The 57,015-nt window shown below is 70.9% G+C and carries 52 protein-coding genes and 1 pseudogene (2 of these 53 only partly in view); 39 read left to right on the plus strand and 14 right to left on the minus strand.

The annotated features are described in order from the left end of the window. Positions 1-538: the 3' portion of a trimeric intracellular cation channel family protein gene (locus ACWDEW_RS06795; protein WP_450510310.1), read on the plus strand. 134 nt of this gene lie to the left of the window's left edge; 538 of the gene's 672 nt are visible here — the last part of the coding sequence; its start codon lies off the left edge, out of view; the stop codon is at positions 536-538. Here the strand turns inward: ACWDEW_RS06795 and ACWDEW_RS06800 are convergent. After that, positions 432-1,670, minus strand: a complete 1,239-nt coding sequence (locus tag ACWDEW_RS06800; RefSeq protein ID WP_450510312.1) for an alpha/beta hydrolase — start codon at positions 1,668-1,670, stop codon at positions 432-434. The genes ACWDEW_RS06795 and ACWDEW_RS06800 overlap by 107 nt on opposite strands. A 151-nt stretch (positions 1,671-1,821) precedes the next feature. On the opposite strand from ACWDEW_RS06800, the gene ACWDEW_RS06805 reads away from it, so the two are divergent. Then, on the plus strand, positions 1,822-2,685 hold the full coding sequence (locus ACWDEW_RS06805) for a thioesterase family protein (protein ID WP_450510314.1): 864 nt from the start codon (positions 1,822-1,824) through the stop codon (positions 2,683-2,685). Positions 2,686-3,237: 552 nt separating this feature from the next. On the opposite strand, the gene ACWDEW_RS06810 is transcribed toward ACWDEW_RS06805, so the two are convergent. Beyond that, the gene (locus tag ACWDEW_RS06810; protein WP_450510316.1) at positions 3,238-3,825 is read right to left on the minus strand and encodes a TIGR03086 family metal-binding protein; all 588 of its coding nucleotides are present in this window, start codon (positions 3,823-3,825) and stop codon (positions 3,238-3,240) included. A 78-nt stretch (positions 3,826-3,903) separates the two neighbouring features. Here ACWDEW_RS06810 and ACWDEW_RS06815 point away from each other — a divergent pair, with 78 nt between their 5' ends. Continuing rightward, complete coding sequence (locus ACWDEW_RS06815; protein WP_450510318.1) at positions 3,904-4,860, plus strand: helix-turn-helix transcriptional regulator; 957 nt, start codon at positions 3,904-3,906, stop codon at positions 4,858-4,860. Between the two features lie 161 nt (positions 4,861-5,021). Beyond that, the gene (locus tag ACWDEW_RS06820; protein WP_450510320.1) at positions 5,022-5,384 is read left to right on the plus strand and encodes a hypothetical protein; all 363 of its coding nucleotides are present in this window, start codon (positions 5,022-5,024) and stop codon (positions 5,382-5,384) included. A gap of 78 nt (positions 5,385-5,462) precedes the next feature. On the opposite strand, the gene ACWDEW_RS06825 is transcribed toward ACWDEW_RS06820, so the two are convergent. Continuing rightward, positions 5,463-6,095: a TetR family transcriptional regulator gene (locus ACWDEW_RS06825; protein ID WP_450510322.1), complete on the minus strand. Its 633-nt coding sequence runs from the start codon at positions 6,093-6,095 to the stop codon at positions 5,463-5,465. 142 nt (positions 6,096-6,237) lie between these two features. Between ACWDEW_RS06825 and ACWDEW_RS06830 the strand changes: the two genes are divergently transcribed. The 3 genes from ACWDEW_RS06830 to ACWDEW_RS06840 are packed head-to-tail and all read left to right on the plus strand — an operon-like array spanning position 6,238 to position 7,950. Continuing rightward, positions 6,238-6,405, plus strand: coding sequence for a hypothetical protein (locus ACWDEW_RS06830; protein WP_019068631.1), 168 nt, complete (start codon positions 6,238-6,240; stop codon positions 6,403-6,405). Between the two features lie 44 nt (positions 6,406-6,449). Then, entirely contained in the window at positions 6,450-6,734 is a 285-nt protein-coding gene (locus ACWDEW_RS06835) for a DUF4190 domain-containing protein (protein WP_450510324.1), read from the plus strand. A gap of 52 nt (positions 6,735-6,786) precedes the next feature. Next, entirely contained in the window at positions 6,787-7,950 is a 1,164-nt protein-coding gene (locus ACWDEW_RS06840; RefSeq protein ID WP_450510326.1) for a cysteine desulfurase family protein, read from the plus strand. 118 nt (positions 7,951-8,068) lie between these two features. Here ACWDEW_RS06840 and ACWDEW_RS06845 read toward each other — a convergent pair whose 3' ends face one another. After that, positions 8,069-9,634 (minus strand): multicopper oxidase family protein, encoded by a 1,566-nt coding sequence (locus ACWDEW_RS06845; protein ID WP_450510327.1) that lies wholly within the window; start codon positions 9,632-9,634, stop codon positions 8,069-8,071. A 213-nt stretch (positions 9,635-9,847) separates the two neighbouring features. Further along, the gene (locus ACWDEW_RS06850) at positions 9,848-10,519 is read right to left on the minus strand and encodes an N-acetylmuramoyl-L-alanine amidase (protein WP_450510329.1); all 672 of its coding nucleotides are present in this window, start codon (positions 10,517-10,519) and stop codon (positions 9,848-9,850) included. Positions 10,520-10,579: 60 nt separating this feature from the next. Here ACWDEW_RS06850 and mnmA point away from each other — a divergent pair, with 60 nt between their 5' ends. Then, entirely contained in the window at positions 10,580-11,710 is a 1,131-nt protein-coding gene (gene mnmA, locus ACWDEW_RS06855; RefSeq protein WP_450510331.1) for a tRNA 2-thiouridine(34) synthase MnmA, read from the plus strand. A gap of 24 nt (positions 11,711-11,734) precedes the next feature. On the opposite strand, the gene ACWDEW_RS06860 is transcribed toward mnmA, so the two are convergent. Together ACWDEW_RS06860 and ACWDEW_RS06865 are read right to left on the minus strand one after the other, a co-directional pair. Continuing rightward, a complete protein-coding gene (locus ACWDEW_RS06860; protein ID WP_450510333.1) occupies positions 11,735-12,514 on the minus strand; it encodes an alpha/beta fold hydrolase in 780 nt (259 codons plus the stop codon). Between the two features lie 37 nt (positions 12,515-12,551). Then, positions 12,552-12,875, minus strand: coding sequence for a DUF427 domain-containing protein (locus ACWDEW_RS06865; protein ID WP_450510334.1), 324 nt, complete (start codon positions 12,873-12,875; stop codon positions 12,552-12,554). 51 nt (positions 12,876-12,926) lie between these two features. On the opposite strand from ACWDEW_RS06865, the gene ACWDEW_RS06870 reads away from it, so the two are divergent. From ACWDEW_RS06870 to gatB, 10 genes are all read left to right on the plus strand, one after another. Beyond that, positions 12,927-13,466, plus strand: coding sequence for an LOG family protein (locus tag ACWDEW_RS06870; RefSeq protein ID WP_450510336.1), 540 nt, complete (start codon positions 12,927-12,929; stop codon positions 13,464-13,466). Between the two features lie 16 nt (positions 13,467-13,482). Further along, complete coding sequence (locus ACWDEW_RS06875; protein ID WP_450510338.1) at positions 13,483-14,172, plus strand: SDR family oxidoreductase; 690 nt, start codon at positions 13,483-13,485, stop codon at positions 14,170-14,172. Further along, on the plus strand, positions 14,169-14,582 hold the full coding sequence (locus ACWDEW_RS06880; RefSeq protein WP_450510340.1) for a hypothetical protein: 414 nt from the start codon (positions 14,169-14,171) through the stop codon (positions 14,580-14,582). Before ACWDEW_RS06875 ends, ACWDEW_RS06880 begins: the two co-directional genes overlap by 4 nt. Before the next feature lie 65 nt (positions 14,583-14,647). Beyond that, positions 14,648-15,655: a methionine synthase gene (locus tag ACWDEW_RS06885; RefSeq protein WP_450510342.1), complete on the plus strand. Its 1,008-nt coding sequence runs from the start codon at positions 14,648-14,650 to the stop codon at positions 15,653-15,655. 15 nt (positions 15,656-15,670) lie between these two features. Continuing rightward, positions 15,671-17,863: an NAD-dependent DNA ligase LigA gene (gene ligA / locus ACWDEW_RS06890; protein WP_450510343.1), complete on the plus strand. Its 2,193-nt coding sequence runs from the start codon at positions 15,671-15,673 to the stop codon at positions 17,861-17,863. Between the two features lie 270 nt (positions 17,864-18,133). Beyond that, the gene (locus tag ACWDEW_RS06895; RefSeq protein ID WP_450510345.1) at positions 18,134-20,395 is read left to right on the plus strand and encodes a putative bifunctional diguanylate cyclase/phosphodiesterase; all 2,262 of its coding nucleotides are present in this window, start codon (positions 18,134-18,136) and stop codon (positions 20,393-20,395) included. Between the two features lie 315 nt (positions 20,396-20,710). Then, positions 20,711-21,007: an Asp-tRNA(Asn)/Glu-tRNA(Gln) amidotransferase subunit GatC gene (gene gatC, locus ACWDEW_RS06900; RefSeq protein ID WP_007384860.1), complete on the plus strand. Its 297-nt coding sequence runs from the start codon at positions 20,711-20,713 to the stop codon at positions 21,005-21,007. Positions 21,008-21,012: 5 nt separating this feature from the next. Beyond that, positions 21,013-22,515 (plus strand): Asp-tRNA(Asn)/Glu-tRNA(Gln) amidotransferase subunit GatA, encoded by a 1,503-nt coding sequence (gene gatA, locus ACWDEW_RS06905; protein WP_317884213.1) that lies wholly within the window; start codon positions 21,013-21,015, stop codon positions 22,513-22,515. After that, positions 22,512-22,754 carry a hypothetical protein gene (locus ACWDEW_RS06910; RefSeq protein WP_019068646.1) on the plus strand — a complete coding sequence of 81 codons (243 nt, stop codon included), beginning with the start codon at positions 22,512-22,514 and terminating at the stop codon, positions 22,752-22,754. Before gatA ends, ACWDEW_RS06910 begins: the two co-directional genes overlap by 4 nt. 15 nt (positions 22,755-22,769) lie before the next feature. Next, on the plus strand, positions 22,770-24,284 hold the full coding sequence (gene gatB / locus ACWDEW_RS06915) for an Asp-tRNA(Asn)/Glu-tRNA(Gln) amidotransferase subunit GatB (RefSeq protein ID WP_450510347.1): 1,515 nt from the start codon (positions 22,770-22,772) through the stop codon (positions 24,282-24,284). Between the two features lie 51 nt (positions 24,285-24,335). On the opposite strand, the gene ACWDEW_RS06920 is transcribed toward gatB, so the two are convergent. Then, positions 24,336-25,118 (minus strand): SAM-dependent methyltransferase, encoded by a 783-nt coding sequence (locus ACWDEW_RS06920; RefSeq protein WP_450510349.1) that lies wholly within the window; start codon positions 25,116-25,118, stop codon positions 24,336-24,338. Between the two features lie 117 nt (positions 25,119-25,235). On the opposite strand from ACWDEW_RS06920, the gene ACWDEW_RS06925 reads away from it, so the two are divergent. The 7 genes from ACWDEW_RS06925 (at position 25,236) to ACWDEW_RS06955 (ending at position 33,096) form a co-directional block, all read left to right on the plus strand. Continuing rightward, positions 25,236-25,538 (plus strand): hypothetical protein, encoded by a 303-nt coding sequence (locus tag ACWDEW_RS06925; protein WP_450510351.1) that lies wholly within the window; start codon positions 25,236-25,238, stop codon positions 25,536-25,538. Between the two features lie 206 nt (positions 25,539-25,744). After that, complete coding sequence (locus ACWDEW_RS06930) at positions 25,745-27,988, plus strand: MMPL family transporter (protein WP_450510353.1); 2,244 nt, start codon at positions 25,745-25,747, stop codon at positions 27,986-27,988. After that, a complete protein-coding gene (locus ACWDEW_RS06935; protein WP_450510354.1) occupies positions 27,966-28,526 on the plus strand; it encodes a GNAT family N-acetyltransferase in 561 nt (186 codons plus the stop codon). The genes ACWDEW_RS06930 and ACWDEW_RS06935 overlap by 23 nt, the downstream gene beginning before the upstream one ends. 50 nt (positions 28,527-28,576) lie before the next feature. Continuing rightward, positions 28,577-29,221: a hypothetical protein gene (locus tag ACWDEW_RS06940; RefSeq protein WP_450510356.1), complete on the plus strand. Its 645-nt coding sequence runs from the start codon at positions 28,577-28,579 to the stop codon at positions 29,219-29,221. A gap of 197 nt (positions 29,222-29,418) precedes the next feature. Beyond that, a complete protein-coding gene (locus ACWDEW_RS06945; RefSeq protein ID WP_450510358.1) occupies positions 29,419-29,604 on the plus strand; it encodes a hypothetical protein in 186 nt (61 codons plus the stop codon). Between the two features lie 113 nt (positions 29,605-29,717). Continuing rightward, positions 29,718-32,807, plus strand: coding sequence for a helix-turn-helix transcriptional regulator (locus ACWDEW_RS06950; protein WP_450510360.1), 3,090 nt, complete (start codon positions 29,718-29,720; stop codon positions 32,805-32,807). Positions 32,808-32,853: 46 nt separating this feature from the next. Then, the gene (locus ACWDEW_RS06955) at positions 32,854-33,096 is read left to right on the plus strand and encodes a DUF6191 domain-containing protein (RefSeq protein WP_450510740.1); all 243 of its coding nucleotides are present in this window, start codon (positions 32,854-32,856) and stop codon (positions 33,094-33,096) included. On the opposite strand, the gene ACWDEW_RS06960 is transcribed toward ACWDEW_RS06955, so the two are convergent. Further along, entirely contained in the window at positions 33,053-34,204 is a 1,152-nt protein-coding gene (locus ACWDEW_RS06960) for a PQQ-dependent sugar dehydrogenase (RefSeq protein ID WP_450510362.1), read from the minus strand. The two genes, ACWDEW_RS06955 and ACWDEW_RS06960, sit on opposite strands and share 44 nt — an antisense overlap. Positions 34,205-34,330: 126 nt before the next feature. After that, on the minus strand, positions 34,331-35,329 hold the full coding sequence (locus tag ACWDEW_RS06965) for an aldo/keto reductase (RefSeq protein ID WP_450510741.1): 999 nt from the start codon (positions 35,327-35,329) through the stop codon (positions 34,331-34,333). A gap of 76 nt (positions 35,330-35,405) precedes the next feature. Between ACWDEW_RS06965 and ACWDEW_RS06970 the strand changes: the two genes are divergently transcribed. From ACWDEW_RS06970 to serA, 6 genes are all read left to right on the plus strand, one after another. Beyond that, a complete protein-coding gene (locus ACWDEW_RS06970; protein ID WP_450510364.1) occupies positions 35,406-36,365 on the plus strand; it encodes a 2-hydroxyacid dehydrogenase in 960 nt (319 codons plus the stop codon). A 455-nt stretch (positions 36,366-36,820) separates the two neighbouring features. Next, on the plus strand, positions 36,821-39,796 hold the full coding sequence (locus ACWDEW_RS06975; RefSeq protein ID WP_450510366.1) for a putative bifunctional diguanylate cyclase/phosphodiesterase: 2,976 nt from the start codon (positions 36,821-36,823) through the stop codon (positions 39,794-39,796). A gap of 237 nt (positions 39,797-40,033) precedes the next feature. Continuing rightward, a complete protein-coding gene (locus ACWDEW_RS06980) occupies positions 40,034-41,887 on the plus strand; it encodes an acetolactate synthase large subunit (protein ID WP_450510368.1) in 1,854 nt (617 codons plus the stop codon). A gap of 20 nt (positions 41,888-41,907) precedes the next feature. Then, positions 41,908-42,435 (plus strand): acetolactate synthase small subunit, encoded by a 528-nt coding sequence (gene ilvN, locus ACWDEW_RS06985; protein ID WP_200683066.1) that lies wholly within the window; start codon positions 41,908-41,910, stop codon positions 42,433-42,435. Positions 42,436-42,546: 111 nt separating this feature from the next. Continuing rightward, entirely contained in the window at positions 42,547-43,545 is a 999-nt protein-coding gene (gene ilvC / locus ACWDEW_RS06990; RefSeq protein WP_362973566.1) for a ketol-acid reductoisomerase, read from the plus strand. A gap of 230 nt (positions 43,546-43,775) precedes the next feature. Then, a complete protein-coding gene (gene serA, locus ACWDEW_RS06995) occupies positions 43,776-45,365 on the plus strand; it encodes a phosphoglycerate dehydrogenase (protein ID WP_450510370.1) in 1,590 nt (529 codons plus the stop codon). A 77-nt stretch (positions 45,366-45,442) separates the two neighbouring features. Here the strand turns inward: serA and ACWDEW_RS07000 are convergent, their stop codons facing one another. Beyond that, a complete protein-coding gene (locus ACWDEW_RS07000; protein ID WP_450510372.1) occupies positions 45,443-47,005 on the minus strand; it encodes an MFS transporter in 1,563 nt (520 codons plus the stop codon). 97 nt (positions 47,006-47,102) lie between these two features. On the opposite strand from ACWDEW_RS07000, the gene ACWDEW_RS07005 reads away from it, so the two are divergent. Then, positions 47,103-47,678, plus strand: a complete 576-nt coding sequence (locus ACWDEW_RS07005) for a TetR/AcrR family transcriptional regulator (RefSeq protein ID WP_450510374.1) — start codon at positions 47,103-47,105, stop codon at positions 47,676-47,678. A 144-nt stretch (positions 47,679-47,822) separates the two neighbouring features. Here the strand turns inward: ACWDEW_RS07005 and ACWDEW_RS07010 are convergent, their stop codons facing one another. After that, positions 47,823-49,049: an MFS transporter gene (locus tag ACWDEW_RS07010; protein ID WP_450510376.1), complete on the minus strand. Its 1,227-nt coding sequence runs from the start codon at positions 49,047-49,049 to the stop codon at positions 47,823-47,825. 294 nt (positions 49,050-49,343) lie between these two features. Here ACWDEW_RS07010 and ACWDEW_RS07015 point away from each other — a divergent pair, with 294 nt between their 5' ends. Beyond that, positions 49,344-49,625 (plus strand): DUF6355 family natural product biosynthesis protein, encoded by a 282-nt coding sequence (locus tag ACWDEW_RS07015; RefSeq protein ID WP_450510378.1) that lies wholly within the window; start codon positions 49,344-49,346, stop codon positions 49,623-49,625. 42 nt (positions 49,626-49,667) lie between these two features. On the opposite strand, the gene ACWDEW_RS07020 is transcribed toward ACWDEW_RS07015, so the two are convergent. Further along, entirely contained in the window at positions 49,668-50,864 is a 1,197-nt protein-coding gene (locus tag ACWDEW_RS07020) for a PucR family transcriptional regulator (RefSeq protein WP_450510379.1), read from the minus strand. A 143-nt stretch (positions 50,865-51,007) separates the two neighbouring features. On the opposite strand from ACWDEW_RS07020, the gene ACWDEW_RS07025 reads away from it, so the two are divergent. From ACWDEW_RS07025 to ACWDEW_RS07050, 6 genes and pseudogenes are all read left to right on the plus strand, one after another. Beyond that, positions 51,008-51,934, plus strand: coding sequence for a proline dehydrogenase family protein (locus ACWDEW_RS07025; RefSeq protein ID WP_450510381.1), 927 nt, complete (start codon positions 51,008-51,010; stop codon positions 51,932-51,934). 175 nt (positions 51,935-52,109) lie between these two features. Continuing rightward, positions 52,110-53,741 carry an L-glutamate gamma-semialdehyde dehydrogenase gene (gene pruA, locus ACWDEW_RS07030; RefSeq protein WP_450510383.1) on the plus strand — a complete coding sequence of 544 codons (1,632 nt, stop codon included), beginning with the start codon at positions 52,110-52,112 and terminating at the stop codon, positions 53,739-53,741. Positions 53,742-53,780: 39 nt separating this feature from the next. Further along, positions 53,781-54,644: an alpha/beta fold hydrolase gene (locus ACWDEW_RS07035; protein ID WP_450510385.1), complete on the plus strand. Its 864-nt coding sequence runs from the start codon at positions 53,781-53,783 to the stop codon at positions 54,642-54,644. Between the two features lie 120 nt (positions 54,645-54,764). Beyond that, complete coding sequence (locus ACWDEW_RS07040; RefSeq protein ID WP_450510386.1) at positions 54,765-55,304, plus strand: GNAT family N-acetyltransferase; 540 nt, start codon at positions 54,765-54,767, stop codon at positions 55,302-55,304. Positions 55,305-55,420: 116 nt separating this feature from the next. Then, positions 55,421-56,038 (plus strand): annotated as a pseudogene (locus ACWDEW_RS07045) (LysR family transcriptional regulator substrate-binding protein); the annotation flags it as partial. Positions 56,039-56,262: 224 nt separating this feature from the next. After that, positions 56,263-56,394 (plus strand): hypothetical protein, encoded by a 132-nt coding sequence (locus ACWDEW_RS07050; protein ID WP_019068673.1) that lies wholly within the window; start codon positions 56,263-56,265, stop codon positions 56,392-56,394. 58 nt (positions 56,395-56,452) lie between these two features. Here the strand turns inward: ACWDEW_RS07050 and ACWDEW_RS07055 are convergent, their stop codons facing one another. Then, positions 56,453-57,015, minus strand: partial view of a purple acid phosphatase family protein gene (locus ACWDEW_RS07055; protein ID WP_450510388.1) — the 3' end only. 1,000 nt of this gene lie beyond the right edge of the window; the window shows 563 of its 1,563 coding nt (coding positions 1,001-1,563); its start codon lies off the right edge, out of view; it ends in the stop codon at positions 56,453-56,455.

Here is a 57,015-nt window from a genome sequence, read left to right on the forward strand (position 1 = left end):
GGTCACCGCGCTGGGCGGAGGGCTGTTCAGGGACCTCATGATCGGGGCGGTGCCGCCGGCCGCCTTCACGGACCTGGGGTACTTCATCACCCCGCTCTTCGCGGCGCTCCTCGTCTTCTTCCTCCATCCGCACGTGGAGCGCATCCAGGCCGGCGTCAACGTCTTCGACGCGGCCGGCCTCGGCCTGTTCTGCGTTTCGGGCACGGTGAAGGCGTACGACTACGGGCTGAGCCTCACCTCCTCGGCCGCCCTGGGCCTTGCCACCGCCGTCGGCGGCGGTGTGCTGCGGGACGTGCTGGCCAACGAGACCCCGTCCCTGCTCCGCTGGGACCGCGACCTGTACGCGGTCCCGGCGATCGTCGGCGCCACCATCTCCGTGCTGTGCATCCACTACGACGCGCTGACCCCGCTCACCAGCGGACTCGCGATCGTCACCGCTTTCGTGCTGCGCCTGCTCGCGATGCGGTTCCACTGGCGAGCTCCGCGTGCGTGGAACCGCCGGTCGAATGCCCGAGAGGATCCGACCCCGACTTCGTGATCCTGGGGTGGTTCTGGCCCAGCTCCAGGGTCAGCCAGCGGAACACCGTCTTCACCTGGGGCCGCCACAGCGCCATGGTGTGCCCGCCGTCGCTGCGCGGCAGGAACACCACGTGCACGCTCGTCGGCGCCTTCGCGATCTGTTCGAGGGCCACGCCCGCCTGGTAGCCGTCGCCGGACTCGCCGGACAGGTACATCGCGATCGGTGGCGGTGTGGCCGCCTTCTTGAGCAGCAGGTAGGGGTTGTTCGCCTCGCGCAGGGCCACGCTCTGCGCGGCCAGCGAATTGCGTTCGCCGATCGGGTCGTTGTAGCCGGACATGCTCACCGCGGCCTGGTAGCGGTCGGGGTGGGCGACGGCGAGCTTGACCGCGCAGTGCGCGCCGGCCGAGTAGCCGGCGACCCCCCAGCCCTTGGGCGCGGGCTGGGCGCGGAAGTTGTCCGTGACCATCTTCGGCACGTCGACGCTGAGCCAGGTGTCGGCGTTGACCGTGCCGGGGATGTTGGCGCACCCGGTGTCGACGCCGGCCAGCAGGTTGTAGCGCGGCGCGACCAGGATGAAGGGCGCGATCCGCCCGCTCTTCATCAGCGGCTCCAGCTGCTGGGTCACGTGCATCGACCCGAACCACGCCTTGGCGGAGCCGGGCCAGCCCGGCAGCAGCTCCACGACGGGGAACTTCTTGTGGCGGTACGCGGCTTCCTTGTACTGCGGCGGGGTCCAGACGTAGACCTCGGCGTTCACACCCGACACCCGGCCCTTGAGCTGGGTGACCTCCACCTGGCCGGCGGAGCTCATGCCGGGACCGGTGGCGGGGGAGAAGTCCTGCTTGACCTTGGGCAGCCGGTTCAGCGAGATGTCGCCGGTGCCGTTCTTGCCGAGGTTCGCGGCCTGCTGGACGTGGTTGCCGGTGCCGAGCAGGTCGGCCCAGTTGTCGTAGAGGTTGTTCTCGTTGTTGACCATGACGAAGACCAGGGTGACTGCCGTGGCCTGCGCGAACAGCAGCATCAGGGCCCGTGCCGCCATGCGTACGACCTTGGGGCCGCGCATCCGCGACCACAGCACGAGCGGCAGTATGAGGGCGACGATCGTCAGCACGACGGCGGTGTAGAGGAACGGAGTCCCGGTGAGGCTCATGTCCCCAAAGAGGGGGATCACGGGCCGCGGGTCACGGACGAGTGCGGACACTTACCAAGAAATTGCCGGGGCCTCACCCGACCGGCGGTAGTTTCATATGCCCGCAACACCAAAGCTACCGCTTAGTAATTTCCTCTTGTACGGTTCATTCATGCCAGAAGCAGCTTCCGCACCGGCGGCCACGCGGGCCGTGATCGGTGACAGCGAGTTCGACCGCGACACGGCGGTCACCCGTCGCGCCCCGGGCGTCTACGACATCGACCTCTCGGCCGGCTGGACGATCATCAACGCCGTCAACGGCGGCTATCTCCTCGCCGTCCTCGGCCGCGCCCTCGCGGACGCCCTCCCGCACGGCGACCCGTTCACGATCTCCGCGCACTACCTGACCGCGTCCCAGCCGGGCCCCGCGGTCGTCCGCACGGACGTGGTCCGCACCGGCCGCACCCTCTCGACGGGCCAGGCGTCCCTCCTCCAGTACGACGACGAGGGCCGCGAGGTCGAACGCATCCGCGTCCTGGCCTCCTACGGAGACCTGGACGCGCTCCCGGACGACGTCCGTACGGCGGCGAAACCGCCCGCGTTCCCGCCCATGGACCAGTGCTTCGGCCCGGAGGACGGTCCCGCGCCGGTCGACGGCAGCTCGGCCATCACCGACCGCCTGATGCTCAAGCTCGACCCCGCCACCCTCGGCTGGGCCCTGGGCGCGCCCTCCGGCAAGGGCGAGATGCGCTCCTGGTTCGGCCTCGCGGACGGCCGCGACGCGGACCCGTTCTCCCTGCTCCTGGCAGTGGACGCGCTTCCCCCGACGGCCTTCGAGATCGGCCTCAAGGGCTGGGTCCCCACCGTCGAACTCACGGTCCACGTCCGCTCCCGCCCGGCGCCGGGCCCGTTGCGGGTGTCGATCACCACCCGCAACCTGGCCGGCGGCTTCCTGGAGGAGGACGCCGAGGTCTGGGACAGCGCGGACCGACTGGTGGCGCAGTCACGGCAGTTGGCGAGGGCGAGGCTGGGCTGACGAGCTCCCGTTCCGGGAGGGGGCGCCAACTCCGGGCGGGCGTCGGCTGCTTCGGGGTGGCGGGAGTGGACCGCGTGAGTTCCGGGGCCGCATTCGGCCCGAGGTTGTCGCAGGGCGGTCGGTGATGCGCCATGGCGGTCGGCCGGGCCCGAGTCGGGCTCGGCCGGCCCTGCGCGGGCCCGCCCCCAACTGCCTTTAGACGTCGGGCCCTTCGGGCGCACGGCGCCGGGGGCCGGGCGCCCTGGCGCCGGATGTCTCGGGCTTGCGCCGGTCGTCGGGCGGACCGGCCGGTTCCGGGGCGAGCCCGAAGGGGCGGCCGATGACTCGCCGGGCCCCAGGCACGCGTCGCGATCTCCGTGACGTCGTATGCGATCCGCTGCCGCCCTCGATCGACCCGCCACCCGGCCCGCGCCGGACTTGGCCGATCGGCCTTTTCTCCGGGCCGGGCCCCGACTGCCGGTGGGAGTCGGCTCCTTCCGGCGCCGGGTGTGTCGGGGACCTGCGCCGGGCGTCGGCCGGACTCGGCCGGTTCCGGACCTGCCCGCGCCCGACTCAGCCGACCGGCTTCCGTCCCAGCCAGGCCGCCAACCGGCCGTAGGCGTCCGCCTTTTCGGGTGTCGGCTGTGCCGTGTCGAAGGGGGTGTCCGCGTCCCGCTGCTCGTCCGGCAGGACGCGGCGGGCGATGGTGAGGGCGAACTCGGCGAGTTCCGGGTCGAGTCCGAGGGGGTGGCCCAGCGCCTCGGAGAGGTCCCAGGTGTGGGTGACGTTCTCCATGAGGTAACCGGAGAGGGCCGCACGGCCCGGTGCCTCGCCCCACGGGACCCGCACCGGCGCGTCCAGCCGGGCGTCGTCCGCCCAGGCCCTGAGGACCCGGACGCGGGCCTCGTCGTACGCGGCCGGCCAGCCCTCGTCGGCGACTCCGTCCACGAAGGGGTGTACGGCCATGCCGTCGCCGCCCTCGCCGATCGTCGCGATGCGCAGGGTGCCGCCGACGAGGTGGCTCAGCAGGGTCCTTACGTCGAACTCCGTGCAGGGGGTGGGACCGGCCAGCTGCTCCGGCCGTACCGTTCCGATCAGCGCGGCGGCCTGCTCGGTGGCGCGGGTGTAGAGGGGGCGGGGGTCCGTGGTGTCTGTGTTCATGGCGCCGATGCTGGACCCATAACCTGACAGATTCCGTCAACATTTGCGTCGGCTTTCCGGGCGGCGGATCCTGGGCGCGTGAAGGCCGACCGACTCCTCTCCATCCTGCTGCTCCTGCAGACCCGGGGCCGCGTCCCCGCGCACGAACTCGCGGACCGGCTGGAGGTGTCGGTGCGGACCATCTACCGGGACGTCGAGGCGCTGTCCGCCTCCGGGGTGCCGGTGTACGCCGAGCGCGGGCGGCACGGCGGCATCGAGCTGCTCGCCGGGTTCCGTACGGACGTCACGGGACTGACCGCCGACGAGTCGCGCGCCCTGTTCATCCTGGCCGCGCAGGGCGCCCACGCGGCGCTCGGCCTCGACGCCGCTCTCGGTTCCGCGCTGCGCAAGGTGATGGCCGCGCTGCCGGCGCCGTACCGCCCGGCCGCCGAGGTGACCTCCCGGCGCATCCTCGTCGACGCCACCCGCTGGAAGGGCGGGCCCCAACCCGCCGTGGATCTGGACGTGTTGCAGGACGCGGTCTTCGCCGACCGGCGGCTGCGGCTGCGCTACCGGCACAGCGGCGCGAAGGAGCCGAGCACCTACACCGTCGATCCCTACGGCCTGGTCTCCAAGGCGGGCGTCTGGTACCTGGTCGCCGACCGCCGCGCGAAACCCCGCCTCTTCCGCGCCGACCGGGTCCACTCGGCCACCCTCCTGCCCGACCCGGTCCAGCGCCGCCCGGGCGTCGAACTCGCCGACGCCTGGGAGGAGTTGCGCCGCCAGGTCGAGGAACGCCCCGGCGGACTCGACGTCACCGTCCGGGTCCGCCGCTCCCGCCTCGACATGTTCCTGCGCCTCAACGCCTCCTCGCTGGCCGAACTCCCGGACGACGAGGGGGAGAACGAGTGGGTGACGGTCCGGCTGACCTACGGCGTCGTCCGCGAGGCGCGTCAACTGCTCCAGTTCGCCGACGCGTTGGAGGTCGTATCACCGCCCGAGGCGCGCGCGGAAGTGGCCGCGGCGGCTGCTTCTGTCACGGAGCTGTACCAGTGAGTAGGCGGGCCGTCCTCGTGAACTCACAGGTCAGGGCGTTCATTTGGGCTGCGCTTTACTCGGCGCACAGGGTGGGGACAGGGCGCCGACAAGGAAGCCCTAAGGGGCGTTGATTGAGTTCCCGCCACAAGGCATCCTCATCGTTTTTGGAGCTGTTTCTCATGAAGCGTGCGCGTCTCCTCCCCGCAGTGGTCCTGCTGGCGCTCTCGCCCCTGGCCCTCGCGGCCTGCGGGTCGAGCGACTCCTCGTCGTCCTCCGGCAGCGCCAACTCCGGCTCCACGCAGTCCTGTTCCGCACCGACCGGCAACGCCACGGCACGGCCCAGCGGTGCCCCGTCCGGCGCCCCCTCCGGTGCGCCCACGGGCGCCGCGGCCTCGGGCCGGCCGACGGGCATGCCCACCGGCAACGCCTCCGGCATGCCTTCCGGCGGTCCCGGTGGCGGCGGCCAGGGCGGCGGCCCCGGCGGCGGGTGCGGCGGAGGCCCGGGCGGTGGCCAGATGAGCGGGGCCCCGCAGCAGGGCTGACCGCGCTCCGCACGACAGGGGCGGCGCACCCGTGCACCGGGAGCGCCGCCCCTGTCGTATGTCCGCGGCCGGTACCGCTCAGCCGAGCCAGTGCCGGCGGCCCACGCTGATCAACCGCATCTGGCGGGTGGCCAGTTGGGTCACCCGCTCGCGTTCGTGCTCGTCGTCGGAGGTCTCCCGCGCCTCCATGAAGAGCGAGGCCGTGATGAGCATCTGGTCGACGTAGAGGTGGGCCAGCATCAGCAGGTCGGAGTCGTTCCAGCCGCTCGACTCCGGGTCCTTGGCGAGTTCGGCCTTCACCTCCTCGGCGAACCGGGCGAGTTGGTCCCGGATGGCCTCCCGCACCGGCTGCACCCCGCCATGGCGTTCGCGCGCGAGGAAGCGTACGTGGGCCGGGTAGGTGTCCACGTGGTCGGCGATCAATCGGACGGCGCGCACGATGCGTTGGTCGCTGTCCTCCGCCGTCGCCACCGTCTGCCGGATCATCGGATGCAGACTGCCGAGCGCCTCCTCGACGAGCGCCACCCCGAGGTCGGCCGTGGAACGGAAGTGCCGGTAGAAGGCGGTCGGGGCGACGCCCACGGCCCGGGTGACCTCGCGCAGGCCCAGGCTGCTCAGGCTCTGCTCCTCCAGCAGCCCCAACGCGGCGTCCAGCAACGCCTGTCGGGTCTTCTGCTTCTGTACCTGCCGGATGCCGAGGGTGTGACTCATGTCATCCAGTTAACAACTGTTCTCCGGAATTGAAAAGCCGTCGGAGACGCTAGACTCAAAGTCAGTGAACAAGTGTTACTACAACCGTTCACCGAAACGTAACGAGAGTCTTCGCAAGCCGTCTCGGAGGGGGATTCATCCCATGCTGGTCCTCGTCGCAGCGCTCCTGCTGTTCGGCGTCGTGATGGGCACCGTGGCCCACGCGTCGTTCGCCTTCACCGCCGTCGCCGCCACCGTCATCGCCGTATGGCTGGGCATCTTCGCGCTCCGCGAGCGGCACGGCCGCCGCGGCCGTACGTCCGCCAACTGACCGCCCGACCGTCCGCCCACCCGATCCTCGGGAGCCGAACCACCATGCAACTCACCGCACCGGCAACCAGCAGCAGCACCGACTTCAAGGCCACCGGCCGCCGTGACGCGGACGGCATGGCCGTCGCGTCCTTCATCCTCGGCCTCGTCGGCCTGCTCGTCCTCAACGTCTTCCTCGGCCCGATCGCCATCGCCCTGGCCGGCGCGGCCCTCTGGCGCGGCACCACCCGCCGCGGCCGGGCCCTCCTCGGCCTCGGTCTCGGCATCGCCGATCTGCTGGTCCTCGTCGCCTTCATGCAGCTCGACAGCACGGTCTCCTGGAGCTTCTAGCCCTGCCCGCCCCTTCGGGGTGCCCGCCGGGGACCGTAGAATCGGCGGCACCATGGCATACCTCGACCACGCCGCGACCACCCCGATGCTTCCCGAGGCAGTCGAGGCGATGACGGCCCACCTGAGCATCACGGGCAACGCCTCCTCCCTCCACGCTTCCGGCCGCAAGGCCCGCCGTACGGTCGAAGAGTCCCGGGAGACCCTCGCCGAAGCGCTCGGCGCCCGCCCCAGCGAGGTGGTGTTCACCTCCGGCGGCACCGAGGCCGACAACCTCGCGGTGAAGGGCCTGTACTGGTCCCGCCGCGACGCCGACCCGGCCCGCACCCGGGTACTGGCCAGCCCCGTCGAGCACCACGCCGTCCTGGACGCCGTCCACTGGCTGGGCGAGCACGAGGGCGCCACCGTCGAGTACCTCCCGGTCGACTCCTACGGCCGTGTCCACCCCGAGGTGCTGCGCGAGGCGATCGCCCGCAACCCCGACGACGTCGCCCTGGCCACCGTGATGTGGGCCAACAACGAGATCGGTACGGTCCTGCCGGTCCGTGAACTCGCCGACGTGGCCCAGGAGTTCGGCGTCCCGCTGCACGCCGACGCGGTGCAGGCCTTCGGCCAGGTCCCGGTCGACTTCGCCGCCTCGGGCCTCGCCGCGATGACGGTCTCCGGCCACAAGATCGGCGGACCGTACGGCATCGGCGCCCTGCTGCTGGGCCGTGAGTACACCCCCGTACCCGTCCTGCACGGCGGCGGCCAGGAACGCCACGTCCGCTCCGGCACCCTCGACGTCCCCGCGGTCGCCTCCTTCGCGGTCGCCGGGCGCCTCGCCGCGCAGCAGCGCGAGTGGTTCGCCCACGAGATCGGCGCCCTCCGCGACAACCTCGTCACGGCCGTCCGTACGGCGGTCCCGGACGCGATCCTCGGCGGGGACCCGCTGAACCGGCTGCCGGCCAACGCCCACTTCACGTTCCCCGGCTGCGAGGGCGACTCCCTGCTGCTCCTGCTGGACGCCCAGGGCATCGAGTGCTCCACCGGCTCGGCCTGCACCGCGGGCGTCGCCCAGCCCAGCCATGTCCTGCTCGCCACCGGCACCGACCCGGACCTGGCCCGCGGCACCCTGCGCTTCTCGCTGGGCCACACCTCCACGGAGGCCGACGTCGAGGCCGTGGCGAAGGCGATCGCCCCGGCGGTGGAACGGGCCCGCGCCGCCGGGCTGACCTGAGCCGACCCGTGCACGCGAAGAACCGGGGAGAGTCCGCCGACTCTCCCCGGTCCGAGGTGTCCGGCGTCCACGGGGGGAGGCCGGCGCGCGACACCGGGGAACCGTGCTCCCCGCGGAACTAGGAGTCCGTGACCATGAGGCCGGCCATCATGCCCTCGTCCTCGTGCTGCAGCAGATGGCAGTGGAGCATGTACATGTAGGTGGAGTCGGAGAAGTCGGTGAACTCCATGGCGATCTTGATCGAACCACCGCCGACCACCTCGTAGGTGTCGTACCAGCCGAGCTGGACCCCGGTGGGATCCTCGCCGTTGATGGAGATCAGCTGATACGGCACGTCGTGCAGGTGGAACGAGTGCTCCAGCTGGGTGGAGTTCTGGATCGTCCAGATCTCCTTGGAGCCGACCGTCGTACTGATCATCGCCATCCCGGCCATGGTCGTGCCCGCCGACCCGTTGATCAGCATGGTGGCGCCGTTCTGGCCCAGGGTGATCGTCCGGGCGGTGAAGTCGCTCGTGTCGTAGCGGTCGATGGTGTTGAGGGTGCTGGGCAGGTCGGACGGGGTGTCGGAGCCGCTGGCGGTGATCGCGAGGAAGTCGTACGTGCCGCTGCCGCCGCGGATCCAGCCGGTGGTGATCACGGCCTGGAGCGTGGCGTCAGCGGTGAGGTCCATGACGAACTCGGCGCGGGCGCCGGCCACCAGGCGGATCGTGGTCACGTCCGTGGCCTCGGTCAGATAGCCCTGGTCGGTGGTGATCTGGGTGAGGGTGCCGCCGTCGCTGCGCTGGATGGTGATGATGTCGGACGGTGAGGCGTTCAGGGCACGGAACCGGGTCCGCGTCTTGGTGGCGGTGAATCCGAGCGTGGTGGAGTCCACGTTGGTCCCGTTGACCAGGAGGGGGAACGTGGTGGTGCTCAGCCGGTAACCGGCCGCGTCGTACTTGATGTCGCCGGAGGTGTCCACGGCGAGCGACTGGAAGATCAGCGGGACGTCGTCGACTCCGTAGTCGCTGGGCAGCGCGGTGGACGCGTCTGTGGAGTCCTCGACGATGATCATCCCGGCCAGGCCGTGCACGGCCTGCTTGGCGGTGGTGCCCAGGGCGTGCGGGTGGTACCAGAGCGTGGTGGCCGGGTCCTTGACCGTGAACGTGGGGGACCAGGTCTCGCCGTCGGCGAACGCGACCTGCGGGCCGCCGTCCATCTTCGCGGGCACGTGGGCGCCGTGGAAGTGGACCGTCGTGTCCTCGCCGATGTCGTTGGTGATGTTGAGGAGGACCACGTCGCCGTTGGTCCACTTCATGGTCGGGCCCAGGAAGTCCTGGTTGTAGCCCATCGTGCTGCTGGTGACGCCCGAGATCACCTCGTGGGTGCCGGTCTTGGCCTCCAGCGTGAAGGTGGTGGTGCCGTCGGAGGTGGTGCCCTCCAGCAGGTCCGGGATGGTGAGGGTGGTGTCCGCCGCGGACGCCTTGTTCTTCGCCGCGTCGTTCAGCAGGGAGAAGGCACCTCCGGCGGCGGCCACCGCCGCGATGCCGGCCCCGGCCATCCCGCCGAGGAACTTGCGCCGGTGCACCCCCTTGCCGCGGGCCGCACCGCCCTTGCTGTGCTCGCGCTTCTCGGCCGTGGACTTGCGGTGGTTGCCCTTGCTGTCGCTGCTTGCTTCGGACGCGGGCTCACTGGTGTGTGTCATGGCGCCAGAGATTTGACCTAAGGCCTGTGTAAAAACTGGGTGGTAGTTAGCAGTGGGCAGGGCAGTCTGTGAAACGTGAGGTCACACGATCTCCTCACAACTCACCTGACGCGTAAAGCGAGTTGGCGTAGCCCAGGTCACATCACGAGCGGGGGACGCATCGGACACCGCCGTGACTGAACCGACTCATAGCCAAGACGAGTGTGACCCGGATCACGCCTGTGTCCGGTGTGCCCGCCTTACGAGTGCCATGTACCGGTCCCAGTCCCAGTACCGCCCGGGGTCCGTGTGATCGGTCCCCGGCACCTCCACGTGCCCGATGACGTGCTTCCGGTCGATCGGGATTCCGTAGCGCCGGCATATCCCGGCCGTCAGCCGCGCGGAGGACGCGTACATCGCGTCGGTGAACGACGAGGCCTCCTCCACGAAGCCTTCGTGCTCGATGCCGACGCTGCGTTCGTTGTACTCCCGGTTGCCCGCGTGGAAGGCCACGTCCAGCTCGCGGATCATCTGCGTGATGTGCCCGTCCTTGCGCACGATGTAGTGCGCCGCCGCCCCGTGCGCGGGGTCCTGGAAGACCTTCACCGCGCTGCGGAAACCGCCCTGGGTGACATGGACGACCACCGTGTCTATCCCGTAGTCGTCCGGCCGGTCCGCCCGCCGGTAGTTCGCCGGGGACGCCGACACCCACTGCGCGCCCCGGAAGTCCACCGCGCCCGCCACCCGCGGCTTCTCCACCCCGGGCAGCCGCCACCACAGCCGCGCCAGCTCGTCCCGCGCCAGCGCCGCCGACCCCACGGCGGCCACGGCACCGCCGATCAGCAGCGCCCGCCGGCCCGTGACCCCTCGCGCGGTCCCCGTGTGCCCGCCCTGTGTCTCCCCCATGCGATCTTCAACGGATACTCGCGGGTCCCGGTTCCCGGCGACCCGTACCCTGGAAGGGTTATGACTGAGACCTCGCAGTGCCCCCGCCCCCTTCGCGTACTCGCCGCCATGTCCGGCGGCGTGGACTCCGCCGTCGCCGCCGCACGTGCCGCCGAAGCCGGCCACGACGTGACCGGCGTCCACCTCGCGCTCTCCGCGAACCCGCAATCGTTCCGCACGGGCGCGCGTGGCTGTTGCACCATCGAGGACTCACGGGACGCCCGCCGCGCCGCCGACGTCATCGGCATCCCGTTCTACGTCTGGGACCTCGCCGATCGCTTCCGCGAGGACGTCGTCGAGGACTTCGTCGCCGAGTACGAGGCCGGCCGCACCCCGAACCCCTGCCTGCGCTGCAACGAGAAGATCAAGTTCGCCGCACTCCTCGACAAGGCCCTCGCGCTCGGCTTCGACGCGGTCTGCACCGGCCACTACGCCCAGGTGATCGTGAACGAGGACGGCACCCGCGAACTGCACCGCGCCTCCGACATGGCCAAGGACCAGTCCTACGTCCTCGGCGTCCTGGACGAGCGGCAGTTGGCACACGCCCTCTTCCCGCTCGGCGACACGGTGACCACGAAGGACGAGATCCGCGCGGAGGCCGAGCGCCGCGGTCTCGCCGTCGCCAAGAAGCCCGACTCGCACGACATCTGCTTCATCGCCGACGGCGACACCCAGGGCTTCCTCGCGAACCGCCTGGGCAAGGCCGAGGGCGACATCGTCGACGAGTCCGGCACGGTCGTCGGCTCCCACGAGGGCGCGTACGGCTTCACCATCGGCCAGCGCAAGGGCCTGCGCATCGGCACCCCGGCCGCCGACGGCAAGCCGCGCTACGTCCTCGACATCTCCCCGGTCGACAACACGGTGACGGTCGGCCCGGCCGCCTCCCTGGACGTCAGCGGCCTCACCGCCGTCAAGCCGCGCTGGTGCGGCACGGCCCCCACCGGCCCCGGCACCTACACCGCCCAGCTCCGCGCCCACGGCGGCGAGACCGAGGTCACCGCCGAACTCGTCGACGGCACCCTGGAGGTGACGTTCACGGAGCCGGTACGGGGCGTGGCTCCCGGGCAGGCGATCGTGCTGTACGACGACACGCGCGTGGTGGGGTCGGCGACGATCGCGACGACCACGCGCGCGGCGACGGCGATGGCGTGACCCTTCGGGGAGTCGTCCCGTGGGTCAGCGCGAGAAGAACTCCGTGAGCAGCGGCGCCAGGGCGGCCGGGTCCACCATGTGGGTCTGGCCGTCCAGGGTGCGATACGTCCCCTCCGGCGCCGCGTCCGCCACCGCCCGCGCGGCCTGACGCATCCACTCGGCGCTCGCGCCGCCCGCGATCGTCAGCACCGGGACGGACAGGGACGCCAGCCGCTCGGTCGGCACCAGACCGTCGCCCATGGCCGCGTCGTCGTAGGCGAGCGTCGGGGCGACGGCCTCCATGCCGGGCCACATGGGGGAGCGGCGGGCGCCCTCGATCATTTCCGGGGGTGCGCCGGTGAGCGCCATGAACAGCTCGACGGCGTCGCCGTCGCGGCCCTCGGCGAGCAGTTTCGTCAGCCGCCCCGTGTACTCGGCGCGCTCCTTGGCACCCGCCGCGTCGAGGGCGAACGGCGGCTCGTAGAGCGCGACTCGGGTGACGGGCAGGCCGCTCGCCACCGCGTGCAGGACGAGTGCACCGCCCGACGAGTGGCCGTAGAGGGCCGCGCTGCCGCCCACGGCGTCGATCAGCGCCGCGAGGTCCTCGACCTCCCGGGCCACCGCGAAGGGCGCCGTGTCGCCGCTGGAGCCCCGGCCGCGGCGGTCGTACGGGACCGCCCCGAACCGGTGCGCGAGCTGCGCGGCGAGCGGCAGCAGGCCGTCGCCCGTCGTCATCGCGCCACCGACCAGGACGACGGGCGGGCCCGCTCCGATGCGTTCGTACGCGATGGCGGTGCCGTCGCGCGAAACAGTCTTCTTGTCCATACCGGTGAAGACTGCCGGAGAGGGTGCGACTAATCGGTCACAACACTTCTACTTCGTAGAAGCAGAGGTGGTCCTTGATCGGCGCCACGTCGGGCTTGGGGTCGGGGTACGCCCACACCAGGTCGGTCGCGTCCGGAAGCGACCAGTAGGAGGCGTCGCCCTTGAAGGGGCAGTGGGTGTGGGTCTCGGAGGGGGTCAGGAGGTCGAGGCGTACGTCCTCCGGGGGGAGGTAGTAGCGCACGGGACAGCCGGTCTCCTTCAGGACGAGGGGGCGGTCGCTCTCCGCCAGCACCTGGTCGCCGTGGACGACGCGTACCCGCCGGTCGCCCTGCTCGATCGTGATCGTGTGTCCGTCAGCCATACCGGAAGAGCACTCGCGGGCCCCTGGTTCTTCCCGCGTACGGTGACGGACATGAAGATCTGTGTCTTTCTCTCCGCCGCCGACCTGGACGAGCGCTACACGTGCCCCGCGCGGGAGTTCGCCGAACTGCTCGGCAAGGGCGGGCACACGCTCGTGTGGGGCGGCTCCGACGTCGGGCTGATGAAGGTGGTCGCGGACGGCGTACAGGCCGCCGGCGGACGGCTGGTGGGCGTCTCGGTGGACTTCCTGGCGGCGAAGGCGCGGGCGGGCGCCGACGAGATGGTGATCGCGGCCGACCTCGCCGAACGCAAGAGACTGCTCCTGGAGAAGGCCGACGCCGTGGTGATCATGGTGGGCGGCACCGGGACGCTGGACGAGGCCACGGAGATCCTGGAGCTGAAGAAGCACGGCCACACCGACAAGCCGGTGGTGCTGCTGAACACGGCGGGCTTCTACGACGGCCTGAAGACCCAGTTCCGGCGCATGGAGGACGAGGGGTTCCTGCCCGTCCCGCTCACCGACCTGGTGTTCTTCGCGGAGGAGCCGGTCGGGGCGCTGGCCTACCTGGAGGAGAGCCAGGGCATCGAGTGATGCGAGCATGGCGGGCATGGCTACACATGTGATCACCGGGGCCGGTTCCGGCATCGGCGCGGCCGTCGCCCGCCGTCTGCACGCGCGCGGGGACGACCTCGTGCTCCACGCGCGCGACGCGGGCCGCGCGAAGGAACTGGCGGCGGAGTACCCCGGGGCAAGCACCCTGGTGGGCGACCTCGCGGACCCGGACCGGCTCAGCTGGGCGTTCTCCCACCAGAGCCTGCCCGACCGGGTGGACACGCTCCTGCACATCGCCGGAGTGGTCGACCTGGGCCCGGTGGTCGACCTGACCCCGAAGACCTGGCACCACCAGCTCAACGTCAACCTGGTCGCGCCCGCCGAGCTGACCCGCCACTTCCTGCCCCAACTCCGCGCGGCCCGCGGCCACGTGCTCTTCGTCAACTCCGGCGCGGGACTGCGGGCGAGCGCCGACTGGTCCGCGTACGCCGCCTCCAAGCACGGCCTGAAGGCCCTGGCGGACTCCCTCCGCCACGAGGAACACCCCAACGGCGTCCGCGTCACCTCGGTCTACCCCGGCCGCACCGCCAGCCCCATGCAGGCCAAGGTCCACCAGCAGGAGGGCAAGGACTACGACCCCGCCCAGTGGATCGACCCCGAGTCCGTCGCCACGACGATCCTCATGGCGATCGACCTGCCGGCGGACGCGGAGGCCAACGACCTGACGGTGCGGCCGGGAAGGTGACCAGGAAGGCGACCGGGCCGGAGCGATCGCGCGGGGCGAGCGGTGCGGAGGTCCGTGGCTGGCTCGACGACGTGTGGGGGCGCACGGAGGCCGCGGTGGTCCTCGAAGGCGGCGACAACGGCGGGCCGCTCGCCGAACGCGGCCTGATCGGTGAGGTGTTCGACGCCGAGGGACTCGCGGAGCTGCGCGCTCTCACCACGACCGGCACGTTCACGGACGACATCTGCCGCTGCTTCGGCAGCGTGACCCTCGGTCTGCTCGACACCGAGGGCGAGTTCATCGGGAGCGGCAGCGTGCACGGCCTGACGGACGTCGCCTGGGAGCGCGGCCGGTTCGAGAACAACCTGGAGGTCGCGGATCCGGAGGGGCTGGCCGTGTTCCTGGAGCGGCACAGGGTCCGGATGCCCTGAACCGCTCGTCGGATACCTGCGGCACCCCGGAATCCGCCTCGCCGCCTGCGGCTTACCCTTCCGGGGTGAGCAACAACAGCCAGTTCAGCTTCGGCCCCGCCACCGGTATCGGATCCCTGCCCGGCAGCGACGCCCGGGAGGCCGCGAAGACCGCGACCGGGGCCTTCGAGGACTTTCCGTTTCTGCCCGAGCTGCCCGCGCGGGGGCCCGGTGCGGACATGATCGGGCGGACCATCGGGCTGCTCGTCGAGGTGTACGCGCGCGTGGAGCCCAGTGGTTGGCGGATCGGGGACCGGCCGGGGCGGGACACCAAGCGGGCGTGGGCGTGGCTGGGGGAGGACCTCGACGCGTTCGAGGAGTTCACGCAGGGGTACGAGGGGCCGCTCAAGGTGCAGGCCGTGGGGCCCTGGACGCTCGCCGCCAACCTGGAGTTGAGGAACGGCGAGGCCGTCCTCTCCGACCTCGGAGCCTGCCGCGACCTCGCCGGCTCGCTCGCCGAGGGGCTGCGCAACCACGTCGCCGAGGTCCAACGCCGCGTCCCGGGCGCGCAGATCGTGCTTCAGTTCGACGAGCCGTCCCTCATCGGTGTGCTGCGCGGACAGGTCAGGTCCGCCAGCGGCTACCGCACCTACCGCGCCGTCGACCGCCAACTCGTCGAGGCCACGCTCCGCGAGGTCGTCGGGGTGCACACGAACGGCCCGGCCGTCGTGCACTCCTGCGCACCGGACGTGCCGTTCGCGCTGCTGCGCCGGGCGGGCGCGGCCGGGGTCTCCTTCGACTTCTCGCTCCTCACCGAGCGTGACGACGACGTGATCGGCGAGGCGGTCGAGGCCGGCACCCGGCTCTTCGCCGGTGTCGTGCCGGGCACGGACAGCGCATTGTCAGACCCTGCCGGTAGCGTCATGGGTGTCAGAACGCTGTGGCGCAGGCTGGGGCTGCGACCGGGACTGCTCGCGGAGGCGGTCACCATCACCCCGGCGTGCGGACTCGCGGGGGCTTCCCCCGAGTACGCGCGCAAGGCTCTCGCCCACTGCGTCCGGGCGGCGAGATCCCTCGCGGACAACCCTGAGTGACGGAAGGACGACACGGTGGCCGGCGACAAGGAAGCGGAGACGGCGGTGCCCGCAGAGGCACGGGAGAAGCACGCGCAGCTCGCTGAGCAGATCGAGGAGCACCGCTTCCGTTACTACGTGAACGACGCCCCGGTCGTCAGCGACGCCGAGTTCGACAAACTCCTGCGCACCCTGGAGGCGTTGGAGGAGGAGTACCCCGAGCTTCGCACGCCTGACTCCCCGACGCAGAAGGTCGCGGGGGCGTACGAGACGGAGTTCACCTCCGTCGTCCACCGCTCCCGCATGCTCTCCCTGGACAACGCCTTCGAGGACCTGGAACTGGCGGCCTGGGCCGAGCGCGTCCACAAGGACGTCGGTGCCTCCGACCACCACTTCCTGTGCGAGCTGAAGGTCGACGGCCTCGCCGTCAACCTGACGTACGAGCACGGCCGCCTCACGCGCGCGGCGACCCGCGGCGACGGCCGTACGGGCGAGGACATCACGCCCAACGTCCGGACGATCGCCGAGATCCCGGACCGGCTGACCGGCGACCGTGTGCCCGACCTCGTGGAGATCCGCGGCGAGGTCTACTTCCCGATGGAGAAGTTCGAGGAGCTCAACGCCCGCCTGGTCGAGGCCGGCGACAAGCCCTTCGCCAACCCCCGTAACGCGGCGGCCGGTTCACTCCGCCAGAAGGACCCGCGCGTCACCGCCGGCCGCCCCCTGCACATGGTCGTGCACGGCATCGGCGCCCTGGAGGGCTTCGACCCCCTCACCCGCCTCTCCGAGGCCTACGACCTCCTCAAGACCTGGGGCCTGCCCACCTCCCCGCACAACAGGGTGGTCGACGACCTCGACGGCGTACGGGAGTTCATCCGGTACTACGGCGAGAACCGCCACTCCGTCGCGCACGAGATCGACGGCGTGGTCGTCAAGCTCGACGAGATCCCGCTCCAGGGACGCCTCGGCTCCACCTCCCGCGCCCCGCGCTGGGCGATCGCGTGGAAGTACGCGCCCGAGGAGGTCAACACCAAACTCGTCAACATCCGTGTGGGCGTGGGCCGTACGGGCCGGGTCACGCCGTACGCCCAGGTCGAGCCGGTGACGGTGGCGGGCTCGGAGGTCGAGTTCGCGACGCTGCACAACCAGGAGGTCGTCAAGGCCAAGGGCGTCCTCATCGGCGACACGGTGGTGCTGCGCAAGGCCGGTGACGTCATCCCGGAGATCCTCGGCCCGGTCGCCGATCTGCGCGACGGCAGCGAGCGGGAGTTCGTGATGCCCGCCGAGTGCCCCGAGTGCGGGACGCCGCTGCGGCCGATGAAGGAGGGCGACATCGACCTCCGCTGCCCCAACGCCCGCACCTGCCCTGCCCAGTTGAGGGAGCGGCTCTTCTACCTCGCGGGCCGCAAGGCGCTGGACATCGACCACTTCGGCTATGTGTCGGCGGCGGCCCTCACCAAGCCGCTTGAGCCCGCGGAGCCGCCGCTGAAGGACGAGGGCGACCTGTTCGGCCTCACCATCGAGCAGCTGCTGCCCATCAAGGCGTACGTCCTCGACCAGGACAGCGGGCTGCCCAAGCGCGACCCGAAGACCGGCGAGGAGAAGATCGCGACGGTCTTCGCCAACCAGCAGGGCGAGCCGAAGAAGAACGCGCTGGCGATGCTGGAGACCATCGCGGCGGCCAAGGACAGCCCGCTCGCCCGCATTCTCACCGGCCTGTCGATCCGTCATGTCGGCCCGGTCGCAGCCGAGGCGCTGGCCCGCGAGTTCCGCTCGATCGAGCGTATCGAGCAGGCCACCGAGGAGGAGTTGGCGAACACCGACGGCGTCGGCCCGATCATCGCCGCCTCCCTCAAGGAGTGGTTCGCCGAGGACTGGCACCAGGAGATCCTCCGCAAGTGGCGGGCCGCCGGGGTCCGGATGGAGGAGGAGGGTTCCGGCGAGGACGAGGGCCCGCGTCCGCTCGAAGGGCTGACGGTCGTCGTGACCGGCACACTCGAACACTTCACGCGGGACGGGGCCAAGGACGCGTTGCAAAGCCGGGGAGCGAAAGTGACCGGTTCTGTTTCGAAGAAGACGTCTTTCGTCGTCGTAGGTGACAATCCTGGTTCCAAGTACGACAAGGCGATGCAGGTCAAGGTGCCGGTTCTGAACGAGGACGGCTTCACCGTTCTGCTGGAACAGGGCCCCGAGGCGGCCGCCGAAGTCGCGCTTCCGGTCGAGGAGTAGCGAGGAGCAGCGGTTGAAGGCCACCCGATCGGCGCATACCAGATGCATACGGGTGGCCGGGTCGCATTCGGGCAACCGTCTACGACCGCTGCCCGTGGAAGCCTTCTGCGGCCTACTGTTGAGGTGTGCACCTGCCGTGCCCAGCTGCGGTTGGGGCAACCCCCTGCTCTTGGTGAGCAAGGGGAAGGGTTTTCCAAACGCGGTACCGGTGATGGAAGTCGGGCACCGGACCGCGTGGCGTGGGCACCGCCGGCTGTGAGAGGGACGGGAATGGAACCGACCGAGAGCGCCCCCCCGGACTCACTCCTGCGCCGGCTCACCGGCGCCTGGCGGGAGAGCCGTTGGGGAGCGCGCCCCGTGGAGCGTCCGGGCAGCACCCAGCCGCGCGCCACCGGACAGTACTCCACACCGGACGCGCGCCACGACGCACCGCTCTCCGCCACCCACGCCTCCCCACTGCCGGGCGGCGAGACCGGACGCCATCTGAACTGGCCCGCGCTGCCCACGGCGGTGGTGGCCGCGGCCGGCTTCGTCCTGGGCGCAGGCTTCTTCCGGGCGTTCACCGGCGACCACGCGCTCTTCCCGTTCGGCACCGTCGGCTGGTCGCTGGCCGTCCTCACCGGCATCATCGTCGGCCACCTGGTCGCCCTCGGCCGCGCCCGCTGGTGGGGCGGCACCGGCTCGGGCGCCGCCCTCACCCTCGGCGTCCTGCTGCTCTACGGCTGGGTCGCCGCCGGCATGGTCAGCCTCACCGTCGTCGTCCTGGTCGGCATAGCCAGGCGCAACCGCTGGCGCCAGGGCGTGCTGCACGGCGCGGTCGACATCCTCGGCATAGCCGCCGGAGCGCTCGTCCTCGGTGCCTTCGGCCGGGTGCCGTCCGTCGAGAAGCCCTGGAACCCGGACACCTGGACGGTCTACACCGCCCCCGAAGTCGTCCTGGTCGCCCTCGCCTATCTCGCCGTGACCCGCACCCTGCTCTGGTACCTGCACGCCCCGCGCCACGGCGGACTGCCCACCGTCGCCCGCACCGCCCTGATCAGGCAGGGCCTTGTCGCGGTCGCCCTGCTCGGCATCGCCCCGCTGATCTGTGTGGTCGCGGTCGCCCAGCCGGTCCTGCTGCCCCTCTTCTCGATCCCGCTCATCGCCCTCGACTCCACCCTGTGGATGGCCCGCGCCAGGGCCGAGGAGCAGCTGCGCGATCCACTGACCGGGCTGCCCAACCGGCAGTGGCTCCTGGAGCGCATCTGGACCGCCCTGGACGACGCCGAACGCATCGGCGCCAAGGCCGCGCTCATGCTGATCGACCTCGACCGCTTCCGGTCGGTCAACGACACTCTCGGTCATCTGGCCGGTGACCGGCTGCTGTTGCAGATAGCCGACCGGCTGCGGGTGGCGCTGCCGCGCGGGGCGGAGGCCGCGCGGCTCGGCGGCGACGAGTTCGCCGTACTGCTGCCCGTCGCCGACTCCACCACGTCCGCGACCCGGGTCGCCCGCAACCTCGTCGCCGCGCTCAGCTCCCCGCTCGACCTCGACGGGCTCACCCTCGTCCTGGAGGCCAGCGCGGGCGTCGCCGTCTTCCCCGACCACGCCCTCGACGCCGAGGGACTGCTGCGCCGGGCGGACGTCGCGATGTACCAGGCGAAGCGGGACCGTACGGGCGTGGAGGTCTACGAGTCCAAGCGGGACTCCAACACCCCCGACCGGCTCGGCCTCCTCGGCGATCTGCGCCGCGCCCTCGACGCGCACGAGGTGCAGGTCCACTACCAGCCCAAGGTCCGCTTCGACGGCCAGGTCGCGGGACTTGAGGCGCTGGTGCGGTGGGTGCATCCGGAGCGCGGGAAGGTGCCGCCGGACGAGTTCATAGCGATCGCCGAGTCGTCCGGGCTGATGCCCCATCTCACCGAGTACGTGCTCGACACGGCCCTCGCCCAGGTCGCCAGATGGCGGGCCCAGGGCCTGTTCGTGCCGGTCGCGGTGAACGTCTCCCCGCGCGATGTGCACACCCCCGGATTCGCGGGCTCGGTCGCCGCGCGCCTCGCCCGGCACGGCGTCCCGGCGGGATCCCTCCAGCTGGAGATAACCGAACACGTCCTCCTGGAGGACCCCCAGCGCGCCGCCGACACGCTCAACGGCCTGACCGGCCACGGCGTCAAGATGTCCCTCGACGACTTCGGCACCGGCTACTCGTCCCTCGTGCATCTGCGGCGGCTCCCCGTCAGCGAGTTGAAGATCGACCGGTCGTTCGTGGCGCGGCTCGCGGTGGACACGGAGGACGCGGAGATCGTGCGGTGCACGGTGGACCTGGCGCACTCGCTCGGGCTTCTCGTCGTCGCGGAGGGCGTCGAGGACGACGAGACGTGGGAGCGGTTGCGGGACCTGGGCTGCGACGCCGTACAGGGGTGGCTGGTCGCCGCGGCGATGCCTCCGGAGGACATGACGGCGTGGTTGCTGGCGCGGGGGTCCCGGGGGTGGCAGCGGCCGCGGGCCGCGCTGCCTGCGGCGGCTGCGGATGATCCGGGGCGGCTTGGCTGACTGGTTGCGCCCATGGGGGAGGGGCTCCTGTGGATTTGCGGCTGCGGCTCCGCTGTGGCTGGTCGCGCAGTTCCCCGCGCCCCTGACAACGCAGCCCTCGTTGTGAAGTGGACGGCCGGCAGCCCTGGGCGCGCCCAGGCGGCGGAGCCGCACATCGACACAGCCCCGCGCCCCTGAGGGGTCGCCCCGACCCTGCTGTGAAGTGGACGATCACCAGTCCTCGGTGAGGCCTCACCGAAACCGTTTAACGGCTACGGCCCCCCGCCCCATAGGATTGGCCCCAAACCACACACACTCACCCCAGAGGAACGCTGCATGCCTGGCATCACGCGCGAGGAGGTCGCCCACCTCGCCCGGCTGGCGCGTCTGGAGCTGAAGCCCGAAGAGCTCGAACACTTCGCGGGACAGCTGGACGACATCATCGGCGCGGTCGCCCGCGTCAGCGAGGTCGCCGACCAAGACGTACCGCCGACCTCTCACCCGCTGCCGCTGACGAACGTCATGCGCGCGGACGAGGTCCGTCCCTCGCTCACCCCCGAGCAGGCGCTCTCCGGCGCCCCGGCCCAGGAGCAGCAGCGTTTCAAGGTGCCGCAGATCCTGGGGGAGGACTAATCACCATGACGGACCACAGCAGCATCATCCGGCTCACCGCCGCCGAGACCGCCGCGAACATCGCGTCCGGCGTGCTCACGGCGGTCGAGGTCACCGAGGCCCACCTCGCCCGGATCGAGGAGGTCGACGCGAAGGTGCACGCCTTCCTGCACGTCGACCGCGAGGGCGCACTCGCGCAGGCCCGCGCCGTCGACGAGAAGCGGGCCAGGGGCGAGGAACTGGGTCCCCTCGCCGGCGTCCCGCTCGCGCTCAAGGACATCTTCACCACCGAGGGCATCCCGACGACCGTCGGCTCGAAGATCCTCGAAGGCTGGATCCCGCCGTACGACGCGACCGTCACCAAGCGGCTCAAGGCCGCCGACGTCGTCATCCTCGGCAAGACCAACATGGACGAGTTCGCCATGGGGTCCAGCACCGAGAACAGCGCGTACGGGCCTACCGGCAACCCCTGGGACCTCACCAAGATCCCCGGCGGCTCCGGTGGCGGTTCCTCCGCCGCCCTCGCCTCCTTCCAGGCGCCGCTCGCGATCGGCACCGACACGGGCGGCTCGATCCGTCAGCCGGCCGCCGTCACCGGCACGGTCGGCGTCAAGCCGACGTACGGCGCGGTCTCCCGCTACGGCATGGTGGCGTTCTCGTCCTCCCTCGACCAGGGCGGGCCCTGCGCCCGTACGGTCCTGGACGCGGCGCTGCTGCACGAGGTCATCGCCGGGCACGACCCGCTCGACTCCACGTCGATCGACGCCCCGGTCCCGCCGGTCGTCGAGGCCGCGCGGAACGGCAGTGTGCAGGGCATGCGCGTCGGCGTCGTGAAGCAGTTCCGCGGCGAGGGCTACCAGGCCGGTGTCATCCAGCGCTTCGACGAGGCCGTCGCCGTACTGAAGGAACTCGGTGCGGAGATCGTCGAGTTGGACTGTCCGTCCTTCGACCTCGCCCTGTCGGCGTACTACCTGATCGCGCCCTCCGAGTGTTCGTCGAACCTCGCCCGTTTCGACGGCCTGCGCTACGGCCTCCGGGTCGGCGACGACGGCACCCACTCGGCCGAGGAGGTCACCTCCCTCACCCGTGAGGCGGGCTTCGGCCCCGAGGTGAAGCGCCGCATCATGCTCGGCACGTACGCGCTCAGCTCCGGCTACTACGACGCGTACTACGGCAGCGCCCAGAAGGTCCGTACGCTCATCACCCGCGACTTCGAGAAGTCGTTCGAGAGCGTCGACGTGATCGTGTCGCCGACGACGCCGACCACCGCGTTCCCGATCGGCGAGCGTGCCGACGACCCGATGGCGATGTACCTCGCGGACCTGTGCACCATCCCGACCAACCTGGCGGGCAACTCGGCCATGTCGCTGCCCTGCGGTCTCGCACCGGAGGACGGTCTCCCGGTCGGGCTGCAGATCATCGCCCCGGCGCTGAAGGACGACCGCCTTTACAAGGTCGGCGCCGCCGTCGAGGCCGCCTTCGTGGAAAAGTGGGGCCACCCGCTGCTTGAGGAGGCACCGTCACTGTGAGCAACGCACTGTCGAAGGCCAAGGGCTTCAAGAAGTCCAAGTCCGGCACCTATGTGTCCATCGCCACCACCGCGTTCGGCGCGCTGGGTGTCGCCAAGCAGATCAAGAAGGCGCGCACCGAGCACGACACGCTCCGTCTGATCGACGCCACGGTCTCCGCCGTCGCGATCGTCACCGGCCTCGCCATCCTGTACCGCGAGCTGAAGCGGCTGGGCGACGACGACGTCCTGCTGGGCTGAGAGGGAAAGTTCACCGTGACCACCACGACCGACCTGGAGTCGTACGAGGACGCTCTCGCGTCGTACGACCCCGTCATGGGCCTTGAGGTCCATGTCGAACTCGGCACCAAGACCAAGATGTTCTGCGGCTGTTCGACCGAACTGGGCGCCGAGCCCAACTCGCAGACCTGCCCGACCTGCCTCGGCATGCCGGGCGCGCTCCCGGTCGTCAACGCGATCGGCGTCGAGTCCGCCATCAAGATCGGCCTCGCGCTGAACTGCGAGATCGCCGAGTGGTGCCGCTTCGCCCGGAAGAACTACTTCTATCCGGACATGCCGAAGAACTTCCAGACCTCCCAGTACGACGAGCCGATCGCCTTCAACGGCTACCTCGACGTCCAGCTGGAGGACGGCGAGACCTTCCGGGTGCAGATCGAGCGCGCCCACATGGAGGAGGACACCGGCAAGTCGCTGCACGTCGGCGGCGCGACGGGCCGTATCCACGGCGCCTCGCACTCGCTGCTCGACTACAACCGCGCCGGCATCCCGCTCATCGAGATCGTCACCAAGCCGATCGAGGGCGCGGGCGAGCGCGCTCCCGAGGTCGCCAAGGCGTACGTCGCCGAGCTGCGCGAGCTGATCCGGGCCCTCGGTGTGTCCGAGGCGCGCATGGAGCAGGGGCAGATGCGCTGCGACGTGAACCTGTCGCTGCGCCCGCACGGCCGCGAGAAGTTCGGCACGCGGAGTGAGACCAAGAACGTCAACTCCCTGCGCTCCGTGGAGCGTGCCGCCCGGTACGAGATCCAGCGCCACGCCGCGGTGCTGAACTCCGGCGGCACGATCATCCAGGAGACCCGCCACTTCCACGAGGACACCGGGTCGACGACCTCGGGCCGCGTGAAGGAGGAGGCGGAGGACTACCGGTACTTCCCGGAGCCGGACCTGGTGCCGGTGGCCCCCTCGCGCGAGTGGGTCGAGGAGATCCGCGCCGGGCTGCCCGAGCAGCCGCTGGCCCGCCGCAACCGGCTGACCGAGGAGTGGGGGATCACCGCGTTCGACATGCAGTCGATCCTCAACGCCGGTGCCATCGACCCGATCGTCGCCACGATCGACGCCGGTGCCGACGCGGCCTCCGCCCGCAAGTGGTGGATGGGGGAACTGGCGCGCAGCGCCAACGAGTCCGGCAAGGCACTCGACGAACTCCCCATCACGCCCGAGCAGGTCGCCCGGGTCACCGCGCTGGTGAACGCCGGTGAGCTGAACGACAAGCTGGCCCGTCAGGTCATCGAGGGCGTGCTCGCCGGCGAGGGCACCCCGGACGAGGTCGTCGAGAAGCGCGGTCTGAAGGTCGTCTCCGACGACGGCGCCCTCACCACCGCCGTCCAGGAGGCCATCGCCGGCAACCCGGGCATCGCCGACAAGATCCGCGGCGGCAAGGTGGCCGCGGCCGGTGCCCTGGTCGGCGCGGTCATGAAGGCCACCCGCGGCCAGGCCGACGCGGCCCGCGTCAAGGAACTCGTCCTGGAGCAGCTGGGCGTCAGCGAGGGCTGATCCAGTACGTCGTGCACGGCCCCGGAGACCTGATCTCCGGGGCCGTTCCCGTCACACCCGGCGGCCCACGACCCGGGCGAAGCCGAGCAGTTGTCCCTGGTCGGCCGTCACCAGCTCCACCGACTCACGAGCCATCCGCGCCATCCACTCGTACGGACTCTCCTCGGCGCACACCTCGCTCCACAGCAGCCAGTCCTTCCAGCCGTCGGGCTGCCAGTCGGCGGCCTCGACCTCCACGGTCCCGCCGCGGGTCCAGTGGCGACGCCACCAGTCGGGGGAGTGGAAGGCCCAGAAGCCGGGGTCCCAGAAGGGCTTCAGGTGCTCCGGCGGTTCGTCGCCCGGCAGTTCCTCCCGGAGCGCGGGCATGACGACGCCGATCCGTCCGCCCGGCTTCAACAGCCTTGTCAGCGTGGGCAGATAGAGGTCGGCGGTGCCGAAGTACTGGTACGCGTCGATCGACACGATCGCGTCGAACGTGCCGTCTCCGAAGGGGAGATCGTGTGCCTCCACGTGCAGGGGCAGCACCCGGTCCGCGACACCCGCCTCCGCGATCCGTACGGCGTTCTCGTCGGGCTTCACCCACAGGTCGGCGGCGGTGACCTGGACGTCGTACTCCTTGGCGAGGAAGACGGAGGTCATGGCGCGCCCGCAGCCCAGGTCGAGCACGCGCGCGCCGGGGCGCAGGGTGTCGGGGCCGAGGGCGGGGGCCAGCCACTCCAGGAGCCACAAGGCGTGCGGGCCCATCTGGTTCTCGATGGTCCAGCGGACGTCGTAAGTGTTGCTGCGCGGGTAGCGGGGGTGGGTCAGGCGGTCGGTCGGTTCGGTGTCGGACATCGGTGAACGGGCCCCTCCGGTTCTGCGTAGCTTCCTGTGGGAGAGCAACGAGATTGTGGAGGACGTCGGTTGGCCGCGCACCAGGTTTCTCAGGCGGAAGCGCTACGCTCGCCCGCCATGGACGGACGCGGAGATTCCGAGATATCCGAATTGGACGACTTCGGGGATCCGGCACTGGACGCGCGGCGGGCCCGCTGGACGGCGGTTCTGACGGGTGCCGTGCTGACCCTCGCCGGCGTGGCCGCGGCGGCGCTGAGAGCCGCCGGTTCCGCACCGGTGCTCGTCCCGGCCGCCTATGCCGTGGGTGCCGCGCTGTGCGCGCTCGCGTCGGTGCTCGGCTCCCGTGGCCGTACCAGACGGGCGTTGTGGCTGCTGGTCGTCGGCGCGATGGTGATGGCGCTGGGGGACCAGTTCGACTGAGGCGTCCGCCGGGGTGACAGAGTCTCCGTTACTGTCCTGTGATCTGGCTCCCACTCCGGTGATGAAGCCCTCGAACGTCGTGAACGATCACTTTCGGCTGCGAGAGTGGGGCACGTATCGCTCATGCGTTCTTTGCGGGCTGTTCATCCTTCGGACGATGTTTCCCGGTCAAAGATCCACAATTCGCCATCCCCGGGAGCACGTTCGTGGCAGCCCTTGCCCGCTGGTGTGTTCGGCACCGTCTCGCCGCCGTCCTGTTGTGGCTCCTCGCGTTCGGCGGGGTCACCGCTGCCGCCGCCGTCACCGGCTCGGCGTACTCGAACGACTACGAGGTCCCCGGCACCGAGTCGGGCCGCGCGACTCAGCTGCTCAAAGAGGCGTTTCCGGGCCTCGGGGGCGACAGTGACACCGTCGTCTGGCGCACCTCGCCCGGTTCCGTCCGCGCCGCCGACGTCGAACAGACCATGACCGGCGCCCTGGACAAGATCTCCGGTCTGCCCGGAGTCGCCTCCGTGGTCAGCCCCTACGACGGCCAGGGCACCGGCCGGATCAGCGCCGACGGGCGGACCGCCTACGCCACCGTCACCTTCGCGCACCAGGCCGAGGACATCGACAAGTCCGAGGCGCGGGCGGTCGTCCGCGCCGCGAAGGCCGCCGAGACCGACGGGCTCCAGGTCGAGCTGGGCGGCAGCGCCATCGGGCTCACCGAGTCGTCGAGCGGACACACCGCCGAGATCGTCGGGGTGGCCGTCGCCGCCCTCGTCCTGTTCCTCGCCTTCGGTTCGCTCGCCGCGTCGCTGCTGCCCATCGGCACCGCCCTGGTGAGCGTCGGCACCGCGTATGCGGCGATCGTGCTCCTGGGGCACGCGATGACGGTCGCCGACTTCGCGCCCATGCTCGGCATGCTGGTCGGGCTCGGCGTCGGCATCGACTACGCCCTGTTCATCGTGACCCGGCACCGGCGCGGGCTGAAACGCGGACTGTCCGTCACCGAGGCGGTCACCAACGCGGTGGTCACCACCGGGCGCGCGGTCGTCTTCGCGGGCGCCACGGTGTGCATCGCGCTCCTGGGGATGCTGATCCTGCGGCTCGGCTTCCTCAACGGGGTGGCCGTCGCCGCCACGTTGACCGTGCTGCTCACCGTCGCGGCCTCCGTGACCCTTCTCCCGGCCCTGCTGTCCTTCATCGGCCCCCGCGCCCTCAGCCGCCGCGAACGGCGCCGGCTGGCCGAGCACGGGCCCCAGCCGGAGCTGCCCACCGGTCTCGCCGCCCGCTGGTCCGCGTTCGTCGAGCGCCACCCCAAACTCCTCGGCGCCCTCGCCCTGGCCGTCATCACCGTCCTCGCCCTGCCGACCCTCTCGCTCCACCTGGGCACCTCCGACCAGGGCAACGACCCGAAGACGTCGACCACCCGCCAGGCCTACGACCTCCTCGCGGACGGCTTCGGGCCCGGCGTCGACGGTCCGCTCACCCTCGTCACGAAGATCGACGGAGCCGAGGACAAGCTCGCCCTCGACAACCTCGACGCCACCCTCCGCACCACCGAGGGCATCGCCTCCGTGACCCCGGTGACCTACGACGCCGGCGGCGCCACCGGGTACTTCACCGTCGTACCGGACTCGGCACCGCAGTCCCAGCGGACCAGCGACCTCGTCGAGCGGCTCCGCACCGAGGTGCTGCCCCGGGCCGAGACGGAGACCTCGCTGGACATCCACGTCGGTGGCGTCACGGCCGGCTACGACGACTTCGCCGGCGTGATCATCGGCAAACTCCCGCTGTTCGTAGGGGTCGTCATCTCGCTCGGCTGTGTGCTGCTCCTGCTCGCCTTCCGGTCCGTCGGCATCCCGCTCAAGGCCGCCGCGATGAACGTCGCCGCCGTGGCCGCAGCCTTCGGAGTCGTCGTCGCGATCTTCCAGTGGGGCTGGGGGAGCGAGTTCCTCGGCCTCGGCCGGGCCGGACCGATCGAACCCTTCCTCCCCGTGATCATGGTGTCGGTCCTCTTCGGGCTCTCCATGGACTACCAGGTCTTCCTGGTCAGCCGGATGTACGAGGAATGGCTGGAAACCGGCGACAACCGCCGGGCCGTCCGCGTCGGCCTCGCCGAGACCAGCCGGGTCATCAACTCGGCCGCCGTCATCATGATCTCGGTCTTCCTCGCCTTCGTGCTCAGCGGCGACCGCGTGATCGCCATGTTCGGCATCGCGCTCGCCTCCGCCGTCGCCCTGGACGCGTTCGTCCTGCGCACCCTCCTGGTGCCCGCCCTCATGCACCTGCTCGGCGGCGCCAACTGGTGGCTGCCCCGCCGCCTGGACCGCGTCCTGCCCCGCATCAGCATCGAGCCCCCCGAGTGCCGCGCCGCCCATGAGAGGCTGGCCGCTGCGACGGACGCCGAGGTGGCGGACGTACTGGCGAAGGAGCGGGAGCAGGATGTACGCGATATCCCTGGGTGACGACGGAGCCGAACTGCGTCCCCTGGAGCCGTGGCACGCAGAGGAGTTCTTCGCCCACCTGGAGCGCGGCCGGGAGTTCATCGGCCAGTACATCTCCTTCGGCTCCAAGGAGACCGACGTCGAGTCCGCGCGGGCCATGCTCCAGCGCTACGCCGACCTGCGCGCCGCCGACAGCGCGTCCCTGCACGGCATCTGGCTGGACGGCAAGCTCGTCGGCGGCGTCCTCTTCCTGAACTTCCACGCCGACCAGGGCAACTGCGAGGTCGGCTGCTGGCTGGAACCCGCCGCCGCCGGGCGCGGGCTGATCACCCGGGCGATCCGGATCCTCATCGATTTCGCGATCGAGCAGCGCGGTATCCACCGGGTCGAATGGCATGCCGCCGCGGGCAATGAGAAGAGCCTGAATGTTGCGCGCCGCATGGGCATGACCAGGGACGCGGTCCTCCGTGAATCACACCCCCACGGGGGCGTACGGCACGACGTGGAGGTGTGGTCCGTGCTCGCACCCGAGTGGCGCGAGGCACGCGGGCGTGCCTGACACAGCGATCTTTAAGGAACTTCTCAGAAACCACCCCTACCGTGCGCAGCATGGGTACCAAGACTGTTGACGAGGCCGCGAACGAGGCCCCCGAGGTGAAGAGCGACGCGGAAACCGTCGACGTCACCAAGACCGATGTGACGAAGGCCGATGTCACCAAGACCGACGAGGAAGTGACCGAGCAGGAGCCCGCCAACGCGGAGGCCGCCGAGGCCGAGGCCTCCGAGGACGAGGACGACCTCACCGAGGAGGAGTACGCGGCCGAGCTCGCGAAGCTCGGGCTTGAGGAGCCGGAAGCCTCCTCCGGCGTCGGCCAGGGTGCCGCCGCCGTGGTCTCCGCCGCGCTCGGCTTCATCTCGCTCTCCGGCGGCTGGGTCGGCTCCGTCGCCGCCGCCCGCGAGACCCTCGTCGGCCAGCTCCACACCGCGTCCACCGCGAGCGTCGCGACGCAGATCAAGGAGGTCTACGGCGACGCCTGGCACACCACCGCGCTCTGGGCCGGCATCTTCGCCCTGGTCGGCCTGTTCGTCGGCGTCGGCGCCCTCGTCCGGCCCGCCTTCGGCGCCCCCGGCAAGCCGCAGGCCACCTGGATCAAGTCGGTCTCCTGGGCCGGCGTCGCCCTCGGCGTCGTAGGCCTGCTCCTGGCCGTCCTGAAGTACACCGACGTCCTGCTCAGCCTGCCCTCCGCGAGCTGAGTCACCGCAGTTCACCAGGGGTCTTAGGTCCTCCGTAAGCACCTTACGGAGGACCTGAGGCCCCTTACGCATGTCTAAGGCCCGCCCGGCCCCGCAAGATGCGGAACTCTCCCGATGTGGCGGACCCCCCTTGGAGACGAAGGTTGAGGCATCGCAGAGAGCGAAGCCGAAAAACCGCCTCCATCAAGGGACTTGAGATGTACGAGTACGAGATGCACCAGCTCCGTTCCGCCGAACTCCGCCGGCTGGCGGCCAACGAGCGGCTGGCCCGCGAGGCCGTCCGCGGCGCCCGTGCCGCCCGCCGCGAGCAGGCCCGGCAGGCCGCCGAGAGGGAGGTGCATACCGAACGCCCGCGCAGGCACCTGTTCGCCCGTGCGTCGTGACCGGAGGGGCACGGGAGGGCGGCCGTACGGCGCCCGCCCGGCGGGTCGGCGGGGCGCTCCTCCCCGCGACCGCCCTCCCGAAAACGAGTGCCGCGTTGTCAGACCCGCGTGACATGCTCGCAGGCGTGGAGACCCGGTCCGTCAGTCCGGTCTTCGTCGGCCGCGCCGACGAACTGGACACGCTGAACGACGCGCTCGCCCGCGCTGCCGCGGGCGAGCCGCAGGCGTTGCTGCTGGGTGGCGAGGCCGGCGTCGGCAAGACCCGGCTCGTCGAGGAGTTCGCCACGGCCGCCTGCCGCCGGGGCGCCGTCGTCGCACTCGGCGGCTGTGTCGAGATCGGCGCGGACGGGCTGCCCTTCGCCCCGTTCTCCACCGCCCTGCGCGCCCTGCGCCGCGAACTGCCCGCCGAACTCTCCACGGCCGCCGCCGGCCAGGAGGAGGAACTGGCCCGACTGCTCCCCGAGTTGGCGGAGACCCCCACCGCACACCGGTCCCGCCGCGGCGACGAGGAGGGCATGGCCCGCCTCTTCGAACTCACCGCGCGCCTCCTGGAGCGCGTCGCCGCCGAGCGCACGGTCGTCGTCGCCCTGGAGGACCTGCACTGGGCCGACGCCTCCACCCGCCACCTCCTCGCCTACCTCTTCCGCACGCTGCGCACCGGCCGCCTCCTCGTCCTTGCCACCTACCGCGCCGACGACATCCACCGCCGCCACCCGCTGCGCCCCCTGCTCGCCGAACTCGACCGGCTGCGCACGGTCCGCCGGATCGAGCTCGGCCGCTTCAACCGGCAGGAAGTGGCCCGCCAGATCGCCGGCATCCGCGCCGCCGAGCCGGACCAGGCCCAGGTCGACGAGATCTTCCGGCGCTCCGACGGCAACGCCTTCTTCGTCGAGGAACTCGCCGTCGCCGCCGACGACGGCTGCCGCACCGGCCTCACCGACTCCCTGCGCGACCTGCTCCTCGTCCGGGTCGAGTCGCTGCCCGAGAGCGCCCAGCGGGTCGCCCGGATCGTCGCCGAGGGCGGCTCCACCGTCGAGTACCGACTGCTCGCCGCCGTCGCCCGGCTCGCCGAGGACGACCTCATCGAGGCACTGCGGGCGGCCGTCGGCGCCAACATCCTCCAGGCCGCGCCCGGCGGCGACGGCTACCGCTTCCGGCACTCCCTGGTCCGCGAGGCGGTCGGCGACGACCTGCTGCCCGGCGAGCGCTCCCGCCTCAACCGCCGCTACGCCGAAGCCCTGGAGGCCGACCCGACGCTCGTCCCGGCCGACCAGCGCGTGATGCGGCTGGCGAGCTACTGGTACCACGCCCACGACCCCGCCAAGGCCCTCCCCGCCGTCCTGGACGCCTCCGTCGCGGCCCGCGGCCGACACGCCCACTCCGAGCAACTGCGGCTCCTGGAGCGGGCGATGGAGCTCTGGGACACCGCCCCCGACGCGGTACGCGCCGGCCTGCGGCCCGTCGACTACGCCGAGGTGTATCCCGCGTGCGGCTGCGACCCCGAGACCACACCCCTGCGCTACCTCGACCTGATGGCGGAGGCCGCCGTCGCCGGGCGGCTCAGCGGGGAGCGCGAGCGCGCCCTGAAGATCACCAAGCGGGCGCTGCATCTCCTGGAGGAGGAGGGCGACCCGCTGCGGGCCGCCTGGTTCTGGGTGCAGCGCTCCGTCCTGATCCGGCACCAGGGCCGCGGCGACGGCTGGTCGGAACTCGCCTCCGCGCAGGAGCTGGTGCGCGGCCTGCCGCCCTCCGAGGTGCACGCGGAGGTACTGGCCAAGGTCGCCGGCTGGTCGATGGTGCATGTGCCGGGCCCCGACGCCTATGCGGCCGCCGAGCGCGCGGTCGAGTACGCGCGCATGGTGGGCGCCCGCGAGATCGAGATGGACGCCCGCCTCACCCTGGCCGGCCTCATGGTCGCCTCCGGCGATGTCGAGGCGGGCCTCGCCGAGCTGGTCGAGGTGAACGAACGGACGGTCGCCGAGGGTATCTCCACCGTCGCGGGCCGCAGTTATGTGAACCTCCCGTCCTCCCTCGAAACCGTCGGCCGCTCCCGCGAGGCCGTGCCGATCCTGGAGACCGGGCTCGCCTTCGCCAAGAAGTACGGCCAGTTCGACAAGGAGGCCTGGATCTGGGGCAACCTCGCCGAATCCCTCTTCACCCTGGGCCGCTGGGACGAGGCCGCCGAGGCCGCGACCAAGGCCGAGCGGGTGGGCCAGAGCTCCAAACCCCGTGGCTTCCACGCCCGTCTTCGGGCCGAACTCGCGCTCGCCCGGGGCGAGGTGGCCGAGGCCCGCCGCCAACTGGCCGCCGCCCGCGAGCACTACGGCATCCATGACGTCGCACCCCAGCACCACCAGCCCCTGGAGCGGATCGACATCCAGGTCGCCGCCGCCGAAGGCCGCCTCCTCGACGCCCGCGCCACCCTCGAACAGGTCCTGGACTCCGGGTTCCGGCCCGGCACCCATTTCGAGACCTGGCCCCTGCTGGTGGCCGCCACCGTCGCCGAGGCCCAGGCCATCGGCCTGCCCGCCGCCGACCCCGGCCGCCCCAAGATCCTCGAACGCATCCGGGAGGCCGCCAAACGGGTCGCCACCAACGCCCCCGTCTGGCAGGCCCACGAGCGCTGGCTGCGCGCCGAACTGCTGCGCGCCGAGGGCCGCTGCACCCCGGACGACTGGTCCGAGGCGGTCGCCGCCTTCGAGCGCCTCGACCGCCCCTACGACCTTGCCCGCGTCCGCCACCGCCTGGCCGAGGCGCTCCTGTCCGACACCGGCGCCGGCGACACCGACACCGACGGCGGCAGCGGTGACGACCGGCGCGACCGGGCCACCGAACTCCTCCGGCTGTCCGGTGCCGTAGCCGAGCACCTGGGCGCCCGCCCGCTCGCCGACTCCGTCGCCCTGCTCGCCCAGCGGGCCCGGCTGACGCTCACCAGGGTCCCGGCGCCGCGAGCCGTCACCGCCGACCCCGTGGAGGCGCTCGGCCTCACCAGCCGGGAGCGCGACGTCCTGCGCCTGGTCTCCGCGGGCCGCACCAACCGGCAGATCGCCGAGGAGCTCTTCATCTCCCCGAAGACCGCGAGCGTCCACGTCTCCAACATCCTCGGCAAGCTCGGCGTCTCCGGCCGGGGCGAGGCGGCGGCCGTGGCCCACCGGCTCGGGCTGTTCCCGCCCGACCCGCTCACCGTGCGTTCGGCCGGATGAGTCGTACGCTGTAGGGGACCGGGCCAGGGGAGGCGCCGTGTTCAACATGTTCGAGGAACTGTTCTCACCGGGCCGCAAGCACACCGAGGACGAGCGCAACCGCCTGGAGATGACCAGGGTCGACGTCGCCGACGGCGACCCCGGACGCGGGCCGATAGACCTGGAGTCCGGCAAGGTTGTCGTCCGCCTGCCCGAAGCCGAAGCCGAACCTGAAGCCGGCCCCGACCCCTCCACAGACCCGTCCCCTACGACACCTGAAGCTCCAGAATCCGGTCGTCCCCCGACTTAGGCGTGCCCCGCCCGTCCGTGTTGCTGGTCACCAGCCACAGCTTGTCGCCGCCCGCCGAGACCACCGTGCGCAGCCGGCCGTACTCGCGGGTGAGGAAGGCCTGCGGAGCGGCCGACGCCTTCGTGCCGTCCAGCGGGATGCGCCACAGGCGCTGGCCCTTCAGGCCCGCCATCCATATGGAACCCTCGGCGTAGGCGATACCGCTGGGGGAGGCGTCGTCGGTGTGCCACTGGGTGATCGGGTTGTGGTACTTGGAGTCGCTGCTTTTCCCCTCCGCGTTCGGCCAGCCGTAGTCGTCGCCCGGAGCGATCGCGTTCAGCTCGTCCCAGGTGTCCTGGCCGAACTCCGAGGCGAACAGCCGCTGCTTGGAGTCCCAGGCCAGGCCCTGCACATTGCGGTGGCCGTACGTGTACACCGGCGAGTTCGGGAACGGGTTGCCCGGCGCCGGGTCGCCCTCCGGGGTCAGCCGCAGGATCTTGCCGCCCAGGGACTTCTTGTCCTGGGCCAGACCCCGCTGACCGGTCTCGCCCGTGCCCGCGTACAGCATGCCGTCCGGGCCGAAGGCGATCCGGCCGCCGTTGTGGATATAGCCCTTGGGGATGCCCTTGAAGATCGTGTCCGGGGCGCCCAGCTGCTCTCCGGCCGGCTTCTTGGGGTCGTACAGCATGCGGACGATGCGGTTGTCCGAGTCGGAGGTGAAGTAGGCGTAGATCATGTGGTCCGAGGCGTAGTCCGGGGAGAGCGCGATGCCGAGGAGGCCGCCCTCGCCTTGCGGGGAGACCCCGGAGACCGTGCCCAGCTCGGTCTTCCGGCCCGTCTTCTCGGTGATCCGGGTGATCGTGCCGTCGTCGCGGGAGGAGACGAGGAGGTTCCCGTCGGGCAGCGGGGCCAGGCCCCAGGGGGTCTTCAGACCCTCGGTGACCGTGCGCAGCACCTTCACCGTGCCCTTGGCGGGCGGGATCCGCGCGGCGGGCTGCCCGGAGGACGACGACCCCGTGGTCGTACTGGCGCTGCCCGACGGCGTGTTCGTGCCGTAGCGCGGGTCTCCGCCGCCGGAGGAGCAGCCGGCCGTCAGCAGGAGCGCGGTCACGGCCAGGGCGGCCGACACGACTCGACGTTGCACGATCAGGTCCCTTCGACGGGCGGGTTCTCCTTGTCATACACCGCTCACGCCGGACGGGTTCCCGATCACCGACGACCGACGCAGGATCGAGCCCTCTTCCGAATCCGGCGGTCAGTCCCAGGAACCCAGCGCCGCCGGGAGTTCCGCCACCTCCGTGAGGTCCTCCGGCGTGAGGCGGAGCTCCGCGGCTCCCGCGTTCTCCGTCACCCAGCGTTCCTGCTTGGTGCCGGGCACCGGCACCACGTGCGAGCCCTGCGCCAGTACCCACGCCAGGGCCACCTGCGCCGGGGTGACCTCCGGGCCGTGGCGGCGGGCCACGCGCCGCAGCCCGGCCACGATCGGCTGGTTCGCGGCGGTCATCTCGGCGGTGAAGCGGGGGTGGCGGGCGCGCACGTCGTCCGGTTCGAAGCCCTCGCCCGGGGTCAGGGTGCCGGTGAGGAAGCCGTTGCCGAGCGGCATCGCGGCCAGAAGGCCGACCCCGCGCGCCGCGCACCACGGCAGCAGCGCGTCCAGCGCCTCCGTCGACCACACCGACAACTCGGCCTGCACCGCCGTCACCGGGAACACCTGCTGCACGCGCTGGAGTTGGCGGATCGTTCCGTCATGCAGCCGCGCCCCGGGCCGGCGCGCCGAGCGGGCGCCGACCGCGCACATGCCCAACGCCCTTACTTTTCCGGCCCGTACGAGATCCGCCATGGCTCCCCACGTCTCCTCGACCGGGACCTCGGGGTCGGCGCGGTGCAGTTGGTAGAGGTCGATCACCTCGGTCTGGAGGCGGCGCAGCGAGGCGTCGCAGGCACGTCTCACATAGCCGGGGCGGCCGTTGGCCACGATGTGCTGTTCGCCGACCAGCAGGCCGACCTTGGTCGACACGAACGCGTCCTGGCGCCGCTCCTTCAACACCCGCCCCAACAAAAGCTCGTTGGTGAACGGGCCGTACATGTCGGCGGTGTCCAGCAGCGTCATGCCCAGGTCGAGCGCCCGGTGCACGGCCCTGACCGACTCGTCGCCCCGCTGCCGCGAGCCGCTGTAGGCCCAGTTCATCGGCATGCAGCCGAGCCCGACGGCCCCCATCGAGAGCGCCCCCGCGCCGATCGTCCTGCGCTCCACCTGCCCGTGACCCTCCCTCTCCTGGTCCACCAACCTAACCTCTGCACGCGCGCGTGCCTGACATAGCCTCCTGACCATGACTGTCGACGTGTGGCTGCCCATCCCGCCGGAGGAGATCGAAGGGCTCCCCGAGGGGCCCGACTACCTGTTCTGGGACGGAGGTGAGGAGGGCGATCAGGAGTTCCCCGGCGATCCCGCCGACTGTGCGGTATACGTCGTGCCGTACATGAAGCGTCACCCCGTGAAGACCCGGCCGCTGGAGCACATGCGGAATCTCCAGGTCGTCCAGACGCTGACGGCCGGGATCGACGACATGACCGCGGACCTCTCCCTGATCGTCCCGGGGGTGCGGCTGTGCAACGCCCGCGGAGTGCACGAGGCGAGCACCGCCGAACTCGCGCTCACGCTGACCCTCGCCTCGCTGCGCGGCATCCCGCAGTTCGTGCGGGCGCAGCAACAGGAGCGCTGGCAGGGCGACTTCCACCCGGCGCTCGCCGACCGGTCCGTCCTCATCGTCGGCTACGGCGCCATCGGAGCGGCCATCGAGGACCGGCTCACTCCCTTCGAGCTCGCGCGGGTGGCGCGCGTGGCGCGCTCCGGGCGCACCACGGAGCGCGGACCGGTGCATCCGTTCACCGAACTGCCCGCCCTGCTCCCGGAGGCGGACGTGGTCATCCTGTCCACGCCGCTAACCGAGACCACCCGTCACCTGGTCGACGCCGAGTTCCTGGCCCGGATGAAGGACGGAGCGCTGCTGGTCAACGTGGCCCGCGGTCCCGTCGTGGACACCAAGGCGCTGCTCGCGGAGCTGGAAAGCGGCCGTATCACCGCCGCGTTGGACGTCACCGACCCCGAACCGCTGCCCCAGGGGCACCCGTTGTGGCAGGCGCCCGGGGTACTGATCAGTCCGCATGTCGGCGGCCCCACGTCGGCGTTCCTGCCGCGTGCGAAGCGTCTGGTTGTGGACCAGTTGGGACGGTTCGTGAACCATGAGCCGCTGCGCAACGTGATCCTTACGACAGGACCGACCGAGTAGTCACGACAGGCGCGCAATCCGCTTCCGGTACCCTCCGCAACCTTCCGGAAGCGGGGCGTGCGCGCGTCTCCGCTGGTCGTCACGGAGCGTAGAGGAACTATGTCCCTGAGTGACGAGACTGGTGTATCGTCCCGGCAGGGGCTGCGCCGCGCACCGTTCGGCGCCGGGGACGGACATTTCAGACTGTGAGGGGGGCGACGGGCGATGCACGGCCTATGGACGAGCGATCCGACGCGGCGGGGCCGCCGACGGCGACCCTGGCGCACCGCCGCGCGCAGACGCGGCCACCACGGCTGTCACGGCAATCACGGCGATCACGACAGCCGAAGCGGTCACGGGGGCCGGCCCAGCCGCCCCAGCCATCACCACCGCAGGTACAACAGCCGCCGCAGGCACGCCCATCCAGCGCACCGGAGCCCGCGGGACCGGGGAGCGGCACGGACCGGGAGGGCCCGGTGAGTTCGCCACCGTCTGCGACGACCACCCTCAACGGGGCGCTCCGGGACCGGACTTCGCCGGGAGCGCGGCAGCCACGACCGCCGGCCTCCGGCGGCTGGGGCCTGGTCCAGCAACTCGTCCTGGCCCTGGTGTGCGCGGGATACGCCGTCGGTTCCGCGCTCGACTGGGGTTCCGCCCAAGTCGCCCTGATCATGGGCGACTTCGGTCTCAGCGCGGCGGCCGGTACCGCCGCCGTCTCATGCTTCCTCTACGCGCGAAGCCGCCGTATCCGCTTTCGACCCGCCTGGCTGCTGTTCTCGCTCTCCTCGGCGATGGCGGCACTGGGCAACGGAGTCTGGGGGTGGTACGAGGTCGTCCTGGAGCGCCCCGTGCCCAGCCCCAGCTTCGCCGACCTGTTCTTCCTGTGCTTCGCGCCGCCGGCCATCGTCGGCCTCCTGGTGCTGGCCAAACGGCCCGTCACCAAGGCCGGTTGGGTCTGTCTGGCGCTGGACGCCTGGCTGATCGGCGGCTCGCTGCTCACCCTGTCCTGGAGCCTCGCGCTGGCCCAGGCCGCCAAGTTCGACGGGCCGAGCGTGGCCCACACCGCGCTCTCCCTGGCGTACCCGCTGCTCGACATCGCCCTGGTCAGCATGGTGCTCGCGCTGCACTTCCGGCGCTCCTCGGTCAACCGCACCGCGGTGAACACCGCGATCGGCGCGCTGGCCCTGACCGTGATGTGCGACGCCCTGTTCACCTCGCCGCTGCTCCACAACAACTACCACTCGGGCCAGTTGCTCGACGCGGGCTGGTTCGCCGGCTCACTGCTCCTCGCCTACGCCCCCTGGGCCGCGCCCCGGCACACCCAGCCCGAGGACGACGGGCACACACGCGTGGTGCACGAACACCGGCCCGGACAGCGCGGCGGAGTCCAGCAGCACGCTTCCGCGCCGGGCGCCGACCAGGGGCGGTATCCGGTCACCCGGCCGATCGCCGGTTCACTGGCCGCGCTCACCCCGTATCTCGCCGCCGCCGTCTGCACGCTGGGGATCCTCTACAACGTCCTCAACGGCCGCAGCCCCGACCGAGTGGTGCTCATCACCGCGGGCTGCGTGGTGCTCGCCCTCGTGGTCCGCCAGGGCATCATGCTGCTCGACAACATCGTCCTCACCCAGGAGTTGGCCCAGAAGGAGAACCACTTCCGCTCCCTGGTCCAGGGCTCCAGCGACGTCATCATGATCGCCGCCCCGAACGGCATCCTGCGCTATGTCTCCCCGGCCGCCGCCGGTGTCTACGGCAAGCCCGCGGAGGAACTGGTCGGGAACGAACTCGCCTCGCTCATCCACCCCGAGGACCTCGGCTGTGTGGTGCACGAGGTGCGCCGCTTCCTCGCCGCCAGCCCCTACGAGGAGTCCAACACCCGGATCGAGTGCCGCTTCCGTTCCGGCGACGGCGGCTGGCTCAACGTCGAGTCGACCGTCAACCGCCATCACGGCGGCCTGATCTTCAACAGCCGGGACGTCACCGAACGCGTGCGCCTCCAGGCGCAGTTGCAGCACAACGCCGAGCACGACCCGCTCACCGACCTGCCCAACCGCGCCCTGTTCACCCGGCGCGTCCAGCAGGCCCTGTCCGGCCGCCGCTCCACCGACCGCGGCACGGCCGTGCTCTTCATCGACCTCGACGGCTTCAAGGCCGTCAACGACACCATCGGCCACCAGGCCGGGGACGAACTCCTCATCCAGGCCGCCCGCAGGCTCGACGGCGCGGTCCGGCACGGGGACACCGCCTCCCGGCTCGGCGGCGACGAGTTCGCGGCCCTGATCGTCGGCGACGGCACCCGGGACCGGGCCGCCCGCGAGCGGCACATCATGGAGCTCGCCGACCGGCTGCGCATCACCCTGTCCCAGCCGTACCTCATCGACGGCAACGATGTCCGTGTCGCCGCCTCCATCGGCGTCGCCTTCGCCGAACCGGGCCTGGGCGCGGGGGAGTTGCTGCGCAACGCAGACCTCGCGATGTACCGCGCCAAGGGCGCGGGCAAGGGCCGGGTCGAGCTGTACGCCCCGCAGATGCAGCAGGACGTCGTACGGAAGGCGGAGCTGGCGACCCGGCTGCGGGCCGCGCTGCACGACGGCGAGTTCGCGCTGCTGCACCAGCCCGTGGTGTCGCTGACGGACGGCCGGATCACGTCGGTCTCCACGCAGGCGCGCTGGCGTTCGTCGCAGGGCGTGCTGTTCACGCCGGCCGAGTTCCTGCGGGTGGCCGAGGACAGCGACAAGACCGCCGAGCTGGGGCGCTGGATGCTGGAGGAGGCCGTGGAGCAGGCCGCCGAACGCCTCGCGGTCGGCCCCGCCGTCTCCGTGGCCGTGCGCATGAGTGCCCGACGGCTGCTGGACAAGTCGATGCCGCTCGGCTCGATCGAGGCCCTGCTGACCCGGCACGGGCTGCCGTCCGGCTCCCTGGTCATCGAGCTGTCCGACACCGACCCGAGGGTCTCCCTGGACGAGCTGGAGCGCCGCCTGACCGCCCTGCGGCGGCTCGGAGTCCGGATCGCCCTCGACGGCTTCGGCAGTGGTTACGCCACCATCACGACGCTACGGCGGCTGCCCGTCGACGTACTGAAACTGGACCGCAGTCTGGTCGAGGGCGTCGTCGAGTCCGCGCGGCTGCACAAGATCACCAGCGGGCTGCTGCGCATCGCCGGCGACCTCGGGCTCCAGTCCGTGGCCGACGGGGTCGACCTGCCGGAACAGGTGGTCGCCCTGCGCGCGATGGGCTGTACGCACGGACAGGGCATGGCCTTCTCCGGACCGCTGGACGAGTACCGGCTTCGCCGGGCCCTGTCCTGCGGCCACTACCCGGTACCGCACGGGCCGGCCGAGCCCGCGTTCGCGGGCAGCCCCCCGGGGGTGTACACCAGTGGTGTGCCCGTCGTTTTCGGGGGCGGAACAGCTCTCCGCTCACATAATGAGACTCCCGTCCCACCCACTTGACAGTCGGTGCGTGCCGGGGGGAGGGTCAGTCCCATGCGCACCCGAATTCTCGTACTTGGAAAGCGCGTCGGCTGAAGCTGGTGACGTCCGGACGGACCCGGAACTCCCAGCGACCGCACCCGGCGCGCTCCCCTCGCTTGCCTCACGGCACGAGGGGTTTTTTGTTGCACAGGATCGAGTCGTGCAGCAGCAGAACCCCGCACAAACCTCGCAAAAACCCTCAGCATCGAGAAGAGAATGACGATGACCGAGCAGGCCACCGGGGCCCATCCGCAGCCGCGGCCCCGATCCGGAGGACAGCCGTCCGCCCCCGAGCACGTCACGGGTGCGCAGTCCCTCATCCGCTCTCTTGAGGAGGTCGGGGCCGACACGGTATTCGGCATTCCCGGCGGTGCGATCCTTCCGGCGTACGACCCGCTGATGGACTCGACGCGGGTTCGTCACGTCCTGGTCCGGCACGAGCAGGGCGCGGGCCACGCGGCCACCGGCTACGCGCAGGCCACCGGCAAGGTCGGCGTCTGCATGGCCACCTCGGGGCCCGGCGCCACCAACCTGGTGACCCCGATCGCCGACGCGCACATGGACTCGGTGCCGCTCGTGGCGATCACCGGGCAGGTCGCGTCCAAGGCGATCGGTACGGACGCCTTCCAGGAGGCGGACATCGTCGGCATCACGATGCCGGTCACCAAGCACAACTTCCTGGTCACCAAGGCCGAGGACATCCCGCGCGTCATCGCGCAGGCCTTCCACATCGCCTCCACGGGCCGTCCGGGCCCGGTGCTGGTCGACATCGCGAAGGACGCCCTCCAGGCGAAGACCACCTTCTCCTGGCCGCCGGTCATGGACCTGCCCGGCTACCGCCCGGTGACCAAGCCGCACGCCAAGCAGATCCGCGAGGCCGCCAAGCTGATCACCGCCGCGAAGCGGCCCGTCCTCTACGTCGGCGGCGGCGTCATCAAGGCGCACGCCACCGCCGAGCTGAAGGTCCTCGCGGAACTCACCGGAGCGCCCGTCGTCACCACCCTGATGGCGCGCGGCGCATTCCCCGACAGTCACGAGCTGCACGTGGGAATGCCGGGCATGCACGGTTCGGTCACCGCCGTCACCGCGCTGCAGAAGAGCGACCTGATCGTCGCCCTCGGAGCCCGCTTCGACGACCGCGTCACCGGCAAGCTGGACAGCTTCGCGCCGTACGCCAAGATCGTCCACGCCGACATCGACCCCGCGGAGATCGGCAAGAACCGCGCCGCCGACGTGCCGATCGTCGGGGACGCCCGCGAGGTCATCGCCGACCTGGTCCAGGCCGTGCAGAAGGAGCACAGCGAGGGCCACACCGGCGACTACACCGCCTGGTGGAAGGACCTCAACCGCTGGCGCGAGACCTACCCGCTCGGCTACGACCAGCCCGACGACGGCTCGCTCTCCCCGCAGCAGGTCATCGAGCGGATCGGCCAACTCGCCCCGGAGAACACGATCTTCGCGGCGGGCGTCGGCCAGCACCAGATGTGGGCCTCGCAGTTCATCAAGTACGAGAAGCCCGCGACCTGGCTCAACTCCGGCGGCGCCGGAACCATGGGCTACGCGGTCCCGGCCGCGATGGGCGCCAAGGCAGGGGCCCCCGAGCAGACGGTCTGGGCGATCGACGGCGACGGCTGCTTCCAGATGACCAACCAGGAACTCACCACCTGCGCCCTGAACAACATCCCGATCAAGGTCGCCATCATCAACAACGGCGCCCTCGGCATGGTCCGCCAGTGGCAGACCCTGTTCTACAACCAGCGCTACTCCAACACCGTGCTGCACAGCGGCCCGGAGGCGGACGGCAAGCAGCCGAGCGCGGGCACCCGCATCCCCGACTTCGTCAAGTTGTCGGAGGCGATGGGCTGTTACGCGATCCGCTGCGAGTCCCCCGACGACCTCGACAAGGTCATCGAGGAGGCGAACTCGATCAACGACCGCCCCGTCGTGATCGACTTCATCGTCCACGAGGACGCCATGGTGTGGCCGATGGTCGCCGCCGGCACCTCCAACGACGAGGTCATGTTCGCCCGGGACGTCCGCCCCGACTTCGGCGACAACGAAGACGACTGAGCGAGAGAGACCACAGAGAAATGTCCAAGCACACACTCTCCGTCCTGGTCGAGAACAAGCCAGGTGTCCTCGCCCGGATCACCGCCCTGTTCTCCCGGCGCGGCTTCAACATCGACTCCCTCGCCGTCGGAGTCACCGAGCACCCCGACATCTCCCGCATCACGATCGTGGTGAACGTGATCGAGGCACTCCCGCTCGAACAGGTCACCAAGCAGCTCAACAAGCTCGTCAACGTGCTGAAGATCGTCGAACTGGAGCCGGGTTCCGCCGTTCAGCGCGAACTCGTTCTGGTGAAGGTGCGCGCCGACAACGAGACGCGCTCGCAGATCGTCGAGATCGTCCAGCTGTTCCGCGCCAAGACCGTCGACGTCTCCCCGGAGGCCGTCACCGTCGAGGCCACCGGCTCCAGCGACAAGCTGACCGCCATGCTCAAGATGCTGGAGCCGTACGGCATCAAGGAGCTGGTCCAGTCCGGCACGATCGCCATCGGCCGTGGCGCCCGCTCCATCACCGACCGCTCGCTGCGCGCGCTCGACCGCTCCGCGTAGACCCGTGTGCGGGCGGCTCCGGCCGCCCGCATTCCGAGACCCCCGAACTTCGATTCCGCCCGCCGTCATACGGTGGGACGCAACACCTGCACACCAAGGAGAGAACCCAAAGTGGCCGAGCTGTTCTACGACGCCGACGCCGACCTGTCCATCATCCAGGGCCGCAAGGTCGCGGTCATCGGCTACGGCAGCCAGGGCCACGCCCACGCGCTGTCGCTCCGTGACTCGGGTGTCGACGTCCGAGTCGGTCTGCACGAGGGCTCCAAGTCCAAGGCGAAGGCCGAGGAGCAGGGCCTCCGTGTGGTGACGCCGTCCGAGGCCGCCGCCGAGGCCGACGTCATCATGATCCTCGTGCCCGACCCGATCCAGGCCCAGGTCTACGAGGAGTCCATCAAGGACAACCTCAAGGACGGCGACGCGCTGTTCTTCGGCCACGGCCTGAACATCCGCTTCGACTTCATCAAGCCGCCGGCCAACGTCGACGTCTGCATGGTCGCCCCCAAGGGCCCGGGTCACCTGGTCCGCCGCCAGTACGAGGAGGGCCGCGGCGTTCCGTGTATCGCGGCCGTCGAGCAGGACGCGAGCGGCAACGCCTTCGCGCTCGCGCTGTCGTACGCGAAGGGCATCGGCGGCACCCGCGCCGGCGTCATCAAGACGACCTTCACCGAGGAGACCGAGACCGACCTGTTCGGTGAGCAGGCCGTCCTCTGCGGTGGTACGGCCGCGCTGGTCAAGGCCGGCTTCGAGACGCTGACCGAGGCCGGTTACCAGCCCGAGATCGCGTACTTCGAGTGCCTGCACGAGCTGAAGCTCATCGTCGACCTCATGTACGAGGGCGGCCTGGAGAAGATGCGCTGGTCGATCTCCGAGACCGCCGAGTGGGGCGACTACGTCACCGGCCCGCGGATCATCACGGACGAGACCAAGGCCACGATGAAGCAGGTCCTCGCCGAGATCCAGGACGGCACCTTCGCCCGTGAGTGGATGGCCGAGTACCACGGCGGTCTGAAGAAGTACAACGAGTACAAGCAGAAGGACGCCGAGTCCCTGCTGGAGACCACCGGCAAGCAGCTCCGCAAGCTGATGAGCTGGGTCGACGAAGAGGCGTAAGTCCAAGGGCCCGGGGGCCGGAGCGAGTGCTCCGGCCCCTTTGTCCAACCCGTCCAGCCTCGGACGGGTGATCCTTCCGTAGAGGCGTAAGACGACTGTCGGCGCGCCACTACACTGCCGTACTACATACGCGTCAGGCCCACAGCGTCGTGCGTCTCCGCGGCTAGCCCCTCCACCGCCTGCGGCCGTCGGGACGGCCGTCCGCACGCAATGGACTTGTGAGGACTCACGTGAGCTCGAAACCTGTCGTACTCATCGCTGAAGAGCTGTCGCCCGCGACGGTGGACGCCCTCGGCCCGGACTTCGAGATCCGGCACTGCAACGGCGCCGACCGGGGCGAGCTGCTCCCCGCGATCGCCGACGTGGACGCGATCCTGATCCGTTCGGCCACCAAGGTCGACGCCGAGGCGGTCGCCGCCGCGAAGAAGCTGAAGGTCGTCGCACGAGCCGGCGTCGGCCTGGACAACGTGGACGTCTCCGCCGCCACCAAGGCCGGCGTGATGGTCGTCAACGCCCCCACCTCGAACATCGTCACCGCCGCCGAACTGGCCTGCGGTCTGCTGCTGGCGACCGCACGCCACATCCCGCAGGCCAACGCAGCGCTGAAGAACGGCGAGTGGAAGCGCAGCAAGTACACGGGCGTCGAGCTGGCCGAGAAGACCCTGGGTGTCGTGGGTCTGGGACGCATCGGCGCCCTCGTGGCGCAGCGCATGTCCGCGTTCGGGATGAAGGTCGTCGCCTACGACCCCTACATCCAGCCCGCGCGGGCCGCCCAGATGGGCGTCAAGATCCTGTCGCTCGACGAGCTGCTCGAAGTCTCCGACTTCATCACCGTGCACCTGCCCAAGACCCCGGAGACGGTCGGTCTGATCGGCGACGAGGCGCTGCGCAAGGTCAAGCCGACCGTCCGCATCGTCAACGCCGCGCGCGGCGGGATCGTGGACGAGGCGGCGCTGTACTCCGCGCTCAAGGAGGGCCGCGTCGCCGGCGCCGGCCTCGACGTGTACGCGAAGGAGCCCTGCACGGACTCCCCGCTCTTCGAGTTCGACCAGGTCGTCTCCACCCCGCACCTCGGCGCCTCCACGGACGAGGCCCAGGAGAAGGCCGGTGTCTCGGTCGCCAAGTCGGTGCGCCTCGCGCTCGCCGGTGAACTCGTCCCCGACGCGGTGAACGTCCAGGGCGGTGTCATCGCCGAGGACGTCAAGCCGGGCCTGCCGCTCGCCGAGAAGCTCGGCCGCATCTTCACCGCGCTGGCGGGCGAGGTCGCGGTCCGGCTCGACGTCGAGGTCTACGGCGAGATCACCCAGCACGACGTCAAGGTGCTCGAACTCTCCGCGCTCAAGGGCGTGTTCGAGGACGTCGTCGACGAGACCGTGTCGTACGTCAACGCCCCGCTGTTCGCGCAGGAGCGCGGCGTCGAGGTCCGGCTGACGACCAGCTCCGAGTCCGCCGACCACCGCAACGTCGTCACCGTGCGCGGCACGCTGAGCAGCGGCGAGGAGGTCGCGGTCTCCGGCACGCTGGCCGGTCCCAAGAACCTGCAGAAGATCGTCGCGGTCGGCGAGTACGACGTCGACCTCGCGCTCGCCGACCACATGGTGGTGCTGCGGTACGAGGACCGTCCCGGTGTCGTCGGCACGGTCGGTCGTATCTTCGGTGAGTCCGGGATCAACATCGCCGGTATGCAGGTCTCCCGGTCGGTCGCGGGCGGCGAGGCGCTGGCCGTGCTGACGGTCGACGACACGGTGGCGGCGAATGTGCTGGCCGAGGTGGCGGAGGAGATCGGCGCGACGTCGGCGCGTTCGGTGAACCTGGTCTGAGCCTGAGCCATATGTGAACGCCGGGCGGGTTGAGGAGGGAATCCTCAACCCGCCCGGCGTTCCTGTGTGTTGGGCCCTCACGCCTGCGCTTCCTGCGGTTCCGCTGCCACCCGCTCGGGCGCCTTCACCCGCAGCCCCCGCAGGGTCCGCGCCGCCGCTGTCGCCGCGCCCAGCAGCAGTACCGCACCCGCGATCGCCGCGCCGTGCATGCCGTCGGTGAAGGCCTGCCGTGCGGTCGCCGTCAGAGCATCTCCCGTGTGCCCCGGCAGTCGGCGGGCGACGGCGAGGGCGCCGCCGAGGGTCTCGTGGGCCGGGGCGGGGGCCGAGGCCGGGATGCCGTGGCGGTAGACGGCCGTACCGATGGAGCCGAGGACCGCCATGCCCAGCGCGCCGCCGAACTCCGCGCCCGTCTCCATCAGCGAGGACGCGACGCCCGCCTTCTCCACCGGCGCGCTGCCCATCGCCAGGTCCATGATCTGGGACATCACCATGACGATCCCGGAGGCGAGGACACCGGCGGCGGCCAGGGCGAGCCAGAGGGAGTCGGTGCCGGTGAGGGCGAGCATGCCGTAGCCGCCGGAAGCGAGGGCAAAGCCGGTCGCGACGACGTAGGCGCGGTCAACTCCCTTCTGTACAAGGGTCGTTGCCAGCGGGGCCGCCGCGCCGATCGGCACCGAGGGGAGCAGCGCCCACAGGGCCGCCTCCATCGCGCTCTTGCCGAGCACCGACTGCAGGTACTGCGTGGTGAAGAAGGCCGAGCCCATCATCCCGAAGGCGGAGACCAGGTTCAGGACGACGGAGGGGCCGAAGCCGCGGTTGCGGAAGAGGGCGGGGTCGATCATCGGGGACGCGGCCGTGCGCTGGCGGTGGACGAAGAGGGCCGCGAAGAGCAGACCGACGGTGATCGAGACGACGTACTGGACGTGCCAGCCCTCGGAGGGGATCTCCTTGAGGCCGTAGATCACCGGCAGGACGCCGGCCATCGACAGCGGGACGCTCGGCCAGTCGAAGCGGCCGGGGGCGGGGTTCTTGGACTCCGGGAGCAGGAACGGGCCGATGAGCAGGAGCAGGGCCATCGCGGGGAGGTTGATCAGGAAGACCGAGCCCCACCAGAAGTACTGGACCAGCACCCCGCTCAGCACCGAGCCGAGCGCGACACCGGCGGTCATCACGCCGGACCACAGACCGATCGCCTTCGCCCGCTGGCCGGGGTCGGTGAACATCGTCCGCAGCAGCGCCATCGTCGAGGGCATCAGGGTCGCGCCGCCGATGCCGAGGACCGCGCGGGCGGCGATCAGGGTCTCGGCGCTGTCCGCGTAGGCGGCGATGACGGAGGCGGTGCCGAAGGCCGCCGCGCCGATCAGGAGGAGCCGGCGGCGGCCGATGCGGTCGCCGACCGAGCCCATCGTCATCAGCATGCCGGCCAGGACGAAGGCGTAGATGTCGAAGATCCACAGCTGCTGGGTGCCGCTGGGCTCCAGGTCCGCGCTGATCGCCGGGATGGCGAAGTAGAGGACGGAGACGTCCATCGAGACGAGGAGCAGCGGAAGCATCAGGACGCCGAGGGCGGTCCATTCCCTGCGCCCGGCACGGGAGTTGGGGGTGCTCGCGGGGTTCGTCGAGCTCGTCGAGTTCGTCATGACAGCGAATGTACGCGCGTATTAAACGCTTGTCTAGAACGCTCGTGTAAGTCATGCGTATGGGACGGCTGTATGGATCGGCGGTAGGGTGGCGGGCATGGGACACCGTGAGGATCTGCTCGAAGGCGCGAAGCGCTGCCTGCTGGAGAAGGGGTTCGCGCGCACCACGGCGCGCGACATCGTGAAGGAGTCGGGGACGAACCTCGCGTCCATCGGCTACCACTACGGCTCGAAGGACGCGCTGCTGGCACAGGCGTACGTCTCGCTCGTGGACGACATGTCCTTCGAGTGGGGCGACCGGCTCGAAGGGGCACCGGGCTCGCTGGAACGGTTCAGGGAGGTGTGGTCGAACGTCGTCGCCTCCCTCCGCCAGCCCGGCTCGATGTGGCGGCTCAGCGGGGAGATCATGGCGATGGGCGACCAACTGCCGGAGGCCCGCGACCAGTTGGCGCTCGCGCAGCGCGAGGGCGGCCGGGGACTGGTCTCGCTGCTCATGGGTGTGCCGGAGGAGGAGGTGTCGGACGAGACCGCCGACACGCTCGGTTCGTTCTACATGGTCGTGATGTCCGGGCTCATCATGCAGTGGACCTTCGACCCGAAGACGGCACCGGACGCGGACCGGCTCACCGAGGGTCTGCGTCAGTTGGTGGAGGGTGTGCGGCAGGCGGGGTGATGCGCTGGTCGTTCGTCGGCCCGCAATGCCGGTGTCGCCGTCCGGCGGACGGTCGGCCCGACGGCCGCGTTCGATGGGGACGTGCTCTCCGAGGGGCTTCGCCCCGCGCCGGAGGGCGTGCGCGAGACGCGCCGACCTGGTGGGTCATCCGACAGCGGCCGTGCCCTCGCGCCGCCGGTCCCGCACGGCTGGTGCCACCGCCGCCAGCATCAGCAGCGCGGTCAGCGCGAAGGCCCACGGGTAGCCGGTCAGGCCGGCCGTGATGCCGAAGCCCGCCGCGCCCACGCCCATTCCGGCGTCGTAGGCGAGGTTCCACAGGGCGCTGACCGTGCCGTAGGAGGCGGCGGAGACGCGGGAGTACATCAGGGCGAGCGTGGCGTTCTGGGTGATGCCGAAGCCCGCGCCGAAGAGGGCTGTGCCCGCGATGACCGCTACCGGGTCGGCAGTTGGGGCGACGACGAGGACGCCCGCCGCCGACAGGAGCAGGCCTGGCAGGACGAGCCGGGCGCTGCCGTGCCGGTCGCCGTGGCGGCCCGCCAGCCAGCGCGTCACGGTCGAGGCCGCGGTCTGCATGAAGAGGGCCACCGCGACGACTCCGGCGGACGCGGACGGGACGGCCAGCGGCAGGAAGGTGACCACGATGCCTGCGGCGGTGGCGGTGGCCGCGAAGACCAGGACCGGCCGGAGCAGCGCACCCGTGCGCAACCCCCGTACGACACCGAGCGGTTGCCCGGTGCGGTCGGCCCGGTCCGGGAGCCCGAGAACGAAGACGATCGCGGACAGCGCGGCGAGGCCACCGGTCACCGCGACCGGGCCGTAGCCCACGCGCACGGCCAGCCACAGCCCCAGCGGCAGTGCGACCAGCGACGGCACGCCGGACACCACACCCACCAACGCGAGCCCCTCGCCCCGGCGTTCGTCCGGGATCAGCGACGCGGTGAGGGCACCGCCGGCGACGATCGTCAGCGCGAAACCGAGCCCGCGCACGAAGCACACCGCGACGATCCAGACGGCATCCCCGGAGACGGTCAGCACCAGCGCCGGGGCGCCGAGCAGGAACAGCCCGGCGATCAGGGTCAGCCGACAGCCGAAGCGGCCGACGAGCCGGGGAGTGACCAGCTCGCCCAGGACCGTCGCGAGCATCAGCGAACCGGTCGCGAGGCCCGCCGCGCCTTCACCGCCGCGCTCGGCCGCGTAGGCCGGTACGACCGAGAGCAGCAGGAAGAAACTGAGACTGGCGCCGACCATGCTGATGAAGCGGAGGAGGAGGGGGCGGGTCAGGAGCGGCGGGCGCGCACTCGAAGTGGCTTCGGAGGCGGGGGAGTCGGGGGTTGCGGGGGGCGGGGGGTCGGGCTTCCGGCCGGTCGTCATGGCATCGACAGTAGGTTCCGACCCGAACCCCGGGCAGCGCCAATTCCGGGCCGCTGGACTGGTTGGAGGGCCATCACCTCAAGTAGAGGGTCACTACTTCAAGTGAGTCGGCCGGCGGTGCCCCATGGGCGATTGTCACTCGATCGGTCCATCGACAAATCGATTCCCCGGGTGAACGGCCCGGCCTTCGGTCAACCGCACCGGCCGGCGCGGCGATCGTAGGGCCGGTATCAGACCGTCCGAACGCCCAGCCGATCACCCACCAAGGAGTTCCCTTTGCGAGTTCGTCGTGTCGTGACCAGTGCCCTCGGTGCCGCAGCCCTCGTGCTCACCTCGCTCGGCTCGGTGGCCGCCGCCCCCGCGTCAGCCGCCCCCGCGTCCGCCGTCATCTGCGGCTTCTTCAAGACCAGTACCGACGCCTACTACAGCCACTGCACGAGGGACGGCTCGCATGTCGTCATCAAGGTCAAGGTCGCCCTGGCACGCGACCACGAGCTGTGCGTCGCCCCCGGCACGACCTGGCTGGGCTCAGCCCGGAAGATCCAGGGCGCCTACTACGTCGGGCGGACCTGCTGACGCGTCACGTCACGTCGCGTCGCCCAGCAGCCCCCAACCGCCTTACAGCCGCGCCCCCTTCAACACCATGTGCAGCAACAGCCGGTCCTCCCCGTCGTCCAGGTCCAGCCCGGTGAGCTGCTCCACCCGTGACAGGCGGTAGTAGAGCGTCTGGCGGTGGATGCCCAACTCGGCGGCCGTGCGCCCCGCTTGGCCCGCGCGGTCGAGGTACACCTCGGCGGTGCGGGCCAGTTCGTGGTGGGCGGGGGAGAGGAGGGGGCCGACCGCCGGGTCGTGGGCGGAGTCCGGGGGGAGGCTGGTCAGGAGGCGGTACGGGCCGATGCGGGACCAGTCGGCGACCGGGGCGAAGCGGGGTTCCGCGAGGGCGGCGCGGGCCGCCGCCGTGGCTTCCCGCCAGGCGGTGGCGAGGTCGGTGAGGCCGGTGCGGGGCCGGGCGATGCCCGCCGCGCGGTGGGCGCCGGGCGGGCCGTCCTTCAGGAGACGGGCCGCCGCCGCCTCCGCCGAACTCCCCGCGTCCGTCGACCGCAGCCGTACCAGCACCGCCAGGCACTGCTGCTCCGCCGCTCCCCACGGGACCGTGCAGAGCGCCGTCGCGTGCGGCACCGTACGGGCGGACGGGGCGTCGTCGGGATCGGCGGACGGCCAGGGGGCGACGCACACCAACGTGTACGGGCCGTCGCCGCGCGTGCCGAGGGCCGTGCGCAGGGCCGCCACCGCCATGTCGCCCTGCCAGCCGCGCTCGGCGGTCAGCACCGCCCGCAGCTCCCGGCTGAGATCCGCCCCGTGCTGCGCCTCGTCCGCGAGCAGCGCGCCGATGCGGGACGCCACCTCCATGGCCGCGTCCAGCTGCGGGGCGGTGGGCCCGGGATCGTCGGCCAGGAGCCAGACGTAGCCGAGGACGACGCCCCGATGGCGTGCCGGGAGGCAGATGCGGCCCCGGTGGACACCCGCCTCCGGCGTGGGCGGGATGCGGACCGGGCCGGTCGCCCGGGTGATGCCGAAGCCCTCGAACCAGGTGCGGATCGCCGCCGTGGAGCGCCGGGTGAGGATCGAGCGGGTGCGGACGGGGTCCAGGGCGGTCGGGTCCAGGTCGCCCTCACCGTCGTAGGCCCCGAAGGCGATCAGCTCGAAGTCGCGGTTCTCCAGGGTCGCCGGGGCGCCGAGCAGTTCGGAGATCTCGTCGACGAGCTCCTGGTAGTCGCCTCTGGAATCGGATGTCACCCGGGCATTCTCGCGCATTACCCCGCCGTATCCGCGCCGCCTTCATACATCTGTCTGAGATCTGCGGCACGGATGCGTGACAGCTGTCGATGGTCGACGATCGGAGACAACCCTAGGTTTCACGGTGGTTCCCCGTCTGCCCGACCGCTTGGAGGTTCCCCGTGCTGGGTCCCGTGATTCTCGCCGCCTCGCGCAGCGAACAGATGCGTCGGCTGATCTCGGCGGCGCCGGTGACCAAGCAGGTCGTGGACCGCTTCATCCCCGGCGAGACCGTCGACGAGATCGTGCCGATCGTCCAGGACCTGACCGCCCAGGGTCTGGAGCTGACGATGGACGTCGTCGGCGAGGACATCACCACCCCCGAGCAGGCCGCCGCCGCCCGCGACGCCTACCTCCTGCTCGTCGACCGGCTCAAGGAACTGGAACTGGGTACCCGGGCCGAGATGTCGATCAAGCTTTCCATGTTCGGGCAGGCACTGGACGACGGCCACGAGCTGGCCCTGGCCAACGTCCGGCCCGTCGTCGAGGCCGCCGCCGCCATCGGTACGACCGTCACGCTCGACGCCGAGGACCACACCACCCTCGACTCGATGTTCGCGATCCACGAGGAGCTGCGGAAGGACTTCCCGGAGACCGGCTGCGTCATCCAGGCCTACCTCTTCCGCACCGAGTCCGACGCCCGCCGCCTCGCCGAGGCCGGCAGCCGCGTCCGGCTCGTGAAGGGCGCCTACAAGGAGCCCGCCGAGGTCGCCCACCAGCAGAAACACGAGATCGACAAGGCGTACGTCCGGATTCTGCGGATCCTGATGGAGGGCTCCGGCTACCCGATGATCGGGTCCCACGACCCGCGCCTCATCTCCATCGCGCAGGAACTGGCCCGGCGCGCGGGCCGCAAGCTCGACGAGTACGAGTTCCAGATGCTCTACGGCATCAGGAGCGACGAGCACCTGCGCCTCGCCGCCGAGGGCCACCGGATGCGCGTCTACACGGCCTACGGCACCGACTGGTACGGCTACTTCATGCGGCGGCTCGCCGAGAAGCCGGCCAACCTCCGCTTTTTCGCCCGAAGCATGCTGACCCGGGGCTGAGAGATGACGCACGCATCGAGGTCGTTCTGCCGGGGGTCCGGGGGTTGTCCCCCGGGCAGGCACAGCATGCGGCGGCTCGCCGAGAAGCCGGCCGACCTCCTCTTCTTCTTCGCGCGATCCACCCTCACCAAGGGCTGACCCAACACCCGCTCACGTACAAGGAGTTACGGATCTCATGGACGCTGTGACCCAGGTCCCCACCCCCGTCAACGAGCCGGTGCACGGCTACGCGCCCGGCTCTCCCGAGCGCGCCCGTCTTGAGGTCAAGCTCAAGGAGCTGGCCGAGAACCCGATCGACCTGCCGATGACCATCGGCGGCGAGAAGCGGATGGGCGGCGGCGAGCGCGTCGACGTCGTCCAGCCGCACAACCACAAGGCACGGCTGGGCACTTACGCCAACGCCACCCAGGACGACGCCCAGGACGCGATCGACGCGGCCCTCGCCGCCGCGCCCGCCTGGCGCGCGATGTCCTTCGACGACCGCGCCGCGATCATCCTGCGGGCGGCCGAGCTGTTGTCCGGCCCGTGGCGCGAGACCCTCGCCGCCTCCACCATGCTCGGGCAGTCCAAGACCGCCCAGCAGGCCGAGATCGACTGTCCCTGCGAGCTCGTCGACTTCTGGCGCTTCAACGTCAAGTACGCCCGCGACCTGCTCGCCGAGCAGCCCCCGGCCAACTCCCCGGGCGTCTGGAACCGTCTCGACCACCGCCCGCTCGAAGGCTTCGTCTACGCGATCACGCCCTTCAACTTCACCGCGATCGCGGGCAACCTGCCGACCGCGCCCGCCCTCATGGGCAATGTCGTGGTCTGGAAGCCGTCGCCGACCCAGACCCACTCCGCCGTGCTGCTCATGCAGTTGCTGGAGGAGGCGGGTCTCCCCAAGGGCGTCATCAACCTCGTCACCGGCGACGGCATCGAGGTGTCGAAGGTGGCCCTTGAGCACCGCGACCTCGCCGCCATCCACTTCACCGGCTCCACCAAGACCTTCCAGTACCTGTGGAAGACGGTCGGCACCAACATCGAGAAGTACCGCTCCTACCCGCGCCTGGTCGGCGAGACCGGCGGCAAGGACTTCGTCGTCGCCCACCCGAGCGCCGACCGCGCCGTGCTGAAGACCGCGCTGACTCGCGGCGCCTTCGAGTACCAGGGCCAGAAGTGCTCCGCGACCTCCCGTGCGTACATCCCGGCGTCGATCTGGAACTCCGGTTTCAAGGAGGAATTCGCCGCCGAGGTCGACTACTTGACGATGGGTGACGTCACCGACCTGTCGAACTTCATCGGCGCGGTCATCGACGAACGTGCGTTCGCCAAGAACAAGGCGGCCATCGACCGTGCGAAGGCGGACCCCACCTGCACGATCGTCGCGGGCGGTTCGTACGACGACTCGGTCGGCTGGTTCGTCCGCCCGACCGTCGTCGAGTGCAGCGACCCGGCCAACGAGGTGTTCACCACCGAGTACTTCGGCCCGTTCCTCGCCGTGCACGTCTACGAGGACGACGCCTACGACGAGATGCTGACCCAGATGGAGTCGGTGTCCGACTACGCCCTCACCGGCTCGGTCATCTCCAACGACCGCGCGGCGGCGGCGTACACGATGGAGAAGCTGCGTTACGCGGCCGGCAACTTCTACATCAACGACAAGTCCACCGGCGCCGTCGTCGGCCAGCAGCCCTTCGGCGGCGGCCGCTCCTCCGGCACCAACGACAAGGCCGGCGCCCCGCAGAACCTGATGCGCTGGACCCTGACCCGCGCCATCAAGGAGACCCTGGTCGCACCGACCGACTACACCTACCCGCACATGGGCTGACCCCCACACAGGGCGCCCGCAGCGGGCAGACTCCCCGTCATGACCCCAACCCCTCTGCAGGACACGGCGGTTACGGCGGACGACGGAGTACGGCTGTGGGCCTCCCGGTCCGGCCGTGGCACACCCGACACCCCACCCCTGGTGCTGTGCCACGGCGGACCCGGACTCTGGGACATGTCCGAGGACGTGGCCGGGATGCTCGACTCCCGTACCACGGTGGTTCGTTGGGACCAGCGCGGTGGGGGCCGGTCGGAGCCGTGCGCGGGCCCGTGGACCACCGCCCGCTTCGTGGCCGATCTCGACGCCGTACGACGGCACTTCGCGCTGGAGCGGCCGGTGCTGCTCGGTCACTCCTGGGGCGCCTCACTCGCCCTGGGCTACGCCCTCGCCCACCCGGACCGGGTGGCCGCGCTGATCTACGTCAGCGGCACCGGCATCGGACCGGACGTCGACTGGCACGGCGCCTACGAGGCGAACCTCCTCGCCCGCCTCGGTGAGGATCCCGCGCGGCTCGCCCGCTGGCGGGAGGTGCCCCGCGACAGCCGCGAGCGGGCCGTGCTCCAGTGGTCCGCCGAATTCGTGGACCGGGAGCGGGCGGTCGAGCATGCCGAGCGCATGGCCGACCCGTGGTTCCCCATCAACCTGGCCTGCAACAAGGCCCTGAACGCCGAGGCGAGACAGACCGCCGGCACCCCCGCCCTGTACGCCGCCTGTGAGGCCCTCGACCTCCCCGTGCTCATCGTCGACGGGGAGCGGGACATCCGCCCCCGGTCGGCTCTCGACTCGCTGGAACGGGCGCTGCCCCAGGTGCGGCGGGTGACCCTGGCGGGCGCCGGGCACCTCCCGTGGGTCGAGGACCCCCACGGGTTCCGCGAAGCGGTGCTGACGGCGATGCGGCCATGACAGCCATGGCGCCATCAGGGCAACCATGGCGCCATCAGGCCAACCGCGACGTCAGCGCGTTCATGACAGCGATGCGCCGATGACGGCACGCCGTGAGCCCGTGTCTCCGATACTGACCCCGTGACCATCCGTATGCGCATCGCCCACACGGCCGACCTCACCCCGGCCGACCTCCGCGCCGCCCGCACGCTGCTGGACGCCGCCTTCGCCGGTGACCTCACCGACCAGGACTTCGAGCACGGCCTCGGCGGCCTTCATGCCCTGCTCGCCGACGAGGACGGGCTCGTCGCGCACGGCTCGGTCGTCATGCGCCGGGTGCGCTATCAGGGCCGCTGGCTGCGGGTCGGGTACGTCGAAGGGGTCGGCGTACGGCCCGACGCCCGGCGCCGGGGGCACGGCGGCCGGATCATGGCCGAGCTGGAGCGGATCGTGGACCACGCCTACGACGTAGGCCTGCTCGGCGCGAGCGACGACGGCGCCCGCCTCTACACCGCGCGCGGCTGGCGGCTGTGGGGCGGCAAGATCTCCGCCCTCGGCCCGGACGGCATCGTCCATCTGCCCGAGGAGGAGGACAGCACCTACGTCCGCCCCGCGCTCGCCGGACCCCTGGACCTCGACGCCGATCTCCTCTTCGACTGGCGGGACGGGGACGTACTCTGACGGGGCGTCAGGCCGTAGCCCGCACCAGGGTCTTTCCCACGTTCCCGCCGCGCAGCATCGACAGGAACGCCTCCACGATCGACTCGAAGCCGTCCACGACCGGAGACGCGGGGACGGCCGTGGACGGCGGGCCGCTGCGGATCGCCGCGTTCCGGAGCGCGGCCCTGTATCTGCTGCCGCCGGTGCTGGAGCGCCTCGCCGTCTCCCATCCCGGGATCGAGCCGACCGTGCGGGTGGTCCGGGAGGTCGGGCCCGGCACCGCCGGGGAGGTGGCCGAGGGGCGGGCGGACCTCGGGATCGCGACCGTCGGCACCGGCGCGCCCGTCCCGCCGGGGCTGGTGGGCGACGTACTCCTGGAGGAGCCGTACGCGCTGGTGCACCCGGTCGGTCACCCGGCGCCGCGTTCGCTGCCGCCGGTCGACTGGGCCGAGAACTGCTCCTCCCGCACGCGCGCCTGGTGGGCCGCGCAGGAGTGGATCCCGGCGGCTACGGTGCGCGCCGAGGACGACGGGGCGGTGCTCTCCATGGTGGGCAGTGGTTTCGGCATGGCGATCATGCCGAGGCTCTCGCTCACCGGGGCGCCGCCCTCGGTCGAGGTCACCGATCTCGGGGCGGAGCGGCCGACGCGGAGGGTCGGCCATGTGACCACCCCCGAACTGGCGGCGACGGCGGCCGTCAGGGCACTGGTCCGCGAACTGCAGGCCGGAAGGAAACCGCAGGTCAGCGCCGCGTGACTCGTTTCACCGTCTCAGATAGTAGGAAGTCCGAGTAATTGTGGAGACAGATGCGCGGTCCTGTCCTAGCTTTGTAGGAGCCGAACGTCTCGCTAGACCAAGCGAATGGCGGCCGTGAGCCGGACAGTATGCAGGCAACCCCTGTGGTCCGTGGCTCCCCGCCCCCTCCGGCGTCTCGTAACCCCTTTTGGTACTCCAGGAATTGTCGAAGGAGTCGATTCTCCATGGCCGAGACGACCGTCCGCCGCCGCGTCCGCCACGTGACCCGCACCAGCGAGTCCGAGCGCAAGAACGCCGCCGCCGCCCTCCAGCGCGCCCTCGACCGCCGGGACAACGGCGGCGAGACCGGCCACTGAGCAGCAGTAACACCACCCAGCAGCCGGGAGCCGCGCCCGCACGGGGTGCGGCGCGGTCTCACCGACCGCGCCGCACCTCGAAGTGGTCGATGCGCCTGCCGTTCTGGTCCAGTGCCGACACCCTGAGCCTCGGCGTGCTGCCGCTCTCCGCCTCCACCGAGAGGAGGGAGAAGCCCCGGTAGCGCACCCGCGACCACTCCACCGTCTCCGCCTGGCTGTGCTGGCCCTTCGTCCACTGCATGGTGTCGACCGTCCCGTGCCGGGTGACGTGCCCCTCGTAGCTCTCCTTGACGCCCGCCGGGAAGCCGTACAGATCCCGGCCGCCGCCGCCCGCCGTGACGTACACGATCCCGTCCTTGGTCGGGTCGGTGGACGCGCCGATGGGCACCGCCCTGCCGACCGCGCCCTTCCTGATGGCGTCGGTCCGCTCGTACACGTGGTTGTGCCCGTTGATCACCAGGTCCACCTGGTGCTTCGCGAACACCGGCAGCCACTCGCTCCGCACCCCGCCGTCCGAGGCGTGCGTGGAGGTCGAGTAGGCGCAGTGGTGGAAGAAGACGACGAGGAAGTCGACTCCCTTGGCCGCTCGCAGGTCGCGCAGTCTGCGGTCCAGCCACTTCG

This window comes from Streptomyces sp. NPDC001100 (assembly GCF_053598575.1).

Coding starts and splice junctions, on each gene's coding strand:
- ACWDEW_RS06800 (WP_450510312.1), bottom strand. CDS start 1,670: ATGAGCCTCACCGGGACTCCGTTCCTCTACACCGCCGTCGTGCTGACG.
- ACWDEW_RS06805 (WP_450510314.1), top strand. CDS start 1,822: ATGCCAGAAGCAGCTTCCGCACCGGCGGCCACGCGGGCCGTGATCGGT.
- ACWDEW_RS06810 (WP_450510316.1), bottom strand. CDS start 3,825: ATGAACACAGACACCACGGACCCCCGCCCCCTCTACACCCGCGCCACC.
- ACWDEW_RS06820 (WP_450510320.1), top strand. CDS start 5,022: ATGAAGCGTGCGCGTCTCCTCCCCGCAGTGGTCCTGCTGGCGCTCTCG.
- ACWDEW_RS06825 (WP_450510322.1), bottom strand. CDS start 6,095: ATGAGTCACACCCTCGGCATCCGGCAGGTACAGAAGCAGAAGACCCGA.
- ACWDEW_RS06830 (WP_019068631.1), top strand. CDS start 6,238: ATGCTGGTCCTCGTCGCAGCGCTCCTGCTGTTCGGCGTCGTGATGGGC.
- ACWDEW_RS06835 (WP_450510324.1), top strand. CDS start 6,450: ATGCAACTCACCGCACCGGCAACCAGCAGCAGCACCGACTTCAAGGCC.
- ACWDEW_RS06840 (WP_450510326.1), top strand. CDS start 6,787: ATGGCATACCTCGACCACGCCGCGACCACCCCGATGCTTCCCGAGGCA.
- ACWDEW_RS06845 (WP_450510327.1), bottom strand. CDS start 9,634: ATGACACACACCAGTGAGCCCGCGTCCGAAGCAAGCAGCGACAGCAAG.
- ACWDEW_RS06850 (WP_450510329.1), bottom strand. CDS start 10,519: ATGGGGGAGACACAGGGCGGGCACACGGGGACCGCGCGAGGGGTCACG.
- mnmA (WP_450510331.1), top strand. CDS start 10,580: ATGACTGAGACCTCGCAGTGCCCCCGCCCCCTTCGCGTACTCGCCGCC.
- ACWDEW_RS06860 (WP_450510333.1), bottom strand. CDS start 12,514: ATGGACAAGAAGACTGTTTCGCGCGACGGCACCGCCATCGCGTACGAA.
- ACWDEW_RS06865 (WP_450510334.1), bottom strand. CDS start 12,875: ATGGCTGACGGACACACGATCACGATCGAGCAGGGCGACCGGCGGGTA.
- ACWDEW_RS06870 (WP_450510336.1), top strand. CDS start 12,927: ATGAAGATCTGTGTCTTTCTCTCCGCCGCCGACCTGGACGAGCGCTAC.
- ACWDEW_RS06875 (WP_450510338.1), top strand. CDS start 13,483: ATGGCTACACATGTGATCACCGGGGCCGGTTCCGGCATCGGCGCGGCC.
- ACWDEW_RS06895 (WP_450510345.1), top strand. CDS start 18,134: ATGGAACCGACCGAGAGCGCCCCCCCGGACTCACTCCTGCGCCGGCTC.
- gatC (WP_007384860.1), top strand. CDS start 20,711: ATGCCTGGCATCACGCGCGAGGAGGTCGCCCACCTCGCCCGGCTGGCG.
- gatA (WP_317884213.1), top strand. CDS start 21,013: ATGACGGACCACAGCAGCATCATCCGGCTCACCGCCGCCGAGACCGCC.
- ACWDEW_RS06920 (WP_450510349.1), bottom strand. CDS start 25,118: ATGTCCGACACCGAACCGACCGACCGCCTGACCCACCCCCGCTACCCG.
- ACWDEW_RS06925 (WP_450510351.1), top strand. CDS start 25,236: ATGGACGGACGCGGAGATTCCGAGATATCCGAATTGGACGACTTCGGG.
- ACWDEW_RS06935 (WP_450510354.1), top strand. CDS start 27,966: ATGTACGCGATATCCCTGGGTGACGACGGAGCCGAACTGCGTCCCCTG.
- ACWDEW_RS06940 (WP_450510356.1), top strand. CDS start 28,577: ATGGGTACCAAGACTGTTGACGAGGCCGCGAACGAGGCCCCCGAGGTG.
- ACWDEW_RS06945 (WP_450510358.1), top strand. CDS start 29,419: ATGTACGAGTACGAGATGCACCAGCTCCGTTCCGCCGAACTCCGCCGG.
- ACWDEW_RS06950 (WP_450510360.1), top strand. CDS start 29,718: ATGCTCGCAGGCGTGGAGACCCGGTCCGTCAGTCCGGTCTTCGTCGGC.
- ACWDEW_RS06955 (WP_450510740.1), top strand. CDS start 32,854: ATGTTCGAGGAACTGTTCTCACCGGGCCGCAAGCACACCGAGGACGAG.
- ACWDEW_RS06970 (WP_450510364.1), top strand. CDS start 35,406: ATGACTGTCGACGTGTGGCTGCCCATCCCGCCGGAGGAGATCGAAGGG.
- ACWDEW_RS06980 (WP_450510368.1), top strand. CDS start 40,034: ATGACGATGACCGAGCAGGCCACCGGGGCCCATCCGCAGCCGCGGCCC.
- ilvN (WP_200683066.1), top strand. CDS start 41,908: ATGTCCAAGCACACACTCTCCGTCCTGGTCGAGAACAAGCCAGGTGTC.
- ACWDEW_RS07000 (WP_450510372.1), bottom strand. CDS start 47,005: ATGACGAACTCGACGAGCTCGACGAACCCCGCGAGCACCCCCAACTCC.
- ACWDEW_RS07005 (WP_450510374.1), top strand. CDS start 47,103: ATGGGACACCGTGAGGATCTGCTCGAAGGCGCGAAGCGCTGCCTGCTG.
- ACWDEW_RS07010 (WP_450510376.1), bottom strand. CDS start 49,049: ATGACGACCGGCCGGAAGCCCGACCCCCCGCCCCCCGCAACCCCCGAC.
- ACWDEW_RS07020 (WP_450510379.1), bottom strand. CDS start 50,864: ATGCGCGAGAATGCCCGGGTGACATCCGATTCCAGAGGCGACTACCAG.
- pruA (WP_450510383.1), top strand. CDS start 52,110: ATGGACGCTGTGACCCAGGTCCCCACCCCCGTCAACGAGCCGGTGCAC.
- ACWDEW_RS07035 (WP_450510385.1), top strand. CDS start 53,781: ATGACCCCAACCCCTCTGCAGGACACGGCGGTTACGGCGGACGACGGA.
- ACWDEW_RS07050 (WP_019068673.1), top strand. CDS start 56,263: ATGGCCGAGACGACCGTCCGCCGCCGCGTCCGCCACGTGACCCGCACC.